General features: G+C 52.0%; 50 protein-coding genes, 1 tRNA gene, 1 other RNA gene and 2 pseudogenes (2 of these 54 running past the window's edge). 22 read left to right on the top strand and 32 right to left on the bottom strand.

From position 1 onward, the window contains the following. The 4 genes from hemL to B0B12_RS01470 form a co-directional block, all read left to right on the top strand. Window positions 1-619, top strand: partial view of a glutamate-1-semialdehyde 2,1-aminomutase gene (hemL, locus tag B0B12_RS01480; RefSeq protein WP_076665733.1) — the 3' end only. The gene continues 680 nt to the left of window position 1, outside the view; only the last 619 of its 1,299 coding nucleotides appear in the window; its start codon lies beyond the left edge, outside the window; its stop codon occupies window positions 617-619. Between the two features lie 52 nt (window positions 620-671). After that, the gene (locus B0B12_RS20170; protein ID WP_170871797.1) at window positions 672-809 is read left to right on the top strand and encodes a hypothetical protein; all 138 of its coding nucleotides are present in this window, start codon (window positions 672-674) and stop codon (window positions 807-809) included. 132 nt (window positions 810-941) lie between these two features. Next, on the top strand, window positions 942-1,478 hold the full coding sequence (dcd, locus tag B0B12_RS01475) for a dCTP deaminase (protein WP_076665732.1): 537 nt from the start codon (window positions 942-944) through the stop codon (window positions 1,476-1,478). 216 nt (window positions 1,479-1,694) lie between these two features. After that, window positions 1,695-2,141, top strand: coding sequence for a hypothetical protein (locus B0B12_RS01470; protein WP_076665731.1), 447 nt, complete (start codon window positions 1,695-1,697; stop codon window positions 2,139-2,141). A 63-nt stretch (window positions 2,142-2,204) separates the two neighbouring features. On the opposite strand, the gene gldC is transcribed toward B0B12_RS01470, so the two are convergent. After that, the gene (gene gldC / locus B0B12_RS01465; RefSeq protein ID WP_076665730.1) at window positions 2,205-2,546 is read right to left on the bottom strand and encodes a gliding motility protein GldC; all 342 of its coding nucleotides are present in this window, start codon (window positions 2,544-2,546) and stop codon (window positions 2,205-2,207) included. 78 nt (window positions 2,547-2,624) lie between these two features. Between gldC and B0B12_RS01460 the strand changes: the two genes are divergently transcribed. Next, the gene (locus tag B0B12_RS01460; RefSeq protein WP_076665729.1) at window positions 2,625-3,665 is read left to right on the top strand and encodes an endonuclease/exonuclease/phosphatase family protein; all 1,041 of its coding nucleotides are present in this window, start codon (window positions 2,625-2,627) and stop codon (window positions 3,663-3,665) included. A gap of 96 nt (window positions 3,666-3,761) precedes the next feature. Here B0B12_RS01460 and dnaN read toward each other — a convergent pair whose 3' ends face one another. The 6 genes from dnaN to B0B12_RS01430 form a co-directional block, all read right to left on the bottom strand. Next, the gene (gene dnaN, locus B0B12_RS01455) at window positions 3,762-4,886 is read right to left on the bottom strand and encodes a DNA polymerase III subunit beta (protein WP_076665728.1); all 1,125 of its coding nucleotides are present in this window, start codon (window positions 4,884-4,886) and stop codon (window positions 3,762-3,764) included. 106 nt (window positions 4,887-4,992) lie between these two features. Then, entirely contained in the window at window positions 4,993-6,693 is a 1,701-nt protein-coding gene (gene gldG, locus B0B12_RS01450) for a gliding motility-associated ABC transporter substrate-binding protein GldG (RefSeq protein ID WP_076665727.1), read from the bottom strand. Beyond that, window positions 6,687-7,415 carry a gliding motility-associated ABC transporter permease subunit GldF gene (gene gldF / locus B0B12_RS01445; protein ID WP_076665726.1) on the bottom strand — a complete coding sequence of 243 codons (729 nt, stop codon included), beginning with the start codon at window positions 7,413-7,415 and terminating at the stop codon, window positions 6,687-6,689. Before gldF ends, gldG begins: the two co-directional genes overlap by 7 nt. 293 nt (window positions 7,416-7,708) lie before the next feature. Beyond that, window positions 7,709-8,620, bottom strand: coding sequence for a gliding motility-associated ABC transporter ATP-binding subunit GldA (gldA, locus tag B0B12_RS01440; protein WP_076665725.1), 912 nt, complete (start codon window positions 8,618-8,620; stop codon window positions 7,709-7,711). A gap of 185 nt (window positions 8,621-8,805) precedes the next feature. Next, window positions 8,806-9,510 (bottom strand): SDR family oxidoreductase, encoded by a 705-nt coding sequence (locus B0B12_RS01435; RefSeq protein ID WP_076665724.1) that lies wholly within the window; start codon window positions 9,508-9,510, stop codon window positions 8,806-8,808. Between the two features lie 238 nt (window positions 9,511-9,748). Beyond that, window positions 9,749-10,456: an SDR family oxidoreductase gene (locus B0B12_RS01430; protein WP_076665723.1), complete on the bottom strand. Its 708-nt coding sequence runs from the start codon at window positions 10,454-10,456 to the stop codon at window positions 9,749-9,751. A gap of 116 nt (window positions 10,457-10,572) precedes the next feature. Here B0B12_RS01430 and B0B12_RS01425 point away from each other — a divergent pair, with 116 nt between their 5' ends. Both B0B12_RS01425 and B0B12_RS01420 read left to right on the top strand, forming a co-directional pair. Continuing rightward, the gene (locus B0B12_RS01425; RefSeq protein ID WP_076665722.1) at window positions 10,573-11,304 is read left to right on the top strand and encodes an MlaE family ABC transporter permease; all 732 of its coding nucleotides are present in this window, start codon (window positions 10,573-10,575) and stop codon (window positions 11,302-11,304) included. Window positions 11,305-11,330: 26 nt separating this feature from the next. Next, window positions 11,331-12,074: pseudogene (locus tag B0B12_RS01420) on the top strand (ABC transporter ATP-binding protein); the annotation flags it as partial. A 306-nt stretch (window positions 12,075-12,380) separates the two neighbouring features. Here the strand turns inward: B0B12_RS01420 and B0B12_RS01415 are convergent. The 4 genes from B0B12_RS01415 to B0B12_RS01400 form a co-directional block, all read right to left on the bottom strand. Continuing rightward, window positions 12,381-13,682, bottom strand: a complete 1,302-nt coding sequence (locus tag B0B12_RS01415) for a NupC/NupG family nucleoside CNT transporter (RefSeq protein WP_076665721.1) — start codon at window positions 13,680-13,682, stop codon at window positions 12,381-12,383. A 102-nt stretch (window positions 13,683-13,784) separates the two neighbouring features. After that, entirely contained in the window at window positions 13,785-14,384 is a 600-nt protein-coding gene (locus B0B12_RS01410) for a bifunctional nuclease family protein (protein WP_076665720.1), read from the bottom strand. Window positions 14,385-14,401: 17 nt separating this feature from the next. Further along, on the bottom strand, window positions 14,402-15,382 hold the full coding sequence (locus B0B12_RS01405) for an electron transfer flavoprotein subunit alpha/FixB family protein (protein WP_076665719.1): 981 nt from the start codon (window positions 15,380-15,382) through the stop codon (window positions 14,402-14,404). Window position 15,383: 1 nt separating this feature from the next. Then, window positions 15,384-16,124, bottom strand: a complete 741-nt coding sequence (locus B0B12_RS01400; RefSeq protein ID WP_076665718.1) for an electron transfer flavoprotein subunit beta/FixA family protein — start codon at window positions 16,122-16,124, stop codon at window positions 15,384-15,386. 67 nt (window positions 16,125-16,191) lie between these two features. Between B0B12_RS01400 and B0B12_RS01395 the strand changes: the two genes are divergently transcribed. Further along, on the top strand, window positions 16,192-16,524 hold the full coding sequence (locus B0B12_RS01395) for a tetratricopeptide repeat protein (protein WP_076665717.1): 333 nt from the start codon (window positions 16,192-16,194) through the stop codon (window positions 16,522-16,524). Window positions 16,525-16,616: 92 nt separating this feature from the next. Here the strand turns inward: B0B12_RS01395 and B0B12_RS01390 are convergent, their stop codons facing one another. The 3 genes and pseudogenes from B0B12_RS01390 to B0B12_RS20770 all read right to left on the bottom strand — a co-directional run bounded on the left by B0B12_RS01390 (window position 16,617) and on the right by B0B12_RS20770 (window position 23,402). Next, the gene (locus tag B0B12_RS01390; RefSeq protein ID WP_076665716.1) at window positions 16,617-18,866 is read right to left on the bottom strand and encodes a GAF domain-containing protein; all 2,250 of its coding nucleotides are present in this window, start codon (window positions 18,864-18,866) and stop codon (window positions 16,617-16,619) included. A gap of 81 nt (window positions 18,867-18,947) precedes the next feature. Next, window positions 18,948-22,391, bottom strand: coding sequence for a pyruvate carboxylase (locus B0B12_RS01385; protein ID WP_076665715.1), 3,444 nt, complete (start codon window positions 22,389-22,391; stop codon window positions 18,948-18,950). A gap of 345 nt (window positions 22,392-22,736) precedes the next feature. Continuing rightward, a pseudogene (locus B0B12_RS20770) lies at window positions 22,737-23,402 on the bottom strand (response regulator transcription factor). Between the two features lie 226 nt (window positions 23,403-23,628). On the opposite strand from B0B12_RS20770, the gene B0B12_RS01375 reads away from it, so the two are divergent. From B0B12_RS01375 to B0B12_RS01360, 4 genes are all read left to right on the top strand, one after another. Continuing rightward, entirely contained in the window at window positions 23,629-24,471 is an 843-nt protein-coding gene (locus tag B0B12_RS01375; protein WP_076667580.1) for a DUF2279 domain-containing protein, read from the top strand. A gap of 114 nt (window positions 24,472-24,585) precedes the next feature. After that, window positions 24,586-25,542 carry a DUF2027 domain-containing protein gene (locus tag B0B12_RS01370; RefSeq protein WP_076665714.1) on the top strand — a complete coding sequence of 319 codons (957 nt, stop codon included), beginning with the start codon at window positions 24,586-24,588 and terminating at the stop codon, window positions 25,540-25,542. Between the two features lie 216 nt (window positions 25,543-25,758). After that, an RNA gene (rnpB, locus tag B0B12_RS01365) (RNase P RNA component class A) lies at window positions 25,759-26,206 on the top strand. A gap of 705 nt (window positions 26,207-26,911) precedes the next feature. Continuing rightward, window positions 26,912-27,910: a hypothetical protein gene (locus B0B12_RS01360; protein WP_076665713.1), complete on the top strand. Its 999-nt coding sequence runs from the start codon at window positions 26,912-26,914 to the stop codon at window positions 27,908-27,910. Between the two features lie 87 nt (window positions 27,911-27,997). Here the strand turns inward: B0B12_RS01360 and B0B12_RS01355 are convergent, their stop codons facing one another. From B0B12_RS01355 to B0B12_RS01345, 3 genes are all read right to left on the bottom strand, one after another. Next, window positions 27,998-28,708 (bottom strand): SIMPL domain-containing protein, encoded by a 711-nt coding sequence (locus B0B12_RS01355; protein WP_076665712.1) that lies wholly within the window; start codon window positions 28,706-28,708, stop codon window positions 27,998-28,000. 149 nt (window positions 28,709-28,857) lie between these two features. Continuing rightward, window positions 28,858-29,166: a hypothetical protein gene (locus B0B12_RS01350; protein WP_076665711.1), complete on the bottom strand. Its 309-nt coding sequence runs from the start codon at window positions 29,164-29,166 to the stop codon at window positions 28,858-28,860. Between the two features lie 75 nt (window positions 29,167-29,241). Then, window positions 29,242-29,517, bottom strand: a complete 276-nt coding sequence (locus tag B0B12_RS01345) for a hypothetical protein (protein WP_076665710.1) — start codon at window positions 29,515-29,517, stop codon at window positions 29,242-29,244. A 198-nt stretch (window positions 29,518-29,715) separates the two neighbouring features. Between B0B12_RS01345 and B0B12_RS01340 the strand changes: the two genes are divergently transcribed. Then, window positions 29,716-29,787: transfer RNA gene (locus tag B0B12_RS01340), tRNA-Glu, on the top strand. A 341-nt stretch (window positions 29,788-30,128) separates the two neighbouring features. On the opposite strand, the gene B0B12_RS20060 is transcribed toward B0B12_RS01340, so the two are convergent. Continuing rightward, window positions 30,129-30,443, bottom strand: a complete 315-nt coding sequence (locus B0B12_RS20060; protein WP_139337745.1) for a hypothetical protein — start codon at window positions 30,441-30,443, stop codon at window positions 30,129-30,131. A 23-nt stretch (window positions 30,444-30,466) separates the two neighbouring features. Between B0B12_RS20060 and B0B12_RS01335 the strand changes: the two genes are divergently transcribed. The 6 genes from B0B12_RS01335 to ilvA all read left to right on the top strand — a co-directional run bounded on the left by B0B12_RS01335 (window position 30,467) and on the right by ilvA (window position 37,585). Further along, window positions 30,467-31,360, top strand: a complete 894-nt coding sequence (locus tag B0B12_RS01335; RefSeq protein ID WP_076667578.1) for a branched-chain amino acid transaminase — start codon at window positions 30,467-30,469, stop codon at window positions 31,358-31,360. Between the two features lie 28 nt (window positions 31,361-31,388). Further along, the gene (ilvD, locus tag B0B12_RS01330) at window positions 31,389-33,068 is read left to right on the top strand and encodes a dihydroxy-acid dehydratase (RefSeq protein ID WP_076665709.1); all 1,680 of its coding nucleotides are present in this window, start codon (window positions 31,389-31,391) and stop codon (window positions 33,066-33,068) included. Continuing rightward, complete coding sequence (gene ilvB, locus B0B12_RS01325; protein ID WP_076665708.1) at window positions 33,001-34,761, top strand: biosynthetic-type acetolactate synthase large subunit; 1,761 nt, start codon at window positions 33,001-33,003, stop codon at window positions 34,759-34,761. Before ilvD ends, ilvB begins: the two co-directional genes overlap by 68 nt. 10 nt (window positions 34,762-34,771) lie before the next feature. After that, window positions 34,772-35,014, top strand: coding sequence for an ACT domain-containing protein (locus tag B0B12_RS01320; RefSeq protein ID WP_076665707.1), 243 nt, complete (start codon window positions 34,772-34,774; stop codon window positions 35,012-35,014). 222 nt (window positions 35,015-35,236) lie between these two features. Next, complete coding sequence (gene ilvC / locus B0B12_RS01315; RefSeq protein WP_076665706.1) at window positions 35,237-36,280, top strand: ketol-acid reductoisomerase; 1,044 nt, start codon at window positions 35,237-35,239, stop codon at window positions 36,278-36,280. A 63-nt stretch (window positions 36,281-36,343) separates the two neighbouring features. Then, window positions 36,344-37,585 (top strand): threonine ammonia-lyase IlvA, encoded by a 1,242-nt coding sequence (ilvA, locus tag B0B12_RS01310; protein ID WP_076667576.1) that lies wholly within the window; start codon window positions 36,344-36,346, stop codon window positions 37,583-37,585. A gap of 347 nt (window positions 37,586-37,932) precedes the next feature. Here the strand turns inward: ilvA and B0B12_RS01305 are convergent, their stop codons facing one another. The 6 genes from B0B12_RS01305 to B0B12_RS01280 form a co-directional block, all read right to left on the bottom strand. Continuing rightward, window positions 37,933-38,430 (bottom strand): DinB family protein, encoded by a 498-nt coding sequence (locus tag B0B12_RS01305; RefSeq protein ID WP_076665705.1) that lies wholly within the window; start codon window positions 38,428-38,430, stop codon window positions 37,933-37,935. Window positions 38,431-38,766: 336 nt separating this feature from the next. Then, window positions 38,767-39,852, bottom strand: coding sequence for a formylglycine-generating enzyme family protein (locus tag B0B12_RS01300; protein WP_083704046.1), 1,086 nt, complete (start codon window positions 39,850-39,852; stop codon window positions 38,767-38,769). Between the two features lie 91 nt (window positions 39,853-39,943). Further along, window positions 39,944-41,740: an arylsulfatase gene (locus B0B12_RS01295; RefSeq protein ID WP_083704045.1), complete on the bottom strand. Its 1,797-nt coding sequence runs from the start codon at window positions 41,738-41,740 to the stop codon at window positions 39,944-39,946. A gap of 390 nt (window positions 41,741-42,130) precedes the next feature. Continuing rightward, window positions 42,131-42,811 carry a hypothetical protein gene (locus B0B12_RS01290; protein WP_139337744.1) on the bottom strand — a complete coding sequence of 227 codons (681 nt, stop codon included), beginning with the start codon at window positions 42,809-42,811 and terminating at the stop codon, window positions 42,131-42,133. Window positions 42,812-43,052: 241 nt separating this feature from the next. Further along, on the bottom strand, window positions 43,053-43,526 hold the full coding sequence (locus B0B12_RS01285) for a hypothetical protein (protein WP_076665702.1): 474 nt from the start codon (window positions 43,524-43,526) through the stop codon (window positions 43,053-43,055). Window positions 43,527-43,696: 170 nt separating this feature from the next. After that, the gene (locus B0B12_RS01280) at window positions 43,697-44,083 is read right to left on the bottom strand and encodes a DUF983 domain-containing protein (RefSeq protein WP_244554558.1); all 387 of its coding nucleotides are present in this window, start codon (window positions 44,081-44,083) and stop codon (window positions 43,697-43,699) included. 163 nt (window positions 44,084-44,246) lie between these two features. On the opposite strand from B0B12_RS01280, the gene B0B12_RS01275 reads away from it, so the two are divergent. After that, window positions 44,247-45,125, top strand: coding sequence for an AraC family transcriptional regulator (locus B0B12_RS01275; RefSeq protein WP_076665701.1), 879 nt, complete (start codon window positions 44,247-44,249; stop codon window positions 45,123-45,125). 121 nt (window positions 45,126-45,246) lie between these two features. Here B0B12_RS01275 and B0B12_RS01270 read toward each other — a convergent pair whose 3' ends face one another. The 6 genes from B0B12_RS01270 to B0B12_RS01245 form a co-directional block, all read right to left on the bottom strand. Next, window positions 45,247-46,008, bottom strand: coding sequence for an SDR family NAD(P)-dependent oxidoreductase (locus tag B0B12_RS01270; protein ID WP_076665700.1), 762 nt, complete (start codon window positions 46,006-46,008; stop codon window positions 45,247-45,249). A 320-nt stretch (window positions 46,009-46,328) separates the two neighbouring features. Next, the gene (locus B0B12_RS01265) at window positions 46,329-48,533 is read right to left on the bottom strand and encodes a S9 family peptidase (protein ID WP_076665699.1); all 2,205 of its coding nucleotides are present in this window, start codon (window positions 48,531-48,533) and stop codon (window positions 46,329-46,331) included. A 379-nt stretch (window positions 48,534-48,912) separates the two neighbouring features. Then, a complete protein-coding gene (locus B0B12_RS01260) occupies window positions 48,913-50,160 on the bottom strand; it encodes an NAD(P)/FAD-dependent oxidoreductase (RefSeq protein ID WP_076665698.1) in 1,248 nt (415 codons plus the stop codon). 1 nt (window position 50,161) lies between these two features. Then, on the bottom strand, window positions 50,162-51,163 hold the full coding sequence (locus B0B12_RS01255; protein WP_076665697.1) for a 4-hydroxyproline epimerase: 1,002 nt from the start codon (window positions 51,161-51,163) through the stop codon (window positions 50,162-50,164). Between the two features lie 8 nt (window positions 51,164-51,171). Further along, the gene (locus B0B12_RS01250) at window positions 51,172-52,626 is read right to left on the bottom strand and encodes an aldehyde dehydrogenase (NADP(+)) (protein WP_076665696.1); all 1,455 of its coding nucleotides are present in this window, start codon (window positions 52,624-52,626) and stop codon (window positions 51,172-51,174) included. Then, the gene (locus tag B0B12_RS01245; protein WP_076667570.1) at window positions 52,616-53,536 is read right to left on the bottom strand and encodes a dihydrodipicolinate synthase family protein; all 921 of its coding nucleotides are present in this window, start codon (window positions 53,534-53,536) and stop codon (window positions 52,616-52,618) included. Before B0B12_RS01245 ends, B0B12_RS01250 begins: the two co-directional genes overlap by 11 nt. A gap of 138 nt (window positions 53,537-53,674) precedes the next feature. Here B0B12_RS01245 and B0B12_RS01240 point away from each other — a divergent pair, with 138 nt between their 5' ends. Next, window positions 53,675-54,550: an AraC family transcriptional regulator gene (locus B0B12_RS01240; RefSeq protein WP_076665695.1), complete on the top strand. Its 876-nt coding sequence runs from the start codon at window positions 53,675-53,677 to the stop codon at window positions 54,548-54,550. 21 nt (window positions 54,551-54,571) lie between these two features. Then, window positions 54,572-55,942: an aminopeptidase P family protein gene (locus B0B12_RS01235; protein ID WP_076665694.1), complete on the top strand. Its 1,371-nt coding sequence runs from the start codon at window positions 54,572-54,574 to the stop codon at window positions 55,940-55,942. Between the two features lie 38 nt (window positions 55,943-55,980). Here B0B12_RS01235 and B0B12_RS01230 read toward each other — a convergent pair whose 3' ends face one another. Further along, window positions 55,981-57,246: an amidohydrolase gene (locus B0B12_RS01230; protein ID WP_076665693.1), complete on the bottom strand. Its 1,266-nt coding sequence runs from the start codon at window positions 57,244-57,246 to the stop codon at window positions 55,981-55,983. A 147-nt stretch (window positions 57,247-57,393) separates the two neighbouring features. Then, on the bottom strand, window positions 57,394-57,538 hold the end of the coding sequence (locus B0B12_RS01225; RefSeq protein WP_139337743.1) for a DUF2255 family protein. The gene runs 254 nt beyond the window's last position; only the last 145 of its 399 coding nucleotides appear in the window; its start codon lies off the right edge, out of view; it ends in the stop codon at window positions 57,394-57,396.

The following is a 57,538-nucleotide window of genomic DNA, read 5'->3' as shown; positions in this document are numbered from 1 at the left end:
TGACCTCTGCACCAAAGAAGGCATTGTGCTGATATTTGACGAAGTGATGACGGGCTTCCGTCTGGCTCCGGGTGGCGCGCAGCAATTGTTCGGCGTGACGCCGGATATGACCACACTCGGTAAGATCATCGGCGGAGGTATGCCCGTAGGTGCTTACGGTGGCAAGAAAGAGATCATGAACTTTGTGGCGCCAGCCGGCCCTGTCTACCAGGCAGGCACGCTCTCCGGCAACCCGATTGCCATGTCGGCAGGTATGGCGATGCTACAGTACCTGCAAAGCCATCCGGAGGTATACACCACACTGGAGCAGACTACTACTAATATGGTGAACGGCATGAATCAAAACATGCAGGAACTTGGCCTGAACTTTACGATCAACCACGTAGGCTCCATGTTCAGCATCTTCTTCACCTCACAAGCTGTAACGGACTTCGAGAGCGCCAAAACTTCCGATACGGCTATGTTCGGTCGTTACTTCAACAGCATGCTGCAGCGCGGCGTATACCTGGCCCCGTCGCAGTACGAGTCGCTGTTCGTGTCTACCGCCATTACCGACGAGTTGGTGCAAGAGTACATCAAAGCTAACGGCGAGGCGTTAAAAGAGGCATTACTGCGATAAGCTATCCATTGGATATTTGGGAACGGCAGCTCTACGAAGGGCTGCCGTTTTTTTGATTAGGTATAGCAAGGAGCTGCTAGTATGCTTCTCAACGCTAGATCCTGGTAGCTCACCAGGTATAGGTATAGGTATAGGTATAGGTATAGGTATAGGTATAGGTATAGGTATAGGTATAGGTACAGCTTCGTAGTTGGAGAGATACTAATGAGACAAAGTCTCTGACACCGTTATTATTGCACCTCCTTGTGGACCAACAATCAACAATTAACAATCAACAATTCACCCATTTTGCTTACTTTTACGGTCATAACATTGCACCCCCATGATACTTACAGATAAGCAGATTTTAGAAGAGATTGAGAAAGGCACCATTCTGATCGAGCCGTTTAAGCGTTCCAGCCTGGGCACCAACTCTTACGACGTACACCTGGGCCGCTACCTGGCCACTTACCGCAACGAAGTGCTGGATGCCCGCCAGCACAACGAGATTGATGTTTTTGAGATTCCGGAAGAAGGTTTCGTCCTGCAGCCCAACACGCTATACCTGGGTGTGACCCTGGAGTACACCGAAACGCACGCGCACGTGCCTTTCCTAGAGGGCAAATCGAGTGTGGGCCGTTTGGGCATTGACATTCATGCTACGGCCGGCAAGGGCGACGTGGGCTTCTGCAATACCTGGACCCTGGAGATTTCGGTGACCCAGCAGGTGCGCGTGTACCATGGCATGCCGATCGGACAGCTGATCTATTTTGAAGTAAAAGGCGGTATTGAGAACTACTACAACAGTAAATCTAACGCCAAATACAACAACCGCACGACCAAGCCCGTCGAGTCGATGATGTGGCGGAACGAGTGGTAAAATCCAAAATAAAATCAAAAAAAGAGGTCAAATGGGCATCCATTTGGCCTCTTTGGCATTATTTCTGCACTATTTAGTCTGTATTCAACACTGGGGATTCAGCACAAAAAAAATTCTAAAAGGCCGGAATCATTTACAGACAAGCCACGTTTTAAAACTGTGCTGCCCCAGAAAAGAATCTGAAAAAGCACTGACAACACCAAAAACACTACAATTATGAAAAAGCTACTGGTAACAACATTGATGGTATTCGGAACCGTATTCGGCGTATTCGCTACAGGTAACAACATAACTGTTGTTGCTGAGAAGCGTGCCAACCACCTTTCTGAGCAGATGATTCGTGAGCTTCGTCTGAATAACTACCAGGCTAACAAAGTTAGAGAGATCAATTTGGACGTAGCAGCTAAAATCACTGCCATCGAGCAAAAGAACGCTGGAAACGAGCAGCTGATTGCAGAGGAGTGCAAAGGCGTACTGGCTGCCCGTGACCTGCAGTTTGAAGATATCCTGAGCACTGTACAGTACAACGACTACTTTGGCGACCGCAAAATGTACTCTAAAGTAGACCGTGAGTTTGTAGCGAGCCTCGACCAGACAGGCTCACAGGATCTGGCCTCTGACCAGAAAGCTGAAAAAAACGCGCTCGCCTCTAACGTAAACTAGACCCAATCAGACTTCTTAAAAGCATAAAAGCCACCTCTTAGGGTGGCTTTCATTATTTATAGGCTAGTTGTTTTCCTTTTTGCGCTCTTCTTCCACGTGGTTCATCAGGTCCTCGCAAAGGGCGCGCATCTTATCGGCCATTACCTTGTCGCTGGTAGCTGTGGCAATGCTTTGCGCCATGGCACCGATCGTATCAATGTAAAAGTACTTCATTTCGTCGATCGGCATGTCCTTCGTCCACAGGTCAATCTTCATCGTACCTGCCTCGTCACGGTCCCACAAAGAGATGTTGATGGCCTTGGCAAAATGAATCTTCTCGCCTGCGTCAGTGGCTCTCCAACTGATGGCTTCCGGTATGCGCTGCTCGTCAAGCGCTATGCTAAAGTATATCTCAGACTTCTTCATTTTCTTTTCTTTTTAAACTTTGGGCTATATATATCTCGTACTATGCTTGAAAACTAAAACCAAGTACAAAGTTACGCGATGCGCCACGGAATAAAAACCTTCTTATTGCTTTTTAGCCTGACCATCCTCTCGGGATGCGCCAGCTTAACCTCTTCCATCAAAAAACCTAAACTCCATACTGTCGCTTTTTATAATACAGAGAAGCTATACGATACACAGAACGACCCTAAAACAGACGACGACGGCTTTACTCCGGGCGGGGTCATGCAGTGGGACCAGGACAGGTACAAGACCAAAATACGCCATGTAGCACAAGTGATCCAAACCATCGGGGGCAAGAACGGGGCTGATCTGGTTGGGCTAAGTGAAGTGGAAAACCGCCAGGTGCTGGATGACCTGGTGAAATCTTCCCCACTTCGAAAACGCCGCTACGGCATTATCCACCACGACTCACCAGATCCTGAAGGACTCGACGTGGCGCTGCTCTATAATCCAAGAGTGTTCAAGCCAACTTCACATAACAACCTGCCCATCCGGTTCTCTGAGAAGGGCTTCGCTTCGCGCGGCATCCTGCAAGTGAAAGGAACGCTGGCTGGTGAGCCCGTAACGGTGTATGTGAACCATTGGCCGGAAGATCGGGGCAGCGCCACCCTAGGCGCTACCCGCAGACGCGATGCGGCGGCAGAACTGCGTCGGCAAGTGGATGCGCAGCAGAAAGCAGACAAGAACGCGAAAATCATCGTGCTGGGCGACTTTGCGGACGAACCCAATGCTGCAAGCGTAGAAAAGGTACTGAAGGCCACAGGCCGGCCGAATCCGGCTTATCAGAATGAGCTTTTCAATACCTTCTACCTGTGGTTTGTGCAGGGAAAGGGCAGCTTCCATACCCGAAACGACAACAAAATGCGTGACCAGATCATGGTCTCCAAGTCACTGATGAATACCCAGTCAGGCTTGCATTATGTTCACGGCTCGGCCCAAATCCACGACCCGGAATTTGCCAAGTTCACCTTCGGCAGGTATAAGGACACCCCGCGACAGACCTGGTCGCATACCTTATACCTGGGAGGGTATAGCGATCACTTCCCGGTGTACATCAAACTGCAGCAGGCGAAGTAAGCTAGAGGCGCGGAAACGGCACGGAAGAGGTATCTTTTAAAAACAGGAAAGGCGGACCAAATGGCCCGCCTTTCTGCATTAGGAGAAATTATCTTCTTATACGTAATTGTTCAGCATTACAGGCATCACCAGCATCAGAACATTTTCATTATCTTCATTTGCAAGCGGCATGAGCAGGCCAGCACGGTTCGGTGTGGACAGCTCGAAGGAGATTTCATCGGCGTCGATGTTGTTGAGCATCTCGATCAAAAACTTCGCGTTGAAGCCGATTTCCATGTCCTCGCCATCGTACTGGCAGGTCAGGCGCTCGTTTGCCTCGTTTGAGAAGTCGAGGTCTTCAGCAGACACCTGCAACTCAGAGCCTGACAGCTTCAGACGGATCTGGTGCGTGGTTTTGTTTGAGTAAATGGAGATACGACGTACAGAACTCAACAAAGCGGCACGGTCAATCACCAGTTTGTTCGGGTTCTGTACAGGAATCACATTCTCGTAATCCGGGTAGCGCTCGTCGATCAGACGGCAGATCATGCGGATGTTATCGAAGCTGAAGAAGGCGTTTGACTGGTTGAACTCCATGCGTACGGCAGTTGCCTCAGAAGGCAGCGTAGACTTCAGCAGCGTAAAGGCTTTGCGTGGTATGATGAGCGATGCTTCCTGGGCAGTGGCGATGTCGGTACGGCGGAAGCGCAGCAGACGGTGGCCGTCTGTAGCTACGAATGTCACGTTATCAGAGCGCAGCTGTACGAAAATACCCGTCATGGCTGGGCGAAGCTCGTCGTTGCTAACTGCGAAAATGGTCTTGTTGATGGCGCGAGAAAGCACATTGGACGGAATCTCAATGGCACTACCGCCTTTCAGCACAGGTACACGCGGGAAATCAGTTGCATTCTCACCAGATAGCTTGTAGCGGCCGTTTGAGGAACTGATTTCGATGGTATAGGTCTCTTCGTCGATGGTGAAGGTCACCGGCTGGTCCGGCAGGTTCTTCAGGGTCTCGATCAGGATCTTGGCAGGTGCAGCAATGCGGCCGCTCTCCTTCGCCTCTACCTGCAGTTCGGTAATCATGGAAGTCTCCAGGTCACTGGCTGTGATAGTAAGGGTGCTGTTGTTGATCTCGAACAGGAAGTTTTCGAGGATTGGAACCACCGGGTTGTTGGTTACTACCCCGTTTATGCTGGCTAGCTGCTTCAAAAGAGCAGAAGAAGAGACGATAAATTTCATTATGTATAGCTATAATGTTATTTGGACAAAGTTAAAAATATTTCGCATTTAAACTACCTGACACGGGGCGGCATTTCACAATTTCTTTACATACAAGGCAAAAAAATCAGAAGCGTTCGTAGCGACGCTTGCGCAGGTAATAGCGAACCACGCCAAACAGGCCCAGCAGCACGATCGGGGCCACCAGGTTGAGCAGTTGCCAGTACGTACGCTCTTCCTTCACCCGCACCCTGTCCAGCGGCCGCAGCTGGATTTCTTTGCTGCGTACGTTGATCAAGCCCTCAGCGTCCAACAGGTAGTGGATGGTGTTCATGGCCAGCTCGCGGTTGGCAAAAGTCACGTTGTTATACCGGTCGAAGCCCAGTTCGTAGGCCTGTCCGGTGCGTGGGTTCACCTCGTTGCGCACCAGGTCACCATCCGAGAAAACTGCTATTTTGGTCGGCGCGCCCTGCTCCCGCACCTGCGGGTTGGCCGCTCCTTCAGGTGCCCTCCTGTTACGGAAGAGCGAGGTAAAGGCGCCTTCCAGCAGATAACCCACCGCCTGCTGACCGGCCTGGTATTGTTCCGGCTTCACTTCCATACGGGCTTCCTCAAGCGTAAGCGGCACCGGCGCCTGCATCACGCGGGAATAAACCGAGGTATAGACGAGCGGCGTTTTGCGGATGCCGTCGGCCCGCACGGTGTCCATCGTTCCAATAAATTTGGAATAGACCGCGTCGATATTGCGCGTGATCGGGTGCTTGCTGAAGGTATTGAGTAGCGGGTAAAAGCGCCAGTTGATCATCTCTGTCTGCGGCCGTTCGCCCATATACCCCGTTACGATCGGAATAAAACCGGAATTCAGGTCCATGATCATGGTCGGGTTCAGGCGCACGCCGTAGCGGAAAAGCATGTCGTCGAGGTTCAGGTTATACGGCATGGCAAACATGCCGCCAGCCCCAACGCTGTCCATGTTGGCATTGAGGGCATCCACAAAGAAGATGGCCTTGCCCCCGTTCATGATGAACTGGTCGATCTTATACTTATCAGCCTCAGTGAAGGCTTCCGTCGGTTTGGCGATGATGATCAGGTCCAGTCCCTCGAGCGAAGGAATGTCGCGGAGTTCGCCGCGGGCCACCCGGTAAAACTCCTGCAGCGAGCCCAGCAGATCCGTTACATACTGCGTCTCTAACTGCCCCTGGCCGCTGATGTAACCGATGGTCTTGTTTCCCTGAAAAGCCATTTTGCGGATCGCTGTGGCCAGTTCGTACTCCACGCCTTCCACCGACTGGTTCAGGCGCTCATCAGGCGAAGCCGCCAGGTTGCCTTTCAGCAGCATCACGCCGGTTTCTTTGCCTTTGTACATCACGCGGGCACCTGGAAACACTAAGCGCTCCACCTGCTTGCCGCCTTCATTGGCACGCAGGTTCGTCGGCTGTATACCTGCCTGTGCCAGTTTCTGGAAAAACGCCGCCCGCTCCTGCTCGTCCGTGATGTCGTTCGGATCGATGAACTCGTAGCGCACGTTGCCGCCTGAGTAAATGCGGAACTCGTCCAGCGTCTCGCGCACTGACTGCTGCAGGCGCTTGAAACCGGCCGGAAACTCGCCCTCCAGGTATACCTCCACAAACACCTGCTCGGGTAGCTCACCTAGCATTTGTTTGGTGACCGGCGAGATGGTAAAGCGCTTGTCCTCGGTCAGGTCGAGGCGGAAAAAGAAGTTGGATGCCAGCACGTTGAGCAGCACAATGGCCGCCAGCGCGATTAGAAAGCGGGTCAGGTCGCGGCTGCGCTTGTTTTTAGGGATCGTTGCCTGCTCTGTTACCATTTTCGGCTGCTCAATACAAGTTTGGTGGAAAGAATCATGATCGCGATCACACTCAGGAAGTACAGCACGTCACGGGAGTCGATCAGGCCTTTGCTGATGGCCGCATAGTGGTACTCTATACCTAACTGACTGATGAAGTAGCCGCTTCCGCCCCACACAGGTATAGAAGCGATCAGTTCGAAGCCGGCATAGAAGATGTAGCACAGGAAAATGGCAATCACAAAGGAGATGATCTGATTGTCGGAAACGGAGGAGGCAAACACGCCGATGGCCGCAAACACGCCCGCCAGGAATACCAGCCCCAGGTATGAGCCTACCACCGCAGCAGAGTCTACGTTGCCTTGCGGGTTGCCGAGTTCGTACACAGTATAGTAGTAGATCAGGGTAGGTATAAGCGCAAACAGCGCCAGCAGAAGTGCCGCGAAGTATTTGCCCAGGATCAGCTGCAAGTCCGAGATCGGTTTGGTGAGCAGGAGTTCGATGGTGCCTTCGCGCTTCTCTTCGGCAAAGGTCCGCATGGTGATGGCCGGGATCAGAAACAGAAACAGCCAAGGCGCCATGTTAAAGAGCGTCTGCATATCGGCAAAGCCGTAATCAAGCACGTTGCTTTCGGGGAACACCCACATGAACATGCCGATCGCCACCAAAAACACCGTGATCACAATGTAGGCGATCAGGGTGTTCAGGAAACCGTTGAATTCTTTCTTAAGTATAGCGAGCATTAATGTTAATGACTAATGACGAATTATTAATGACTAGTGAGTAATGACGAATGAGTAATTAAGAATAATGAATAATGGGTATTGGTAGAAGTATTATCACTAATGAAAATGGGTATGGAAGGGTGAGTGGAAGAAAATGAACATTATGCCACTCGTTATTAACCGTACTCCAGCTTGCACCTTATACTGGCTCTAGCTTTAATAATTTAACTATTGAATTCCATTCTTCATTAATCATTCTTCATTAATCATTATTCATAATTCATTACTCATTATTCATTTCTCATTATTACTCACTTCGTCAGTTGTTGGAATATCTTTTCGAGGGAGTTTTCTTCGTGCCGCAGGCCTACCAGTGGCCATTGGCGCTCGGCGGCTACCCGGAAAATAGTAGCCCGGATATCGGTGTCCTTGCGCGAAACCACCCGGTAAGTCGTGCCCTCTGCGAGGGTCGCACTCAGCACACCCGGTACCTGCTCCAGGGCCTCCAAAGGGATAGGCTGCTCAAATTCTACCAGGGTTGTCTTTTCGTTGCGGGCGCCGGCCTGCAGACTGGCCACATCGCTATCGGCCACCAGCTTGCCACGGTTGATGATCACGACCCGGTCGCAAATGGCGGTTACCTCCTGCATGATGTGGGTAGAGAAGATCACAGTTTTGTCCTGCCCGATGCGCTTGATCAGGGAGCGTATCTCCACGATCTGGTTCGGGTCGAGGCCAGTAGTAGGTTCATCCAGAATCAGCACCTGTGGGTCGTGCACCAGCGCCTGTGCCAGGCCCACCCGTTGGCGATAGCCTTTGGAAAGTGCTCCGATCTTCTTGCCCTGCTCCAGCGTGAGGCCACACAGCTCCACCATTTCCTGTACCCGCTCCTTTGCCTGTCTGCCTTTCAGGCCGTAGACGGAGGCCACGAATTGCAGGTACTCATGCACGTACATGTCCAGGTATAGCGGGTTGTGCTCCGGCAGGTAACCTACGCTTCGGCGCACGGCGATGGAGTCCTGCACGGCATCGTAGCCGTTCACGAGCACGGTACCGGTGGTAGGCGGTAGGTAGCAGGTCGCGATCTTCATGGTCGTGGACTTTCCGGCACCGTTCGGCCCCAGGAAACCCAGGATCTGTCCCTGCCCCACGCTGAACGAAATATCGTCCACGGCCCGCTGCGATCCGAATATTTTGGTAAGGTTCTTTACTTCAACTGACATTTTTCAGAATGAATAATGAGTAATGAGTAATGAAGCGTGTGAGAGTAGCAATCAGCAATAATGAATGGATAGCAGAGAATAAGTAATTATTGTTATTCATTAGTCATTCATAATTCCTCATTATTCATTAGTCATTAGTCATTAATTAAGTCCTGCAAAGCTACAAAAGCTGTTTTAAATATCTGCTATACCTTCTTTCTGCCCTTCGGCATTAGGGGGCGCACCTCTATGTCGACGTGGTGGTAATTGGCGTGCGACTCCAGGCAGTGCAGAATGGTGGAGGCGATGTCCTCGGGGCGCATCATGTTATCGTTCACCGTCACGCTGTCGATGTTGTCGAAGAAGTTGGTTTGCACGGAGCCAGGGTAGATGCAGGTCACTTTCACGCCGTAGTCGCGCACCTCTTTGTAGAGGGAGTGTGAGATGCCGCGCACCGCGTGCTTGGTAGCGCAATAAGCCGACATCTGCTCTATACCTGTGGTGCCTGCTATGGATGAGATGTTGATGATGTGACCCTCTCCCATTTCCTTCATGCCCGGCACCACAAGTTTGGTGCAGTAAAAGAGCCCGTGCACATTGGTGTCGAACATCAGGTGCCACTCATCCAGATCCTGGTCTTCAAGTGCAGCGGAACGCCCTAGTCCGGCATTGTTCACCAGCACGCTGATCTGCCCACCGAAATGCTCCACAGTATGCTTGTAAGCCATTTGTACTGAGTCAATACGGCGTACGTCGCATTCCACAAACTCAAAGTTTTGATGCTGCACCTCCGGAGCTGTTCTACCCCAGCCTGCCACTTTCATACCTTTGTCCAGCAGCGTTTGCACGGTGGCCAGTCCTATACCCCGGCTTACACCGGTTACAACTGCTATCTTATTTTCCAGTTTCATAGTTATTTTGATTGAGTGAATGAGTGAATGAGTGATTGGGTGATTGAGTGATTGCTAAATTGTTGAATTGATGATTGTTTACCTGCATCTCAATAAAGGAGAATCTGTTAAATAATTTTCTGTGCACGATTCGGACAGGTCGCGACCTGTCCCTACAAAACGTCATTCGCGCGACTCAGAATTCTTAATAAATTTACCTCCTCAACCTCCTAACTCCCAAACTTTCTAACTTTCTAACTTAAATGTCTCCTAACTGCGGTCGGATCAAGATCTCCTCCACCACACTGTTCGGTGACATGGTATAGGCCCCATAGATGGCCATGGCTACGTCGTCGGCCCGCATGAAGCGTTCCGGTGGCAGGTCCACGCCTTCCCAGCTGGCTGTAAGCGTAGCACCTGGCAGAATGGCCGTTACGCGCACGCCGTGCTCCTTCATCTCTTCGCGCAGCACTTTCGACATACCTAGCAATGCATATTTTGAGATGCAGTAGGAGCCGCCGTTGGTATAGGGTGTGATGCTGGCCGTGGAGCACATGTTGAAGATATGGCCGCTGCGGCGCCTTTTCATGTCCAGCACAAAGGCTTTGGTGATGTAGTAAGCACTGTACAGATTGGTGTTGATCATCATTGGCAGCGCCGCATCGTCCTCTTCGTGCACTTTGCCAGGTATAAACAGCCCACTGTTGTTGACGATCACCTCGAGCTTTACCTTCAGGCCTTTCACATAATTGATGAAGTTTTTGAGAGAGTTCATGTCGCTCAGGTCGGCCTCCTGGTAAAATACCTTTGAGAAGGTATAGCGCTCTTCAATCTCCAGCTTCAGCTTTTTCAGGTCGCCCTCGTTTCGGGAGCAGGTGATGATGTGGAAGCCCGCCTTGGCAAATTGCTCAATTACAGCTCTGCCAATGCCCTTTGTGCCGCCTGTCACCAAAATATACTGCTGCATGTGCTCTATATAGGTATAAGGTAATACGATTTCGAAATTTAACCGTAATATAGGCATTTAAACAGTATTTTTGTTTAGAAACACGTTTAAAACCTTGTTTAACACGTATCGCTTGTATGCTACAATCCTTTGGGAAATACTTGCTGTTCATGCAAAGCCTTTTCACCCGCAAAGAGTCGACCCGAATTCTGTTCGGCCGCACCATCGACGAGGCTATTCTGATCGGCATTAACTCTATCGCCATCGTTGCCATCGTTTCCACCTTCATCGGTGCCGTTACCTGTGTGCAGGTGGCCTACAACCTCGACAACGCGTTCATCCCCCGCTCCACCATCGGCTTCATGGTGCGTGAAATGACCATCCTGGAACTGGCCCCCACTATTACCTCTATCGTGCTGGCAGGCAAGGTCGGCTCGAGCATTGCGGGCGGGCTGGGCACGATGCAAATAACCGAACAAGTGGACGCGTTGGAGGTGATGGGCATCAACTCAGCCTCATACCTGGTGCTGCCGAAAGTTGTGGCTGCCATTCTGGTCTTCCCGATGCTGGTGATTTTGTCCATGTTCCTCTCAATTTTGGGCGGCTACCTGGCCGGAACGCTTTCAGGTGAACTCACGCCGCAGGAATACATTACCGGTATACGCGACCAGTTCATTCCTTACAACATTACCTTCGCCCTGATCAAATCGGTGGTGTTTGCCTTTCTGATTTCTTCTATCTCTTCGTTCAGAGGCTACAACACACAAGGTGGAGCGCTGGAGGTAGGGGCTGCCAGTACGGCTGCCGTAACCAGCAGCGTGATCGCCATCCTGATCGGCGACTTCGTTTTGGCCTACGTCCTGCTTTAGGTCTGCCTTATTATTTTTGAAAACACATGATTGAAATACACAACATACACAAAACCTTCGGCGACAAGAAAGTGCTCGATGGCGTGAGCGGTGTCTTTGAGACCGGGAAAACCAACCTCCTGCTCGGCGCCAGCGGCACAGGCAAAAGCGTGCTGCTCAAGTGCATCGTGGGCCTCATCAAACCCGACCTCGGCAGCGTGACGTTCGACGGCACCTACTTCACCAACAACAAGCTCGACATCCGGCAGGAGATCCGTCGCAAGATCGGCATGCTCTTCCAGGGTTCTGCCCTCTTCGACTCCATGACGGTAGAGCAGAATGTGGAATTCCCGCTCAAGATGCTCACCGACATGAGCCGCGAGGAGCGTCGGGAGCGTGTGGACTTCTGTCTGCAGCGCGTCGGGTTGGAAGGGGCGCACAAGAAGATGCCCTCTGAAATAAGCGGTGGTATGAAGAAGCGCGTAGGTATAGCCCGCGCCATTGCCCCGCACTGTACCTACCTTTTCTGCGACGAGCCCAACTCGGGCCTGGACCCGCAAACGGCTCTTAAAATAGACGAGCTGATCAAGGAGATTACCGAGGAATACAACATCACCACCATCATCGTAACGCACGACATGAACTCGGTGATCGAGATCGGGGACAAGATCTTTTTCCTGTACGAGGGCAAAAAGCTATGGGAAGGCACCCGCGACGAGATCATGGACACCGACATCAGAGAGCTCAACGACTTTATTTTTGCCAACCGCCTGATGCGGGACGCCAAAAAGGTAGAGGAAGAGGAGCGCGAAGAAGAGGAAGAGCGCCAGCACCACCACGAGCCTGCCGCACAAAGCAATGAAAAAGCGCCCTCGGAAGAAACAATCGAAACGCAGGCCAAGTCACAGCCGGAAAATCCGGAAGGACCTTCCGCCACCACCCAATCCGGCAATAATAAGTTATAGCCTCCTTTGCCAGGTATAGGTATAGGTATATGTATAGGTATAAACACTATCTCGGCTATACCTGACTCATCACAAAAAAGCCTCCCTTTCTGCTTAAAAGGGAGGCTTTTTAAATGAGGATTATTTAAATGCTTAGAAGCTGAACAGCATACCAGCCACCGTCGCAGACATCATACAGGCCACAGACGCTCCAACCAGCGACAGAAGCCCTAATCTCGAGATATTGGCCTGCTGATTTGGTGCCATACCGCCTATACCGCCCACCTGAATGGCAATGGAGCTGAAGTTAGAGAAGCCGCAGAGTGCGTAGGTCGCCATCACGATCGATTTGCTGGAAAGAGTGCCTGCTTCCTTCATATTGGCAAGGTCCAGATAAGCTACAAATTCGTTAACGGCCGTTTTTTGGCCCAACAAACTACCCACCTGCAAGGTATCTTCCCACGGCACGCCCATGATGAAGGCAAAGATCCGGAAGATCTGCCCCAGAATGTATTGGAAAGAGAAGCCGTTGAAGCTGCCGTTGGTGCTGGCCACTACAAAGTCGTTAAGTCCGGTAACGCTTCCCATCTTAAGCAGTACATAGTTGAGCAGGGCAATGACAGCGATAAAGGCAAGCAGCATACCGCCCACATTGGCAGCCAGTCGCAGGCCATCTGCAGCACCCTTGGAAACGGCATCAATGAGGTTTACGCCCAGTTGCTCTTCGTTTACTTCAAGGCGGGTATTTACCTGATCCTTCTCGGTTTCGGGAACGAGCATCTTGGCCATCACAATACCTGCCGGGGCGTTCATGATAGAGGCTGTGAGCAGGTGCGCGGCAAATATGGCCTGTTGCGCTGGGTCGCTTCCTCCCAGAAAGGACACGTAGGCCGCCAACACACCGCCGGCCAGCGTCGCCATACCTCCCGTCATCAAGCACATCAGCTCAGAGCGCGTCATGCGGCTAATGAACGGGCGTACCAACAGCGGCGCTTCTGTCTGGCCCATAAAAATATTGCCAGCAGCAGAGAGGCTCTCCGCACCTGACAAACGCATGCCCTTCGACATGACCCAGGCTATACCAAATACAATCTTTTGAAGCACGCCCAGGTAATAGAGCCCCGATGATACCGCTGAGAAGAAAATGATGGTTGGCAATACATTAAAGGCAAAGATAAAGCCCATACCAGCGTTCTGAGAAGGGTCAGCCAAGTTACCGAACAGGAATCTGGCGCCATCGTTTGAAAAGCTCAAAAGCTTGACGAAGGCCTTGCTCACAAAAGCAAACGCATCGGCTACCAATGGCACCTGTGTCACCAGCACGCCAAACAGCAACTGGAGAAACACACCGTAGGCTACCAGCTTCCAGTCAATTGATTTTCTGTCTCTGGAAAACAAAAAGCCGATGGATAACAGAACCAGTAGTCCTATCCCACCCCGAAAAATATCAAACATACAGGCTGAAAAAATTTGGCCAAAAGTAAGGCGAATATCTTTTAAATCAAAAAGTCCCACCCCGATTAGGGGCAGGACTTTCAAAGTATAGCGTATGTTATGCTAGTTTCGCTTGTTCAACTCGTCGCGGATTTTGGCGGCGCGTTCGTAGTCCTCTTTCTCAAGGGCCTCGCTGAGCATCTTGTTCAGATCATCAACCGATGTCTGGTTAAGCGGCTCTTTAGTGCTCGAAGTAGATGAAGAAGTGCTTTTCACGGCCATCTCTTCGCTTTCGTCCTCCTCCTCTTCCAGATCACTCAGAATAATGCCGGCCTCCGACAGTACACTTTCCACGGTATAGATTGGCACCCCAAATCGCAAACCGATCGCGATGGCGTCGGACGGACGCGCATCGAGTTCAAACTCCTTCTCGCCGTCGGTGCACATGATCTTGGAATAGAACACGCCTTCCTTCAGGTCGGAGATCAGAATCTCAGTGATGTTCACGCTCATCTGCTCAGCAAAGGTCTTGAACAGATCGTGCGTGAGCGGACGGTTGGGGTTAATTTTCTCTATCTGTATGGCAATGGACTGCGCCTCGAACATGCCAATGATGATCGGCAGTCTGCGGTTTCCATCACGCTCGCCCAACACCAGTGCAAACGATCCCGTCTGCGATTGGCTGGAGGAGAGCCCGAGTATCTCTAGCTGTATTTTTTTCACAGTTTAATTCTTCTATTCTATTTGTCTAAAGCTTTGGCAGCTTCTATTAATTTAGGAAGTACCTCGAGCGCATCGCCAACTATGCCATAATCAGCGGCTTTGAAGAACGGCGCTTCCGGATCCTTATTAATAACGACAATCACTTTAGAAGAGTTAACCCCGGCCAGGTGCTGGATGGCACCGGAGATGCCCGCCGCAATGTACAGGTTAGGGCTTACGGTGATACCCGTCTGGCCTACGTGCTCGTGGTGCGGACGCCAGCCGATGTCCGAAACAGGCTTGGAGCAGGCCGTTGCAGCACCCAGTTCTTTAGCTAGTTCTTCGATCAGGTGCCAGTTCTCAGGGCCCTTCATACCACGTCCGCCAGACACTACAATCTCAGCCTCCTGCAGCAGTACGCCACCGGAAGTGTCCTGCATCACGGTCTCTTTCGGAGCGGATGCAAAGTCAGCGTCCGCCAGATCAGCCGAAAGCTTCTCTACTGTAGCGGTGCTGCCGGCGTTGCTGATGATGTCGGTGCTGTTTTTCTTCACCGCGATAATCTTCACATCAGAAGTCAGGTTCACGTCGGCAAATGCTTTGCCAGAGAACACGCCACGGGTTACGGTGAAATTACCGCCGTCGATTTTAGGAAGTTCGGTTACGTTGGTAGCCAGGGAGCCATTCAGACGAACGGCCAGTTTGGAACCTACCGCTGCACCAATGTTGGAATTGGAGAACACCAGCACTTTGGCGTTTTCCTGCTGCGCCGCTTTGGCAATCACTTTCACGTAGGCGTCGGCTACAAACTGCTTCAGACGGTCATCGGCGTCGTACAATACTTTGCTGATGCCCTGCTCGCCCAGTCTGGACAAAGCGTCTTCGTTTACGTCGCCGATGGCTACGGCTGTTGCGGAGGTGCCCATGGCCTGTGCCACCTGGCTGCCATACGTCGCTGCTTCCAGCGAGGACTTTTTGATCTCTCCGTTCAGACCTTCTACAAATACTAATACAGACATATTACAGTACTTTAGCTTCGTTTCTCAATAGTTTAATCACTTCGCCAGCGTTCTCTGCGTCAATCATTTTCACGCCGCTCTTTTTCTCAGGCTTGCTGTAGTTCACGTACTCCGACTTAGCTTCAGCGCCTGTTGGCTCCACTACTTTCAATGGCTTGGTACGGGCCGTCATGATACCACGCATGTTCGGGATTCGCGGCTCGCACATGGGCTGCTGCGCGCTGGCTACGAAAGGCAGCTTCACTTCCACCACTTCCTTGCCACCTTCGATCTCACGCTCCAGACGGGCGGTGCTGTCGTCCACCATGTCCAGTTTGAAGGCTGGCGTTACAGACGGAATGCCCATCATCTCGCCTACCATGTTGTGCACCTGGAAGCCGTTGTAGTCGATGGACTCCTTGCCCATCAGGATCATATCGTAGCCGCCTTCCTTAGCCACGGCAGTGATCTGCTGCGCCACAAAGTAAGCGTCTTTCGGGTGTGCGTTCACGCGGATCGCGTCGTCGGCACCGATGGCCAGCGCCTTGCGAATGTTTGGCTCAGCGTCTGCTTCGCCCACGTTCAGCACGGTTACGCTGCCGCCTTTGGCCTCTTTCAGCTCTATGGCGCGGGTCAGCGCGTATTCATCCCAGGGGTTGATCACGTACTGCACACCGTTCTTATCGAAGTTCTTATTATCGCCAGTAAAGTTGATCTTGGAGGTCGTATCCGGAACGTTACTGATGCAAACTAATATTTTCATATGATAAAATAGTTAGCTTTAAAAGTTAAATTTGATGCGAAGTTAGTTAAAATATAGCCAAATAGAAATGTCTCAAACTAGATTAGAACAGCTCTATAAGTTTCTGGAAGAAGACCCGAATGATCCGTTCACGCTGTACGCTATCGCGACAGAACTACGTGGTTCTGAGCCGCAAAAAGCCATGGATTTCTACGAGAAACTGCTCAACGAACATGAGCGCTACGTGGGTACGTATTACCACGCTGCCAGTCTGTACGCAGAACTTGGACAAAACGATATAGCCGAGCAAACTTATAAGAAAGGGATGCTCGTGAGCCGCCAGGAAGGCAACATGCACGCGTTCGCCGAGCTGCAACAGGCTTACAACAAGTTTATGGGGCTTGACTATGAAGACGATTAACCGTCTGCTAATCGTTAAAGTGGTACCGTCTCAAAAATAGTATGCATGCATCACATTTGCAAGTATACCTGTTCCGTATTTTAACAGTTGCGCTATTGCTTTGTTTGCAGCGTGTTTTTTCCCAGGCACACCATAAACGTGGTAGCATGGTTGGGGGTGCTCTCTACCTCCACATAGCCTCCAAGGGCCTCGGCTTGTATCCTGGTCAGGTATAGCCCGAGGCCCTTGGCGTCTTTGTTGCCATGAAACGTCTTGTAGAGGTTGAACAGCTTGTCGCCGTACTTAGCAATGTCGAGGCCTAAACCGTTATCTGTCACCGAAAAGCAGACACCTTTCTCCGATTGCCATGACCGGATCTTAATCTGGGGCTGACGCTGTGACGAGCGGTATTTCAAGGCGTTGGATATCAGGTTGTGGGCGATACTCTCCAGGTATACGCGGGGCGCTTTCAGCGTTTCCACCTCCAGGTCAAGCTCCACTTGCGCACCGCTTTCGATCAGTACCGCCTGCAGGTTCTGCAGTTCCCGCTCCACTACCGCGGGCAGGTATACGGGCTCGCTCACAGGCAGCTTCAACTCCGACTCCAGAATCACGTTCAGCTCGTTCAGCGTGGTGTTCATGTTCTGGATCACGTTGCTCATCATCCCCATCAGTTCTGCACCCATCTCGGGTTCGTCGGCATACATCTGCGCCAGCCCCTTCATGTTCGAGAGCGGTGAGCGCAGGTTGTGGGCGATGATCTGGGTGAAGTCTTCGAGTCGGTCGTTTTTGGACTGCAGCAGTTCGGAGGTATGCTGCAGCTCCTGATTCAAGTCTTGCAAATGACTTTTTTGTTGCCTGAGCACCGCCGAGATAAGCGATTTCACGGCCGTCTGGGCTATCTCCTGCTCGTTCAGCGTCCAGGGGTGCGATTTGCCCCGTATCAGCTCCGACCACTGCTCAAACGACTCACGCGGATGAATGTGTAGTTGCCCTTGCGTCATGGGCTTTTCGGGGTTGCCCGCCCAGATGCGCTTTTCAGAGATTTCGGGTTTAAAGTAGAGGAGGTATTCCTGGTCGTGCCGGGCGATTTCGGTCACCAGCAAACCGCTGGCCGTTTCGCGTATGGCCGCTGCCTCCGGGTAGACCTTGGCGAGCTCGCGGGTTTGGAACTGTGGCTGCTTGATGTTCCGGCTCAACCAGTCCATTAAGCCCTCGACCTGCTCTTGCGTGGGTGTTGTGCCTGCCAGGTATAGCTTGCCTCCTAATTTTAGCGCCATACCGCTTGCTCCGGTCAGGTGCAGCAGCGCGTCGCTTTGGCGCTGCAGTTCCTTCTGTAGATCATCGCTGTTGTTGAGGTGTTTGACCAGCTTTTTTTCCTTTTTGCGAAGCGCCGCCATCTCCTGCAAATCGCGCTGCTCCTGCAGGGCCAGTATGCTGCTGCTGAAAATCTGGGCAATGTGCAAACAGGCCTGGCGTTTCCAGTAGTTGACGAGCAGCGGGCTTTTGTGGTGGCAGGCAATGATCCCCCAGAGCTTACCCTGCACCACCAGCGACACCGACAGCGAGGCCTGCACGCCCATGTTGCGCAGATACTCGAGGTGAATCTCAGAAGGGTTGCGCAGCTCCGACCTGAAGAGAAATGCAGGCTGCCCCGTATCGGGGTTGAGGTAGGGGCGAATGTTAACGGCCTGTGCCCCCACATTGGCAATCTGGCGAATCGGCTTCTCGACGAGCAGTTGGCGCGCTTGGGCAGGTATATCGGTCGCCGGAAAATGATGGTGCAGGTATACCTGATCGCCCGATTGGGTCTCCTCCCCTATCACCTCGCCGTGCCAGTCCTCATCGAAACGGTAGAGCATGCTATGGTCGTAGTCCAGCAGCTGCCGCACGAAGCGAACAGTCAGGTCTGCTTTTTCGGGCAAGGTAGGCAGCTGCTCCAACTCGCTTGAAAAACGGAGCAAACGGTGCGAGGTGCTCAAGTGCAGTTGCTCGTCCGTAATCGGCACATAGCGTTCAAGCTCCAGCACCAATTTATCCTGGGCCCGATGCAGAAAACAGAGAAACCGTTGGCTTTGCAGCTCTAACAGGAACATACTCGGCTCTTTCAAATCACTCGTCAGGTATGGGAGAAGTTGCGCTCGGGTGAAATCGTCCGCAAAATCCTGCCACCGTATACCTGTGCTTTTGTCGGGAGTTGCTACGTTTAAAAAGGAAGGTAAATTATCGCTAGCCTGTTCAATCTCAAAGGACTCCGCATGGAGTATCAGTAGAAATCCGTGGGCCTGTATGCGGCCGATGTAATGGATGGGTTCGTTGTCGCAGTTGGAAAGGTCAACCTGGTGATTCTGGTAATTGAGCATAAAGAAAGGTAGCGTGTCGGAATAAACAAAGCCACCGCTGTTACCAGTGCGGTGGCTTCAAGGTTTAAATATCACATAACTTTAGGAAAGACTCACTACTAAATCGTCAGTATTTACCAGCGAGCCCTCCGGCAAGTGCAGATCGGCGATTTTGGTAGCCTCCGAGGCGGTAATGGTCGTTTCCATCTTCATGGCCTCAATTACGAAGAGCGGCGTGTTTTTCTTCACCTCCTGGTCTTTCTCCACCAGTATCTTCGAAAGGAGTCCCTGCAGCGGCGCCCCGATGTGCTTCGGATTGCCTTTGTCCACTTTCTGGTGCTGCACCCGCTCCACTTTCACCGACTTGTCACGCACTTCGATGTTACGCGTCTGGCCGTTGAGTTTGAAGAACACGGTGCGCATGCCGTCCTCGTCCACGTGGCCCAGCGACTGGTACATGATCACGATGGACTTGCCACGGGCGATGTCGATGATGGCCTCCTCGCCGGGCTGCATGCCGTAGAAAAACAAGCGCGTCGGGATTTTGGAGACGTTGCCGTACTGCTCGAGGTGCTTGTGGAAATCCTCGTATACCTTCGGGTAAAGCTGGTGCGAGAGGAAATCGGTGTACTTCGTGTTCTCGCCAAATTTCTCCTGAAATGCCTTGAACTCCTCTTCCAGATCGATCGGCTCCATGTGCTCGTTTGGCCTGTTTTCGTAAGGCTGTTCGTCCCGGAGCACAATCGCCTGCAGCTTTTTCGGGAAGCCGCCAACCGGTTGCCCCAGGTCGCCACGGAAGAGCGAACGCACCGATTCCGGGAACGAGATCTGGTCGCCGCGTTCCAGCACGTCTACCGTCGTTAGGCCATTCGACACCAGGTATAGCGCCATGTCGCCTACTACTTTGGAGCTTGGCGTTACCTTCACCAGGTCGCCGAACAGCTGGTTTACTTCCGCAAACGTCTCCTTGATCAGCTCCCACTTGTCGCCCAGCCCCAGCGCATTGGCTTGCGGACGCAGGTTAGAGTACTGTCCTCCCGGAATCTCGTGGTGGTATACCTCAGCGGTGCCGGCTTTCAGACCTGACTCGAACGGATAATAGTACTCCCGCACCGTTTCCCAGTAATTAGAGTGGCGGTTGAGGCTTTTCTGGTCGAACTCGCGATGCCGCTCCTGGAAGCGCATGGCTTCTACCATCGAGTTAAAGTTTGGCTGCGACGTCAAACCTGACATAGAGCCCAGCGCCACGTCAATCACATTTACGCCCGCTTCGATGGCCTTTAGGTAGGAGGCTGATTGCACAGAAGAGGTATCGTGGGTATGCAGGTGGATCGGTAGCTTCACCGTGTCGCGCAGCGCCTCTACCAGCACCTGCGCCGCGTAGGGCTTGAGCAGACCGGCCATGTCTTTGATAGCCAGGATGTGCGCCCCGGCATCTTCCAGCTGCTTGGCCAGCTGCAGGTAGTAGTCTAAGTTATACTTGGTCTTGCTCGGGTTGAGGATGTCACCGGTATAGCAGATGGCGCCTTCGGCCAGACCGCCCGTGCGCTTGCGCACAAAGTTGATGCAAGGCTCCATGCTCTTCATCCAGTTGAGCGAGTCGAAGATGCGGAAAACGTCCACCCCCGTCTCCCACGATTTTTCCACAAAGGACTCAATGAGGTTATCCGGGTAAGCCTTATACCCTACCCCGTTCGAACCGCGGATCAGCATCTGCAGCAGGATATTCGGTATAGCCTCACGCAATTCGGCCAATCGGCGCCACGGGTCTTCGTGCAGGAAGCGCAGGCATACGTCGAAGGTAGCACCGCCCCATACCTCCATCGAGAAGGTCTGCGGATGATCCTTGGCGTAGGCCTCAGCCACTTTGAGCATATCGAACGAGCGCATGCGGGTCGCCAGCAGGGACTGGTGTGCATCGCGGAAGGTGGTGTCGGTGTAGTGAATCTGCTTTTCGTTGCGCAGCCACTTCGAGAACTCGTCCGGCCCGAGTTGTGTGAGCAGGTCCTTAGTGCCCGGCTCATAGGGTTTGTTCAGGTTGAAACCGTGAAAGTCAGGCTTGGTCAGCACCTTGTTCGGGTCTACCTTCTTCACATCCGGGTTTCCGTTCACAATTACATCGGCCAGGAAAGAGAGCATTTTGGTTGCCCGGTCTTTGCTTTTCTTAAAGATAAACAGCTCGGAGTGGTTCTTCACAAAATCCACCGTGGCGTCGCCGGAGATAAAGGTCGGGTGCGTGATGATGTTCTGCAAAAACTGGATGTTCTGCTTCACCCCCCGGATTCGGAACTCGTCCAAGGTACGCGACATCTTCATGGCGGCGTGGCGCAAAGTCGGTGCCTGCGCCGATACTTTTACCAGCAGCGAGTCGAAAAACGGACTAATCTTGGCGCCCTGGTACACGCTGCCCTGGTCGAGGCGGATGCCGAAACCACCGGCGCTGCGGTAGGCGATGATGGTGCCGTAGTCTGGTTTAAAATCATTCTCCGGGTCTTCGGTGGTGATGCGGCACTGGATGGCCACGCCGTTGGCACGCACGGTATGCTGCGGTCCGAGCTGTACCTCTTCGTGATCCAAGGTATAGCCGTCGGCGATGAAAATCTGCGTTTTGATCAGGTCAATGCCGGTGATCATCTCCGTCACGGTATGCTCCACCTGGATGCGTGGGTTCACTTCGATGAAGTAGATGTTGTTTGTCTGCGGTTCCACCAGGAACTCCACCGTGCCCACGTTATTATAGTTCACCGCCTTGCAAATACGAATGGCGTAGTCGTAGAGCTGCTGGCGGGTTTCTTCGTTCAGGCTGATGGCCGGGGCCACCTCCACCACTTTCTGGAAACGGCGCTGCACCGAGCAGTCGCGCTCAAACAGGTGGGTAATGTTGCCATAGCTGTCGGCCACGATCTGTACTTCGATGTGCTTCGGGTTCTCCACATACTTTTCCAGGAAAAGCGTGTCGTCACCGAAGGCTTTCAGGGCCTCGTTCTTCGCTTCAAAAAAGCCTTTCTCCAACTGCTCGTCGTTGCGGATCACGCGCATGCCACGTCCGCCACCGCCTGCCGCTGCTTTCAGCATGAGCGGGTAGCCAATGCGGTGTGCCTCCTCGCGGGCTGTTTCGTAGGTGTTCAGGTCGAGGTCGTTGCTCTGGATAATCGGCACGTCGCAGCTCACGGCCACTTTCTTCGCCGATACCTTATCGCCGAGCGATCCCATCACCTCCGGACGCGGACCGATGAAGATGATGCCGTTTTCGGCGCACTTGCGGGAGAAATGCTGGTTTTCGGACAGGAAGCCGTAGCCTGGGTGAATCGCGTCCACGCCGTTTTCTTTGGCAATGCGGATGATGCCTTCGATGTCGAGGTAGGGCTGCAGCGGCTGGTTGTCTTTGCCGATCTGGTAGGCCTCGTCGGCTTTGTAGCGGTGGAGCGAGTAGCGGTCCTCGTAGGTATAGATGGCCACCGTCTGGATGTTGAGCTCCGTACAGGCCCTGAGCACACGAATCGCGATTTCGCCGCGGTTAGCGACAAGTACTTTTTTGATTTTCATATAAGGTGAGATGTAAGTATAGCTATTACATAGGTTTCGATACAAGCAGAATACAGCATGCGCGTGCCGCTATGGCTGGTATGAGTTATAAGGTAAAGAAAAAGCTGTCTGTGAACAGGTATAATTTAAGGAGGCTGTTCTTCAAAAACTTCTGTTAGTACAGGTTTTTTCTTCAGAAGGTTATAATCCTAAATTCCTTATACCTTATTTCCGGCCCACACCATCATACGTGCGTATAACACCAGACACAAGCCTGACCAGATACAACTGAATGTAAGCTGATCGCAGCGAACAGCAGGATGAAATAAAGGGCCAGTCTGGTTCTGAAAGTCATGCCAATTCCGTTTACGCTTTGAGCACATATCCCATGCCGATCACCGTGTGGATCAACTTTGTATCAAAGCCTCTTTCGATTTTATTCCGCAGGTAGTTCACGTAAACATCCACCACATTGGAGCTCAGGTCAAAATTCAGATCCTACACGCTTTCGAGCAGGTCGAGGCGCGATAGTACCTTGCCCTTGTTGCGGATAAAGTATTCGAGCAAGGACAACTCCTTTGCAGTCAGGATGATCTCTTCGCCGCCTCGTGTGACGGCTTTGGTGTCCAGGTCTACCTCCAGGTCAGCGATTACCAGCTTCCCGTTTGACTGCATCAGATTGCTCTCTTTGTGAGCGCCCTTACCCGTACCAACAATTCCTTGAATTTGAAGGGTTTTGTGAGGTAGTAGTCGGCCCCCGCATCCAGGCCCTTCACCACGTCCTCGGTGGTTCCCAGCGCGGTGAGCATCAGGATGGGCACATGCAGGTTGTGCTTTCGGATCTCGCTGCATACCTGTATGCCGTTGCAATTGGGCAGAATCACGTCCAGCACGATCAACGCATAATCTTTTTGCAGGGCAAGACTTAAGTCTGTCCGTCATAGGCAACATCCACATCATAGGATTGTTCCTGCAGGCCTTTTTAATAAAGGCGAACACATTTGGCTCGTCCTCAACAACCAGAATATTCATCTCATCTCTTTTGAATCAATATGATACCCGCTTTTCACGAATTAGCCCGGCTGCTGCCCAAGGTATAGCCTCCAGATAGAAAGGAAATCGAATCCTTGATTTTAAAGAAAGCGGCGGCACTTAAGCAGCGCACAATAGGCAGGTGTTGTGTATCTTTGGCCCGATGTACCGCTACCTGCTTCTTTTCTGGCTTTGTATACTGCTGCTGCTCCAACCCCTCCAGGGTATGGCCGCTGTTTCTGACTCTACGGCCGCGCAGGTAAATAAGGACCGGCTGCTGGTGCTTGGCTCCGGCTTTGCGGTGGGGTATACGGCTATGCTGGTTTCACTAAACAAGGCTTGGTACAAAGAGCAGGAGCGCACAGGCTTTCACTTCTTTAACGACAACCGCCAGTGGAAGCAAATGGACAAAGCGGGGCACTTCTGGGGCGCCTTCCACGAGAGCCGGGCAGGTATAGACCTGCTGCGCTGGGCCGGCGTACCGGATAAAAAAGCCATCCTGTACGGCGGCCTGACGGGTATCCTGCTCCAGACGCCCATCGAAGTTTTCGACGGCTTTCAGGCGGATTATGGTGCCTCGGTTGGTGATGCCATTGCCAACACGGTCGGCTCGGCGGCCGTGGTAGCGCAGGAACTGGCCTGGCGGGAGGTGCGCATCATGCCAAAGTTCTCTTTCCAGACTACCCACTACGCTGCGGAACGACCCAATGTGCTGGGCCATACAATGCCCGAGCAGGTACTCAAAGATTACAACGGGCAAACGTACTGGCTCTCTGTGAATGTGGGGGATTTTCTGAAAGAGGAAAGCAAATACCCCAAATGGCTGAGTATAGCGGTTGGCTACGGTGCGGAGGGTATGGTCTACAACGATCCGGAACTGAACGAAGCCCGTGGTTTTAACGACCGACGACAGTTTTACCTGAGCCCTGACCTAAACCTGATGCACTTCAAAGGGCGCAGCAAGGTGCTTAACACCACGCTCTACGTGCTCAACATCATCAAAATCCCGGCTCCCGCCCTGGAGTATAACCGCACGGACGGCCTGCGTTTCCATCCGGTATACTTCTAAATCAGGTCGTTTATTCCGCCGCACAAATCGTATCTTTGCGTAAAATCTATTTGCATGTACACACCAAGGTATAGCCAGCAACAGCTTATACCCTGGCCATAAACATAAAAGACTATGAACGTAGGAGATCGCGTGCGCCTGATGTCGGGCCGTGAAGAGGGCATCATTACCCGCATACTGAACAACAACATTGTGGAAGTTGCCATCGACAATGACTTTACGATACCTGTTTCGCGCCGGGAAATCGTGCTGATTGCGCCGGAAGAAGCCAGGGCTTTCCGCAATGCCGAGCCTGAAGCAGCAAAACCATCGGCCCGCAAAGAACCACCCGCCCCTGTGCTGGCCGAAAAGGGAATCTACCTGGCCATGGTACACCAGTCAGACGAGCTGCTGGCCGCCACGGTGGTGAACAACACCGATTACGATGTGCTTTTTACCTCTGGTGAGGAGCGCAACAACCAGTACCGCGGACTGCAGAACGACAAGCTGGCCCCAAAGGCGAGCCGCGTGGTGAGCCACTACCACATGAAGGATTTCGAGAAATGGCCGACGCTGATCGTGCAGTTTTTGCAGCACCGAAATGGTGCTCCGAGCCTGTTTGAGCCGGTGACCAAGAAAGTGCAGTTCCGCGCCAACTCCTTTTACAAGAGCAAGAGAACCGCGCCGGTGCTCAACAAAGAGGCCTACCTCTTCCAGCTCGACACCAAACCGGTAGCCGTTGACACTGACAAGATCAAAGAGCAGCTTTCTGAAAAACCCGGCTCGCAGGAGCAAATCAAGGTACAGGCTCCTGAGCACGAAGTAGACCTGCACATCGAAAAACTGGTGGAGGACCACAGCAGCATGAGCAACAGCGCCATGCTCAAGCTACAGCTCGAGCGGTTTCAGGACGCACTGGACCGCGCCATGGCCGCCAACATGCACGAGATCATCTTCATACACGGATCCGGCAACGGCGTGCTCCGCAAAGAGATCCAGAAAATCCTGAGCCGCACCCCCGGCATCCGCTTCTTCGAAGACGCCAAGAAAGAGAAGTTCGGGTATGGGGCCACGCTGGTGAGGCTCAGATAATTGAGTGACTGAGTGATTTAGCGAGTGAGTTGTTAAATTGTTGATGGTTAAATTGTTGTTTCCTCCATGATTCTTTATAACCAAAGATTTAGGATCAGGTGACCATCAACCAGCGTCAGTAAAGCAACATAGGAATTGGAACCATTCCCTTCTTACAACAATTTAACAATTTAACCATCAACAATTAATTATACCTTTGCAGGTATAGAAAGCTTAACAGCAAGCCGTCTTATCGCTGCTCCCGCTTGGGAGGAGAGGAAAGTCCGGGCAACGCAGAGCATCCTACTTCCTAACGGGAAGGGGCCCTCCGGGAGACGGGAAGGCTACAGCCAGTGCCACAGAAAATTACCGCCGGGCTATTTAATGATTAATCAGTAATGAGTAATTAATAATTATTCATTCATCATTAGTCATTAGTCCGGTAAGGGTGAAAAGGTGCGGTAAGAGCGCACCAGCGGCTGGGTGACCAGTCCGGCTGGGTAAACCTTAGGAGTTGAAAGACCAAATAGGCTGACAGCGCCTCGCTTCGGCGGGGCTAAGGGCTGCTCGTCCGATGTCAGTGGGTAGGTCGATGGAGCCTGCGCGCGAGTGCAGGCCTAGATAAATGATAAGACGTTGGGATTCGGCCCAGCGACAGAACCCGGCTTACAGGCTTGCTGTTAAACTTTTTTTCTCACTTCTCTTTTTCTGATCATTTCTGAATTTTCCATAGGATGATCCTGTAAATACCGGTTATGGCACGAGCATCCACGCTCGTGTCTGCTAACGTGGGGCCTCTGGCCAGGTATAGGTATAAGCATAGCTACTTCTATGCCCTCGCTCGCGTCCCGCGAGTGTGAGCTAGCAGGCGGACTCTGGCCGCTGGTGCATAGTACCTGTATACTTGTATCTGGTGTAGTTGCAGGTATAGCAACCGGTCTTGTTTCATAGCTTGCCTTAGCCATGAGGGCTTCTGTTTCGCCTGTGCGGCGGGCACTCACTTTTTGTCTTGACACAAAAATCGAGGGCCCCTACCCCCAGTAAGCAAAAAGTCAAGACGCTCCAAACTCGCTGAACGCTCTTGACAGGGGGACCCCTTCACCCCCAACAGTGGAGCGTCGAAAAACGCACCTGGCACCGCTATCTGTTTCATCGTGAGCGTGCAAGTTAGCCTTGCTATACCTGCCAGTGGTATGTACGGTCACAAAATCTATGAAGCTTCTACTTTAGGATTTGCAATAGCAGAAATTCCCCTCTCGAGATGGGCAGGGGTGTGTCAATCGTGCACCGTAATCCAGCTAATCCCTGGGGGTAGGATCGCTCTTAAATCTGAAAATCCTGATACCGACAAGCACTTCTTCGTATCTTTGCACCTCCAAACGACACGACCATGACGGAATTGAAACTATACGACCCGTTTCCGAACATGCAGTTCAGCGACAAGCACTGCTTTCTGTGCGGGGCTCATACCGAACCTGAGAATCGAACGCCGGTTTTTGCGACTTGGCTGCAGGACAAATACCAACTGCGCGACAAGGAACTGCTGCTGCTCGATAAGAGCATTACAACATACGGTGAACTGACCATTCCCTGCTGCGACCACTGCCATACCCAGCATGTCATTCCGCTTGAAGAGGAAATAGCGGTGGCTACTGAACAAGGTATAGCAGGCTTGCAGGCGCTGGACCCTAAAAAGCTGTTTCAGTGGATTGGCAAGATGTATTACGGTACCCTGATCACCGAACTGATCAAAGAGGCTGACCCGCTGATTATGCCCCAAAATCCGGTGAGTGAGAACCCGAAGATGCTGGGCAAGTTCCGGGAGTTCTTCAAAGTGCTGCAATCGATGCGGGTGCCCGTGGAGTTCGCTGATTTTCTGCCCTGCTCCCTCTTTATGCTGGAGGTGAGCCCTACGGAAGACGATCTGCCATTTGAGTATCAGGATGAGCTGACAACCATGGCTTTCAGTATCAAGCTGGGTCCGGTTGTGCTAGTCTGCACGCTCCTCGACAATGGCATCATCGGCAGGGCACTGGGCAAACTTTACCGCCTCACACAGGGGCAGCAGCTGCATCCGGTTCAGGTGGCGGAGTTCAAGGCGCGGGTGTTCTATGCGGCCTACATTTTCAATGTGATACCAGAGTATTTCGAACGGCCCCTCCAGCCCAGTGACACGCACATCACGCTTGACACCATCATCGACGATGTGACGAACGAAATCTTCAACCCCTGGGAGATGACCGCCTACGCACACATGCTCGAGGAGATGCTCAAGCCCTGGGATATCCGCGAAAAAGAAATATTGGCAGACCCCGGCAAGCCGATCAGTTTTCTGCTCGATGATGTGAACAACTTCAGGCCGATCGAACGCTTTCAGAAGCAGGGCTAATCAACCCTGTCCTATACCTGACATCAAACCAAAAAGAGCTCTCTGACAAACCAGAGAGCTCTTTTTAATGCTGTATATCTGTATGGGCTATTGCTCTATCACAAAGCTCACGTTGACGGTTGATGTTACGATCACTTCGCCACCAGCAATGGAAGGGCCACCACTCTGTGCCATCTCCATGTCCATTGCCATTTTCGCATAACCCATGCGTGGCGAACCATTGGAGGTGTGCTCATTGATGGAGTATACCTTGCCTACCTTGGCTCCTAGTTCAGCTGTCAGAGCATTGGCTTTTTGCTTGGCGTCGGCTACTGCTTTCTTACGGGCCTCAGCACGGTGCTTTTCAATGTCTGACACCCTGAAATAGATGTTATCGATGCGGTTCACGCCATTGTCGTACAGCCCGGAAAGCAGCTCGTCGAACTTATTGATTTTTTTGATCACAATGGTCATCGTCTTCTGCGCCATATAAAACTCGGGCTGGGCTTTCCCAAATTCGTTACCTGCATAAATGGGCTGCAGGTTAACGAAAGAAGTCTGGATGTCTTTGGCATCCACCCCCTGCTTTCGCAGATAGGCGATGATGGCGGCTGCCTGCTTATCAGTTTGTTTGCGTGCCTGGTCCAGGGTCTTCTCGCGTGTTTCCACTCCCAGGGTGACCACTACTTCGTTCGGTTCGAGCTTCACCTCCCCTATTCCGTTCACGCTGATAAGGGGAGGCAGTATTTGTTGTTGGGCCAGAGCAGGGAACATGGCCGCCAGCAAAAATACCAAGGCAATAAAAGATGCTTTTTTCATAATTCTGTTGAAAAAGGGTTAGAAACAATGCGGTAAATATAGACGCTTGCTATATAGGTTCCAATTGCAAAGGACGTACCAGAAATGGGCAGGCACAAAAAAACCCTTCACTATTTGGTGAAGGGTTTCTGTCAGATTTATATAAACTGCTAATCCTCAAAGTCGAAGTCCTGTTCGGCCACATACTTGGCAACCAGCACCGCACCGAGCGTTACAGCGCCTGCAGTCAGAATAAGCTGTGTGGTGCTCATGCGGCGGGCGCCCTGCAGCACCAGTTTCCCTACGTCGTGCAGCAATTCGGGCAGTTTGTCGTGCTTACCCTGAAATACGTGCATAGCCGACTCCACTGTTTTAGACATATCGTGTGGCTGCAGAAGTTTGAGAGCGCTTGGTTCCTTCTTGCCCTGGCTTTGTTTGCTTTCGCCGGCATTCTGGTTGCTCTTGTTATCGTTTTCCATAGTTATTTTCGGTTTCGTTTAGGTATTAAGTTCAAGTGGTTTTCTTATACGGCATTATCTGCGTCAGGATATGGCTTATACCTCAGCGCGGCCCCCATACTTAGAAATCATCTCGTCCATGCGCTGCATCAGGCTGTCGGCGTTGATCATCATGCTGGCCGGGAAGCCGACTGACAGATCGCTGATCTCGAGCGACCCGGCATTGGGGTCGTAATTGAAGTTGGCATTGACGCCTTTCTCGTTTATGCGCCCGCTGTTCCCCTGCAAATTCATACCGTAGGTCTGTAGTTTGCTCTTGAGTTCGTTGTATGCTTCTGGCGTTACACCAGTATAAAATGCTCTTTTTGACATAGTATTTAAATTTTTCACTGAATGAAGGTATAACGGCACAAGATAAGACGAAGTTTACAAAAATGATCAGGTCAACCTTTATCGTCAGCTGTGCGAGCGTACTACTAAGGTATAAAAAACGCCAGCCCTCATTTTTTTAAAAATATCTTTGCTTCCTAAGAATAGGCTTGTATATTTGCACCCGCAATACAGTAGCACGGTCCGTTCGTCTAGGGGTTAGGACTCCAGATTTTCATTCTGGCAACAGGGGTTCGATTCCCCTACGGACTACTACAATAAAAAAGCCTCCTCACGTCATGTGGAGCGGCTTTTTTGTTTCCAGAGAAGAAGAAACCCTTTTAGCGTTGCTACTCTTTCTTATTAGTCCTTTCATTGCTATATCATCTGATGTCTATGTCAAGAATATTTCCACTTACTCACTAAAGTAAGCTCCAGTAACTAATATTATATGTCCCCTAATGCACAGTAAATTAATTGTAATATTCATGGAATTTAAATTTTAAGTTAATTTTTACTTGATTCTCAGGAAAAAATAATTTTACCTTTGTGCCATCATGAAAAACACAGCTGCACAAATTATTATTCGCTCTATTATTATCGCCGTGATTATTTCACCGGTCATGGGCGGATATATGTGCATATAATTGGAAGTATAAAACTGAAGATAGCACAGAGGCCGCCCCACCAGGGCGGCCTTTTTTATTTAACGCAACTATAGCAACAACCATAAAACCACAAGCAACCATACCCCAATGAACCACCTGCACAGCACCATAATCATTATCAGCATTATTATTATCGCGATTATTCCAATCGTGCGGGGGATGTATTGCTGAAACTGAACTATAGAAAGCAGCTGAGCGCCATCCCCAACAAGGATGGCGCTTTTGTTTTAGCCCACTCCAAATCCGAAACTCACTTTTCATCAACTATTTTAAACCCAAGTACCATGTATTATAACCACGACACAGTAGTTTACCTGAACCGGAAAATGGTAAAGGCCACAGAAGCTAACGGGAACCTCTACAGCCAGACCCTTCAGTATGGCTATGGGGTATTCGAAGGCATACGCTCCTACGCAACCGAACATGGCCCCAGCATCTTTAAAGCAAAAGAGCATTACGAACGCCTGAAAAAATCATGTGACCTGATCCACATCCAGCTTGATTATTCGGTGGAAGAACTGGTGGAGGCCTCGTACAAGGTGCTGGCCCAGAACAACCTGCAGGATGCTTACCTGCGCCCCGTGGTGTACCTGGACCCGAACATGAGCCTGAGCAAACCGACCGGTGTAAACCTGCTGATCACAGCCTGGGAATGGGGCGCTTACCTGGGCGACAAAATGCTGAACCTGTGCACTTCTCCCTACCAGCGCCCTAACCCGAAATCGGTGCATGTGGAAGCCAAAGTTACCGGCCACTATATCAATTCTATACTGGCCACAGTGCACGCCAAAGAAAACGGCTACGACGAAGCACTGCTGCTGGATGCGGCAGGTTTTGTAGCGGAAGGGCCCGGAGCCAACCTGTTTATGGAAAAAGACGGCAAACTGTTTACGCCTGCGCTGGGCAACATATTACCCGGCATTACGCGCGCCACCGTGTTGGAAATGTGCGCCGAACTTGGCCTGCGTTGCGAAGAAAAACAGTTTACCCCCGAAGAATTGAAAACAGCCGACAGCGCCTTTTACTGCGGAACGGCAGCCGAGATCATAGGCATTGCACAGTTAGACAACTATAGATTCCCGCTGGATTGGTCGGAATCGCTTGGCAAAAAACTACAGGAACACTACTCCAAACTGGTACGGCAACCTCAGCCAGAATTAGTATCAAACGAACAGTAATCATTCTAAAGCGGGAATCAAAACCAACATGAGTCAATTAAACAAATACAGTGCAACGCTTACCCAGGACGATACCCTTCCTGCCGCACAGGCGATGTTGCATGGAGTTGGCCTTACCAAAACCGACTTTCAGAAACCGTTGGTAGGCATCGCTAGCATGGGCTACGACGGCAACACCTGCAACATGCACCTGAACGGGTTGGCCGCGCTGGTAAAAACCGGGGTGAACGCACAACAACAGGTAGGGCTTATCTTTAACACCATCGGCATCAGTGATGGAATTACTAACGGAACCGAAGGGATGCGCTACTCGCTCGTAAGCCGCGAAGTGATAGCCGACTCGATAGAAGCAGTTTGTGCCGCCCATTATTACGATGGCCTTGTAACTGTAGCCGGCTGTGATAAAAACATGCCTGGTGCCGTGATGGCCATGGCACGCCTTAACCGCCCTTCTCTGATGATCTATGGTGGCACTATAGCGCCCGGCAACTATAAAGGCAAAGAGTTAAATATTGTATCGGCATTCGAGGCATTGGGTGAAAAGCTTTCTGGTAAAATAACGAAGGAAGATTACTGCGGCGTGATCGAAAATGCTTGCCCCGGGCCTGGTGCCTGCGGCGGTATGTACACAGCCAATACGATGGCAGCGGCTATCGAAGCGCTGGGTATGAGTCTGCCTTATTCCTCTTCGCTTCCTGCCCTGAGCGAAGGTAAAAAAGACGAATGCCAGAACGTGGGGAAAGCCATGCTGCACCTGCTCGAACTGAACCTCAGACCATCCGACATCATCACCCGAAGATCGCTGGAAAATGCGCTGACAGTAGTAGTAACACTGGGTGGAAGCACCAACGCCGTGCTGCACTTACTGGCCATCGCCGCCACTGCAGGCGTGGAACTAACCCAAGCAGATGTACAGCATATCAGCGACAAAACCCCGGTGCTGGCCGATTTAAAACCAAGCGGAAAATACCTGATGGAGCATTTGTGCCGGGTAGGTGGCGTACCTGCCGTAATGAAATATCTGTTGCAGCAAGGCTTTTTACACGGCGGTTGCCTGACAGTTACCGGCCAAACTATAGCTCATAATTTACAGGATGTTCCGGATCTGAATTTTGAAGACCAGGATGTGGTGAAGCCCTTGGCTCAGGTCCTGAAGGAAACGGGCCACCTGCAGGTGTTGTATGGCAACCTGAGCCCCAAGGGTTGTGTGGCAAAGATAAGCGGTAAAGAAGGCTTATACTTTAAAGGAACAGCCCAGGTATTCGACAGCGAAGCCGACCTAATGCACAGCCTTTCCCGCAAAGGAATCTTGCCTGGCAGTGTAGTTGTGATCCGGTATGTGGGTCCAAAAGGTGGTCCCGGCATGCCAGAAATGCTCAAACCTACTTCCGCCATTATGGGCGCCGGCCTGGGCGATAAAGTAGCCCTGATCACTGATGGAAGGTTCAGCGGGGGCACGCATGGATTTGTGGTGGGGCATATTTCACCTGAAGCCTACGATGGCGGGCCGCTGGCACTGGTGCAAAACGGAGATACCATCGAGCTCGACATCCTGAACCGGAAAATTAACCTGCTGGTAGATGACCAAACCCTCGAAAACAGAAAACAGAACTGGAATCAGCCACCTTTAAAAGTTAAAAATGGAATCTTATACAAATATGCCAGGCAAGTTGGCTGCGCCTCAGAAGGCTGCCTCACCGACCGCTAAAAGCACCTGTACCGGCGCCGAAGCCGTGATGCGCAGCCTGGTAGCCGAAGGCGTAGATACCATCTTTGGTTATCCGGGTGGCGCGATCATGCCGATCTATGATGCGCTCTATGATTTCAACCACAAAGTAAACCACATCCTGGTGCGCCATGAGCAGGGAGCCACCCATGCCGCCGAAGGCTATGCCCGTGCAAGCGGAAAGGTCGGGGTGGTGTTTGCCACCTCCGGCCCCGGTGCTACCAACCTTATAACCGGCCTCGCCGATGCCCTGATGGACAGTGTACCGATGGTATGTGTGGTGGGCCAGGTAAGTTCGGGGTTGTTGGGAACGGATGCTTTTCAGGAAGCCAATATCATGAGCGTTTGCGCGGCAGTAACCAAATGGAACTACCAGGTAACGGATGCCGATGAAGTGGCCGACGCGATGGCAAAAGCTTTTTTTATAGCCCGAAGTGGCAAACCCGGTCCGGTGGTGATAGAGGTGACAAAAGATGCCCAGTTTGCCGAACTCAAAAAGTCATTTAACTATACGCCTGTAATCGAGCTGCCTTACTATAAAAAAGAACCCGGCTTTACCCGGAAGAAGCTGCAGCAGGCTGCTACCTTGCTGAACCAAGCGCAGCGCCCGCTGATACTGGCCGGAAACGGAGTAGGTATAGCTGGAGCCGAAGCAGCGTTATTGGCATTGGCAGAAAAGACCGGAACCCCTGTGGCCTGCACCCTGCATGGTTTGTCATGTATCGCTACCAGTCACCCGCTGTATGTTGGTATGCTGGGTATGCATGGCAATTATGCGCCCAATCTGCTCACCAACCAAGCCGATGTGTTGCTGGCCATAGGCATGCGCTTCGACGACCGTGTAACCGGAAACCTGAACTTTTATGCGAAGCAGGCCAAGGTCATCCACATCGAAATAGACCCTTCGGAGCTGAACAAGGTTGTAAAAGCGGATGTGCCTTTGCTGGGTGATGCCCTCACGATACTTGAGCAACTCACTCCTTTACTGCACACCTATTCCCATACTGAATGGCTGGTAGAGTTTGCAAAACTGGATGCACAGGAAGAAGAAAAAGTACGCCGGAAGGCGCTGTATCCTGCCAAAGTAAAACTAACGATGCCCGAGGTGATCCGGGTGCTGGGCGAGCAGACGAACGGCGAAGCGATGGTGATTGCCGATGTGGGGCAGCACCAGATGATGGCCGCGCGCTACTACCCTTTCCAGAAACACAAAAGCTACTTTACCTCCGGGGGCCTGGGCACTATGGGATTTGCCTTGCCGGCAGCTTTAGGTGCAAAAACTGGCGCCCCGGACCGCGAAGTTGTAGCTGTTATCGGCGACGGGTGTTTCCAGATGACGATACAGGAATTGGCAACTATAGCCCAATATAAAGTACCCGTGAAGGTGGTGGTACTGAATAATAATTTCCTGGGGATGGTGCGCCAGTGGCAGAATATGTTCTTTGATGGCCGCTACTCTTTCGTGAAAATGGAAAACCCGGACTTTGCCGAGATCAGCAGAGCGTTTGGGATAAACGCGCTACGTGTTGAGAAACGTGAAGAACTGCCCGGAGCCATACAGCAAATGCTACATAGCGAAAAGCCTTTTTTGCTGAATGTGCTGGTCGAGAACGAAGAAAATGTATTCCCGATGATGCCTACCGGTGCGGCAGTTGATGGCATGTTACTCGAATAAATCTGAACCTATGCAAACCCTAAAAATTTACACCGAAAACAAGATAGGCGTGCTGGAAAAAGTAACCACAGTATTCACCCGTAACAGAGTCAACATCACGACTTTGAACTTACGTGCCAATGCCCTGAAGGACCTAAGCCTGATCTGTGTATCAGCTGACATCAGCCCGGAACTGGCACTAAAGGTTATCCCACAACTAAAACGGATTATTGAAGTGGCCGATGCAAAGCTGAAGGCAGAAAGCAAATTATAGTTCATGGCCCGAACGTCCATGCGCGTGACTTGCTATAGTTGTGGCTTGCTGAGCTACCTGTGGCGTCCTGCCACAGCTTAATGATTCGATCTTCAACTAAACTATAGTTTAAAGTGGCCGGAGTCCGCAAGTTGCACACACTTGCCTCCGGCGAGCGAGGGTGATCTAGAAACCAAATCGAAGACTAAAACAATCAAAAAAACATTAAAAACAACTCAGAAAATGGCACAGATAAATTTTGGCGGAGAACTGGAAAATGTAGTCACCCGCGATGAATTTCCGCTTGCAAAAGCGCAGGAAGTGTTGAAGAACGAAACTATAGCCGTGCTCGGCTATGGCGTGCAGGGCCCGGGACAGGCATTAAACCTGCGCGATAACGGGATCAATGTGATCGTAGGCCAGCGTAAAGATTCAGCATCGTGGCAAAAAGCTTTAAAAGACGGATGGGTGGAAGGCGAAACCCTTTTTGCACTGGAGGAAGCCTGCCAACGAGGAACTATACTACTGAACTTACTTTCAGATGCCGGGCAAATTGCCGCCTGGCCGGTTGTATCAAAACACCTGACGGAAGGGAAAGCGCTGTACTTCTCGCACGGATTTGGCGTTACTTTTCATGAAAAAACCGGGATCGTTCCGCCCGCTAATGTGGATGTCTTTCTGGTGGCGCCTAAAGGCTCGGGTACTTCTTTACGCACACTTTTTCTTGAGGGACAGGGATTGAACTCGAGCTATGCTGTGTACCAGAACGTCAGCGGCAGAGCCGAAGAGCGGGCTTTGGCATTGGGCATAGCCATAGGGAGCGGTTACCTGTTTGAGACAGATTTTAAGAAAGAAGTATACAGCGACCTGACCGGGGAGCGTGGTGTGTTGATGGGAGCCATTGCCGGCCTGTTTGAAGCGCAGTACAATGTGCTTCGCAAAAAAGGACATAGCCCCAGCGAAGCGTTTAACGAAACAGTAGAAGAACTTACCCAAAGCCTGATGCCTCTGGTAGCCGAAAACGGCATGGACTGGATGTATGCCAATTGCTCTACTACTGCCCAGCGCGGCGCTTTGGATTGGAAGGGCCGCTTCCGGGAGGCTACCGAACCCTTGTTTACCGAACTATACGACAGCGTAGCAACCGGAAAAGAAGCCGAGATCGTGATCAGCACTAACAGCCAGCCAGACTACCGCGAGAAACTGGAAACTGAACTTGCCGAACTACGCAACAGCGAACTATGGCAGACGGGAGCCCAGGTGCGCCAACTCAGACCAAAAAAATAAGGACCATTGCCAGGTGCCTCATCAGGGATGAAGCGCCTGGCACCATTTAGTATCGAACGTAACATGCAGCTACATACAATTTACGAGGCCAGGGAAACATTGAAAGGGATAGCCCTGCACACGCCCCTGACCAGAAACACAAACCTGAGCGAGGAATTTGCAGCTCAGGTGTACCTGAAAAGAGAAGACCTGCAGCCTGTACGCTCTTATAAACTACGGGGCGCTTACAACAAAATAGCCTCACTTTCTGACGCAGACCGAAGCCGGGGTGTGGTATGTGCCAGTGCTGGAAATCATGCGCAGGGTGTAGCGTATGCCTGCCGGAAATTAAATATTTCGGCAGTAATTTTTATGCCCCAGACTACCCCATTCCAGAAAGTGAAACAGGTAAGATTGTTTGGAAAAGACAATGTAGAAGTGGTGCTGATAGGTGACACGTTTAATGATGCTTCTGATACGGCACGCCAGTACTGCGAAGAAAACCAGATGACCTTTATCCACCCTTTTGACGACGAACTGGTTATTGCAGGCCAGGGCACTATTGGCCTCGAAATTCTGGCTGATGCTACAGCACCCATCGATTATTTGTTTGTACCTATTGGCGGGGGCGGTTTGGCGGCGGGTATATGCGCGGTATTCAGCGAACTAAGCCCGGAAACCAGGATAATTGGCGTGGAGCCACAGGGTGCACTTTCGATGCTGACTTCTATCCGGAACGGTGAGAACACTACTTTACAGGAAATTGATAAGTTTGTAGATGGTGCGGCCGTAAAACGTGTGGGTGATCTTCCTTTTGAGATCTGTAAAACCAGGTTGCATGAAGTAGTGCCGGTGCCCGAGGGCCAAGTGTGCACCACCATGTTGCGTTTGTATAACGAAGAAGCGATGGTAGTGGAACCCGCCGGAGCCCTTACGATTGCAGCCCTGGAAATTTATGCCTCTGCGTTAAAAGATAAAAACGTGGTGTGCGTAGTAAGCGGCAGCAATAACGACATTACCCGGATGGAAGAGATTAAAGAGCGCAGTATGTTGTATGAGGGCCTAAAGCATTACTTTGTGGTGAACTTCCCGCAACGCGCCGGTGCCTTACGCGAATTTCTAGATAATACCTTGAGCCCGACAGACGACATTACTTATTTTCAGTATGTAAAAAAACATAGCCGCGAAACAGGTGCTGTTGTGATAGCCATTGAGGTAAAAGAAAAAGAGCACTTTGAACTGGTAGAGAAAAAGATGTTGCGCAATGGCTACACCTTTGTTTACCTGAACAACAAGCAAAGTCTGTTCAACCTGTTGGCCCTATAGTTGTAACTCTTGCAATTAAAATTCAAAATGAGCTTTACCATAAATAGTATCTCAAGGATTTAAATCGCGATATCGCGATAATTCTATCCAATAAGGTTATATCATGGTAGAAATGGTTCGATAATTCCATCCTTTGGCCTACACAAAAGCCTCTCAGTTAACACTGAGAGGCTTTTTTATTTTATTTCGAATACTATCCAGTTGCCGAAATAGAGACTTCACTACTGCCGGACCACCAGAAGTCAATACGATTAAGGACGCTTAGTCAACCTATTTCAAGGCGGAGAAATTAATCAGTCCGACATCCGGAGACGAAACTCACTTGTCAAAACGGCCAAGGTGGTTGTCTACAGGCCCTGCTCGTCGGCACTTGGTCCGTAGCTACCCGGGATTGGAATGTTCAGCAAGCGCAGGTATAAGCCAAGCTGCGCCCTGTGGTGGATGGTTTGCGCCAGCGCATGGCGTATGGTTTCATACTTCGATAGGGTCATGTACACAACAGAACCGTTACGCAACGTCCAGGGCCCTTCCAGTTGCGCTTCTGTTGCCTGCTCCATATCTGCTTTGGCCTTTGTCAGGTTTTTCTCAAACAGCGTTAAGAGCTCCTCGGTGTTATTTACATTCCCAGGGTTGTAAGGATTGGCAGCGAAGTCGAGCTCATCAGTTGTAACAGCTAAGGTTACCCAGGTGGGCAGATCAGCAATGTGCAGTGCGAGGTCTTTTACAGGCATGCTTTTGGGATGAGGCCGCCAATCATATTTATCGTCTGGTATGATAGTTAGCATTTTGCGGGTTTTCTGCCCTTCTTCCTCGATTTCCTTCAAAAGCTTTTTGATAAGTTCCATAAGTTTTAATTTGTTGGTTTAGACAGAGTAATACTACTTAATAAAGTAGCGAATGCCAATGCATTTGGTTTAAATAAATGTTTATCAACCCGTGTCGATTAAGTAAGAGGTGTGATGCATTGGCTAACTCTTGGCCAGTGTCGGTTATACTTTGTGTGGGTTTGCCAATATCAGTTCGATTGCCCTCTAGGTGGGAGGTATAGCCAGTAGGTATCCGACCTCTTTCAGAAACTTGGATTCAGTGCGTGCCTTCTGCTCAGGAGTCAGTTGTACACATGGTATCTGGTCTTTGATTGGGAGAATGAAATGTTGAAGCCGAGCGGTGATTGCTACTGCTCACTGCGAAGAAACGCACCGGAAACCCGTATTCTCGAGCCCGGTATCAGGTGAGGATTTCATCCGGGCCGATACTCTGTAGCCCAGGCAATACGAAGCATTGCACATAAAAGAACCGCCTCGCATCACTTTTTTAGGAACAGAGGACTCCATGGGGTCGAAACTAACGACTGGTCCTTTCGGGTTTGCCATGGGTTTGACTGGAGAGTTGCTGTAATAGGTTGGATCGTACCAGTCGGCACACCACTCCCATACATTCCCGGCCATATCGTATAAGCCAAAGGCATTGGGAGCAAATGAACTGACCGGAGCTAAGCCGGTATACTGATCCCAACCGCTGTTTTGAATTGGAAACTTCCCCTGCCAGGTATTGGTCTTCGGCTTGCCTTTCTCTGGCGGCTCCGCTCCCCAAGGGTATGGCTGGTTTTTGGCTCCTCCCCGTGCCGCAAATTCCCATTCTGCCTCCGTGGGCAGGCGCTTGCCGGCCCAGGTGGCATAAGCCACCGCATCCTCCCACGACACCTGCACCACCGGCAGATTTTCTTTGCCTGCTATACTGCTCCCTGGCCCCTGCGGGTGCCGCCAGTCAGCCCCTTTTTTCCAGGACCACCATTGCCGTGCGTCCTGTAGACCAACAGCATGGTCGGGTGGCGTAAAGACCAGCGAGGCTGCGACGAGCAGGCTATCGGCAGGTTTCGGGGTGCCCGTTGGCAGCTGCTTTTTGAGTTTCTCCCAATCCGGCGCCCGTTCGGCCGTAGTCACGTAGCCGGTGGCTTCTACAAAGCGGGCAAACTGCGCGTTGGTCACTTCGGTGGCGTCCATCCAGAAGCCTTCCACTGTCACTGGGTGTAGCGGGTATTCATCCTGCCTTCCTTCCGCGTCGGCAGCGCCCATGTAGAAGGTCCCTCCTTCAACCCATACCATCCTTTCGTGCGAAACCTCGCCAGCTTTAGCAGGCACCAACTGGCCGGTTGTTGCAAACCGGGATGGCAGATTTTCATGGCAGGAGGTCGGTTCCCCAGTCGCCGAAACAGTCTTCTCTTCTTGCAGGCTTCCCTGCCGGCAAGAGACCGCTAGGCAAAACATGCTGCAGAAAATATGTAAGACTCGTGTTGCAGAAATCAACATGTGCGAAGTCCAATTTTTGTAAAAGAGCTTTTGGAAGTTATCCCTAAAGCTACTCTCCCCCTCGAACCATATTCATTTTTGCTTTCTCAAGCAGTTCACGGTTCGCAGAATCCAGCTCAGATTTAAAGAAGTTCTTTGGCCCCAGCACTTCGTACGCCCTGCCCCCATTGTACCGAATATAGCCTACCGCCTGGGTGTAAGTGCTCCAGTCACCGAGCAGTTCATTCAGTTTGTCCTGGTTTTGCTCCGCAAGGTCGCGCTGTTCCCTCGGATCGTCCTGCAAATTGAAGAGCTGCCAGGTGTTTCCGTCTCCGAAGGGCGGCATGATGAGCCGGATCTTCCAATCCCCTTTGATATAGGCTTTATTTTCGAGGCTTTCAATCCCAAAACCGGTTTTCCCGTCACGTACTTCACTATTCCCATCATCCATCATACCCGCAAAAGATTTGCCCGTCATCTCCGCCAGCTTGTTGTTTTTGTAGGTATCTGGTCGCTTGATGCCTGTGATCTCCAGCAGGGTTGGCATGATGTCCGTTCCGAGAATCTGGTTGGTGGGGTCTATTCCGCTTCTGGTTACACCTGGCCCGGAGATGATGAATGGGACCCGAACGCCACCCTCACCCGTGGTGGTTTTGAAGTATGAATAGGGCGTAGCGGTCACCTCTGCCCATCCACCTTCCAAGGAAACAAAAGAGTTTGGTTTCCCCAGGTTCTCCAGACTGTTATTAAAGGGCTTCATGTTGGTTTTGTAGAAAGAAGGGTCTTTGGGGTTGGCCCCGTTGTCACCGATCAGCAGGACCAGCGTGTTTTCCAGTTTGCCTGCCTTTTGCAGGGCATCCAGCACGCGGCCGATGTTCAGGTCCATGATCTCCAGCATAGCGGCGTAAAGTTCCATGCGGCGGGCTTGCAGCTTTTTCTCCTGCGCTGAGAGCTGATTCCACTTTTTAAAATCACCTGAGCCCTGGTTCATTGGAAGGTCTTTAGGAATAAGGCCCAGCTTTTTCATGTTGTCCATCCGTACTTGGCGAATGGCATCGTAGCCTTTGTCGTAAGCGCCTTTATACTTGTCCATCCAGTCGTCGGGCACATGCAGCGGGTCGTGGGGGGCGGTAAAAGCCAGGTAACCGAAGAAAGGCGCCTCGTCTTTTTGCTCGGTGATGTACTGGATCATTTTATCGGCGTAGTAGTCGGATGAATAAAAATCATCCGGCAGTTTTTCCACCTGCACGCTGTCTTCGTAGTACACGGTGTGTATCACTTCCTCCGGGCCCAAGGGGAACATGTTGTTGAAGTGGCTCACCCCTCCGCCCAGGAAAGAGAAGCTGCGTTCAAAGCCTTCTTCAAACGGCCGCCTGCCCTCCTCGTGCCCCAGGTGCCACTTGCCGCTCATGTAGGTATGGTAGCCATTTTCCCGCAGTACTTCAGGCAGGGTCATCACCCGGTCGTTCAGGTACCCTTCGTAACCGGGCTGCATGTATTGGCTGGCTGCCTGAAAGGGAGGCATAGCACCTACACCGCTGATGTGGTTGTCCATACCGGACATGAACATGGCCCGTGAGGGCGCGCAGAGCGGTGTGGTATAGCAATGCTGCACAATCAACCCATTATCGGCCAAGCGCTGCACATTGGGCGTGCGGATCTCACCGCCAAAAGGCGACAGGTCCGAATAACCCAGGTCGTCCACCACGATCAGGAGGATGTTCGGCCTGTTGCGGCCAGTAGATACCTCGGAGTCAGTATCAGTTTTGACTTCGTTTTCGTCCTGCGATTTACGGTTTCCGCAGGAACCCGTCGTAAAAAGTAAACCGGCGCAAAGCAGGTAAAGCAGAAAGGATACTTTTATCATACCCTAGGTTATTTCATTTTTCAACTGGAAGGTTCGGGCATCAAGGTAAGAAGCAAAGTGGCTCTCACATGCGATTGATAAGTAAATTGCTATCCAGGGGGCGTAGGGTATAATCTCTTCGTTGCGGCTGTATCGTTATAAGACGGTTACAGCTGTTGAAGAACAGGGTGTTGTAAACTGATTGAAGCAGTCTGCGGATACAGGAGGACAGTTTCTGAAACGCACTTTAACGTGCGCAACAGATATTTTTACGATTCTTATGCTATTTCGGGCATCCGAAAAAAAACGAAAGGTAGCTTTTCGGCGGCTTTGAGTGAACACTTTATTCTATGTAAGCAAGGCTGTGTGAACGTGCAGCAAATTACCCATGTCTTAGGTCGATACGAAATCCTACCTGGCAGCTCCTTTATAGCTCCCCTGGTAACCCACCCCCACCAAGGTATGAAAGGCAATATTAGGTACACGTGCAGATCCACCTCCCACTAAAGGAAACCGTGCCCAGGCGGCAGTCAGCTTAGCTTCGGGCCGGAAAAACCAATGATCCGTGATTTTCAGTTGTGGGCCAATGGAGGCTTGAAAACTTATACCTGAAAGATGATAGCCGCCTCCAAGCAAACTTTTCACCGGATTGATTTTCCTCCCTCTTATGCTCCCCTCCGGATGGCCAACTACTATACCGAAGCCAAGCCTGAAAAGAGATGGGTTTTGCATATAGGACAGCGCTCTGCTCAGCATGACCATGTTATACCCGTGCGAAACCTCAAAGTGCTCAATCTCCGGAGGCGGATTCTGAAGGTATAGTTTGTGGTGAACCAGCTCCAGCGACCATTGCTGGAAACCAACCCGGTAGGCATAGTACGGTGAGCCTACGAAGGGCCTTGTGCGGTAGCGGGCTTTAAAAACAATGTCGTTTTCGCCGGGCTGCTTTATTTTTAAGTTTGTGGGTAAATTCCAGGCTGTACCCGCAAATACTTCCCCTGATAGAACCTGCGCATCACATCTAAAAGCAGGGAGTATAAAGAGTATAAGTATCAGACTGAACCTGAAACCGAATACCATCCTCCTTCTCATCAGCCAAAAAATAAAGTGAAGTACTATACTATCAACGCCTTGCGGCCAGTGCAGTTACTAAGTGCATTTTCTGAAAGGCAGCTATTCTTATTTTCCCTACCTATACCTGATTTTTCTCATAATGAGCCTGGTGTTTCCTTCTGTCTTACGTGAGTTGACGAGATAAATAACAAAAGCCGCTTCAGGTATACCCGAAGCGGCTTTTCATCTGTTTGCTGGCAACCGAAGTTACTGTATTGCTTTAATTAATAAATTTCCTGTAGTTCTCTTCCGACTCAAAGTATAGCACATCGCTGTTGCTGCCAGGCTTCAGGGCTATAAAGGCGGCAGCTTTATCTACCTCTTTTCCGGTAAAGGGATCCAGCGCGACGCGTACCTGTTTTTGATTCTGAATTGTCTTCACGCACATTTCACAGCAGCCATAATACTGCTTGCCTTCAAACTCAACCAGGAACTGGTCTTTGCCCATGTAGGCGTTGTTCACCATGCAAACCAGTTCTTTTGGCAGGCCTCCCTCAGCCATGGCTGGCAGACTCGTAATTGTTGCCTGATTAGCTACTACATGAGTAGCATGCATTTGACTGGCAGCACTCTCTTGCGGTACACTTGCCTCCACAGGTGTTGCCTGCGTCTGCGCACTTTGTCCCTCCTCGCTGCTGCAGGAGGTCATCAGCAGCATGGCAGGAGCTATAAAATAAACGATTGCTTTTTTCATATCTTGAATATTCACCTCTTCATCATTATTGTGCTAGCTGTTGTAGGAGCACAGTGGCTAAAGAGACGGAGACAGCAGCATAAGCGAGCCACCTGGTCCATTTTCTCCAGTTTGCGGGAGGCTCTTGATCCCCGGTCTTGCAACAATCTCTCATCTTAAGGCTAGGCTGTTTATTTCTTTGGAATCTGGCTACCTGGCCCCTCATACCTTACAAAAATACTAATCCAGATAGCCCTTGACAAACGGAAAATGACTGGCAAAAATCCAATCACGGTAACAGCCACTACCCCGATCATCATGGCCATGGTCACCTCTTCCACAAACTGATAAAGAATAAAGAGCGATACCAGGAAAATGGCCACGTTGAAAGCGAAACTCACGTACATGGCGCCGTAATAATAGCCAACCTCCGGCTCAAAGACCTGTCCGCAGCAAGGGCAGGACTTGTGCATGGTGGCGAAATTGGTTGTATAAAGCGTGCCCTCCGGAAACATGTTTCCTTCGCGGCATCGCGGGCATTTAGCGTTGGCTATACTGTATAATAATGAATTTTTCATGTTCTTGTACTGCTGTTGTATGCTACAGTACAAAAATACACAAACCACTTTCGGTTCTGACGGCAAAAAAAGGACTAAATGCTGTACTTTTACGCCTAAGCCCGGCTTACCACGGGGACCAGGCTCACCCTGCCATCGATTCTTCAGCAACGAACAAGCGCTCATGCAAAAAGAACATTTGCCCATTTACCAGATTCAGGACTTCGAGGCTCTTGCCAACAAAGACCGGTATTTCTACTTCAGTTCTTTCGCAACACACTTAAAAGAGCATCTGTTTATCCGTGAGCCCCATAAGCACGACTTTTACATTATCCTCTTGGTCACACAGGGAACAGGGGTGCATACCATCGATTTCAGGACCTACGATGTGAAACCGGGAACCGTGTTCCTGCTGACGCCCGGGCAGGTGCACAGCTGGACGCTCTCCAATGATGCCGACGGATTCGTCGTTTTCTTCACGCAGGAGTTTTATACCAGAGCATACCCCGATCAACTACTCTCCGATTTTCCTTTCTTTAATGCACTCCTCTATAGTCCGGTCATACACCTTTCAGAAAACGATGAAGCCACGCTAACGCCAGTACTGCAAATGCTACGACTGGAATATGAGCTGGACGCTCCGATGCGGAACATCATCCTGAGCAGATACCTGGATATATTGCTGTTGAAGCTCACCCGGATATTCCTGCCAGATGGCAGCACCACAGCACCGGTCGGTAAAGAGCAGACGCTACTCCAAAACCTGGAACGACTCATCAACCTACACTACAGGGAGCATAAAACAGTGGCCTTCTACGCAGATCATTTGCATGTCACTACAAAGCAACTGAACGAAATCTGCAAACAGGCCATTGGCAAAACTACCAAAGAGCTCCTGCAATACCGGATCATACTGGAGGCACAACGCCTTTTAGTGCATTCTGATTTAACCAGTTCCCAAATAGCCCACGAGCTCGGGTACTTTGACAACACGTATTTCTTCCGCTTTTTCAAAAAACACCTGGGTCTCACACCCGAACAGTTCAGAGCTACTCATAAATAAGAACTGAGAATTTGCTGAGGAGCTTAATAAACGAGGCACAGAGCCCCTGAAATTATCCTCAGAAATCAGAGGATTTGCTGCAGGTCTTTCAAGAGCTCTATACCTTGTTTTTGCACACTCCTTACATAACGCTGAGTCCGCCGTCAATCACTTGGGTGGTACCGGTTATGAAGCGGCTGTCGTCGCTGGCCAGAAACAGCACGAGTTGCGCGATCTCCTCGGGTTCGGCATACCTGCCCAGTGGAATCGTTTTCTCCAGTTCCTTTTTGGCCGCTTCGGCATGGCCTGGCGCGAAGCCTTCTTCCAGCGAGCGCATCATCCGGTTATCGACTGGGGAAGGATGCACGGAGTTCACGCGTATCTTTCGAGGAGCCGCCTCTACGGCCACGGCCCGCATGATGCCTACCACCGCGTGTTTGCTGGTGATGTAGGCGCTTACATTGGGGCTGCCGTTGATCCCCGCCACGGATGAAGTATTGATGATGCTGCCCCTGTCGTTCATTTGCGGCAGCACGTATTTCACGCCCAACCAGGCACCTTTCACATTGACCGCGATCACCCTGTCAAACATCTCCTCCGGGTAATCGGTTATCGGTTTCACCACGCCTTCTATACCTGCGTTGTTAAAGAAGACATCAACCTTACCGAAGGCCTTAACTGTGTCATTCACATAGCGCTGCACATCTTCTGATTTGGTCACATCGGCGGCGCAGTACTGCACATTTTGGCCGCCCAATTCATCAGCCGCTTTTTGCAGTGCGTCTTCTTTCAAATCGACCAGCATCACTTTGGCTCCTTCCTCTAAAAACAGCCTGGCCGTGATTTGTCCGATGCTGCCGGCGCCACCTGTGATAATCGCTACTTTGTTTTCTAGTCTTTTCATAGCTTAAGTTTTTTGAGTTTCTTAATAACTGATTCAATTCTGTACTTGACAGCCTGTTTACTAAGCACTTTGCCCTAATACTTACCCATGCTTCATATTCTAAATTATACGCTTATACCTGGCTTGCTGCCTTACAGGAATGGTATTTCAATTCCGTTTACCAATCCACATCAAAAAGGCTAGGGAGGCGTAAGAGCGCTTTCCGCCATAATGGTAAGGACATTATACCAGCGGCTGCCAAATTCGCTCTTAAACAAGAGAGGCCCAGCAGGTAGCGTTTCGTTCTACCTGCCGGGCCTCTTTAATAGCCTAGCTTTCTACTATCTGCCTCCCGGCGGGCAGTGCTGCTTCAGGAAATTGGTGAATAAGGTCGATAGATGCTCTCCTGTCCCCTCCCCTTCCGAAATGCTGTGCGAGCGGTTCGGGTATGGCATGAACTGGAACTGCTTGTTATGCTTGATAAGCTCGTTTACCAGCTGCTCGGCATTGTTGTAGTGCACGTTGTCGTCGCCGGTGCCGTGGATGTAAAGCAAATTACCCTGCAGGTTTTTGGAGTGGGTAAGCGGTGAGCCTTGTACAAAGTCTTCGCGGTTTTCCTGCGGCAGGCCCATGTAGCGCTCCTGGTAAATGTTGTCGTAGGTGAGCTGATTGGCTACAGCAGCCACCGAGATGCCTGTTTTGTAAATGTCGGGATGCTGGAAAAGCAGGTTGAGCGTGGCGGATCCGCCGCCGCTCCAGCCCCATACGGCCACCCTTTCTGAATCAACATAAGGCAGCTTGAGCAACTCACGTGCCGCCGCTGCCTGGTCAGCGATGTTCAGCTGGCCTACTTTCCGGTAAATGCTCTTGCGCCAGTTTCTTCCCTTTGGACCGGGCGTGCCGCGGTTGTCGACCGACACATAAATGTAGCCATCCTCGGCCATGTTGCCTTTGTAAAGGTAGTTACGGCCTGCGCCATAGGTGTCTGTCACGGTTTGGCTGGCTGGTTCAGAGTACACATAGAAAACGATGGGGTACTTTTTCTTCGGATCGAAGTTGGCGGGCTTCGCCATCCAGGCATCCATTTCCACGCCATCAGCTGTTTTGATTTTGAGGAATTCTACGCCACTGGCCGCTTTATCGGCATTGGCGAGGGCCTTTTGTACAGCACTTTCACCGCCTAAGGCTTTGTGATCGGGCAGCGACACCCACTCACTTGCAGGCCGGGTATAGTAGTTGGAAAAGCGGTGCTGCGCATACCCGGCATTGGGCGACAGGGTATAGGTATGGGTGCCCGGCTGCGATGCCGGCGACAGGCGTTCTGCCTTGCCTTTGCCATTCAGGCGGGTGCGGTACAGGTACTTCTGGGTGGCGTTCTCAGGCGAGGCCATGAAGTAAACGTAGCTTCCCTTCTCGTCAATGCCGGCAATCTCCATCACATCGTAATCGCCCTTGGTGATCAATGTTTCTTTTTTTCCATCGCGGCTCACCCGATAAAGGTGACGCCAGCCGTCTTTCTCGCTCGCCCACAGAAACTCTTTGCCGCCATTGAGCCAGTCCCAGCCGCCATTGCCGTAGGACCTGTCCCAGTTCGGCTGGATATCGATCCAGGCTTCGTCCTGCTCCTTGTAGATCTGCCTGGCTTTGCCGGTTGTGGTATTGCAAAGGTATAGCGTGCTTTCGTTTTGCTTACGGCTCAGCTGCTGCACGATCAGTTCGTCGGCAGAAGTGGCCCATTCCATGCGAGGCAGGTAGGTGTTGCTCGGGTCACCGGGGATTTCCATCCAGCGGGTTGCAGCGCTGTTGATGTCTACCACACCGATTTTGTAGGGCGAGGGTGTTTCCCCGGCCACCGGATACTCCACCGGAATCACTTTGGCATAGACACCATCCAGCATGTCGAACATAATGTAGTCCTTCACCTGCCTTGCATCCAGCTGCCAGTAGGCAATCGATTTGCTGTCGGGGCTCCAACGGAAGCCGTCGCGGGCAGAAAATTCTTCTTCATAGGCCCAGTCGAAGGTGCCGTTGATGAGCTTGCGGGTGCCGTCTTTCGTCAGTTGCGTTTGCTGCCCGCTCTGCAGGTCTTCTACATAGATGTTGTTTTCGCTCACGTAAGCCACTTTGCCTCCATCGGGCGAGAATTTGGCAAACATCAGCGACGACTCTGGTCTTCCGGCTCCGAGTTGACGCAGCTGTTTTGTCTGTAGGTCATACACCCAGTAGTCGCCCCGGGTATCGTAGCGCCACACCTTCTGGGTATTGGTATAGAGCAGTACTTTCTGTTCGTCGGCAGATAAAGCAAAGTTCCGAATTTTTAGTGGCTCGGTTTTGCCAGCAGGTATAAGGGCTGCCTTTTCCAGGAAAGCGCTGGTAGTCCCGTCCGGCAACGTATACCTCACCAACTGCCCCTCCTCAGCCTGCACATAGGAGTTTCCGGCTTTTAGCCACTGGCGCGACTGGTTGCCTTGGGCGAAGGAAGCGGTTATAGTAACAACAAGCAGCAACAGCTGCAGCAAGAGGGTTCGGAGTTTGAAGTGATGCATACCTGAGTCGTTATGTTGAATAATGATGCAATGTGGGATAATATCTTCTGCAGAATACCTATAGAAGATCAGCTTTCATGTTAGAAAGCCATAAGGAAATATACAGAATTATTTGAAGCCCTATAATTATTAATAAGCTACAGAACTGAAATAGTACCTATCATTTTAGTACCTGCTCTTTCAGACAACCATGTCCAAAAGCCCTCTGCTGGGGACATCCTTGTCACTGTGTTGCTGCAGAACGCGTACTCGGAAGTCCGCAGTAGACCTGGTTCCGGGCAAGCATGTCCGAAACAGCTGTTATTGACAACATATGCAGCGGAAGCACCGTCAAAAAAAGAGACTTCAAGGTTTAGCCAGAAATTCCTCCCAAAAAGCCTTAGTTATACCTGTCCGGCGAGAAGGCATCCGTGAGCAGCTGCGCTTTTCTTTGTAGCAGCTGTTCGGCGAGCACTTTGCCGGTTGCCGGTGCCAGACTCAGGCCCATCATGCTGTGGCCGGTGCCAAACAGCACATTGCTCCAGCGCTGCGTAGCGCCGATGTACGGCAAGCCATCCGGTGAGCAGGGCCGCAGGCCGCTCCATACCTTGCCCGGCTCCGGAAAGGTAGGCTGGAAGCTGGTATAGTAGTTTGAGATGGAGTCGAAAATGCCACGCACGCGCTGTTGGTTGATGCTGTGGTCAGTGCCCGTAATCTCCATCGTGCCGCCGAAACGCACCTGCTCGCCAAAAGGAGTCACGGCTACTTTTCGCTCACACAATATAGCAGGCACCTGCAAGGCCGGCTGGTTTTGCTGCATGAAGCTATATCCCTTGCCCGAAAGCATGGGCAGGTAAATGCCCAGTTTGCTGGCCAGTTGCCCGGACCAGGCCCCGGCGCAAACGATCAATTGATCGCAATTAAAATCGCCTTTGGTCGTGACGATAGCGCGTATCCGGTCGCCTTTGTGTTCGAACTTCAGCACTTGCGCCTGCGACACCAGCTTGACGCCTTTAGCTGTTAGATAGTCTTTGAGAAAGCAATGCAGCCGGGCAGGGTCCAGGTGCGCATCGCCTGTGAAATGCACCGCCCCGCGCACGTCCAGTTCCACGTTTGGTTCGAGTTGCTGCGCTTCCTCCCGCGACAGCACGGTTGCCTCCAAGCCGTGCTGGTTAGCCAGGTGGGCCATTTCGATTTCTTCCCGCTCCATTTCAGGTGTCCTGTACAGCATCAAGAGGCCTTTCTCTTCCAGGCCGATCTGCGACTCGGGGTGCTGCAGCGCAAAATTCAGGTATAGCCGCTTGCTCAGCAGGCTCAGGTTTTTCAGGTAGGGGATGCTGTGCTCCACATGCTTTTTATTGGAGGCACGGTAGAAGTGCAGGCACCATTGCAGCAGACGCCTGTCCAAACGGGGGTGAATGTAAAAAGGACTGGTAGCGGAGAACATCCACTTCAGTCCTTTGCTGATCATACCCGGCGAAGCCAGCGGTACAATATGGCTCGGCACGATCATGCCGGCATTGCCTGTGGAGCAACCCTGCTGCATGTCGCCCTGGTCGAGGAGGGTCACCTCGAAGCCCTCTTCTGAGAGGTAGTAGGCCGTAAACAGGCCCACGATGCCCCCTCCGATTATCGTTACGTTGCTCATATCAGATTACCTGGAAACCGTGAACATAGGGATCCTCGTCATCAAAAAAGATGGTGTTGTGTCCGGTGATGATCGCCCAGCCTTCGATGCCGGGGTAAATCGCCGGTTTACCCGCCACGGTCGTCTCCTCCTCGATGGTGCCGGTGAAGATAGAGCCAATGATACTTTCGTGGATGAACTTCTGTCCCGGTTTCAGCTTGCCCTTGGCATACCACTGCGCCATGCGGGCCGAGGTGCCGGTGCCGCAGGGGGAGCGGTCAATGGCCTTGTCCCCGTAGAAAACCGCATTACGGGCCGTGGAAGTAGTCGCCAATGGCTTGCCGGTCCAGAGGATGTGCGAAAGGCCTTTGATCGCCGGATTATCGGGGTGCACGAAGGTATACTGCTCGTTCAGACGCTGGCGCAGCACGCGGCTCCAAGAGATGAGCTTGTCGGCGGTATGGTTTTCTATACCCTGGAAGTTCTCCTGCGGGTCCACAATAGCGTAGAAATTACCACCATAGGCCACATCCACTTTCAGCGTCCCCAGTTCCGGGCACTCTACCGTCAGGTTTTCTGAATCCAGGTAGGCCGGCACGTTGGTCAGCTTCACCGATTTCACTTTGTCTCCTTCCTGGGTATACTGCACCCGCACCAGGCCGGCTGGTGTTTCAAGACGCAGCTGGCCGGGTACTTTAGGGGTGATCAGGCCTTCCTCCAGCGCGATCGTAACAGTGCCGATGGTGCCGTGCCCGCACATGGGCAGGCAGCCGCTGGTTTCGATGTAGAGCACGGCCACATCATTTTCGGGTTCGTGCGGCGGATACAGGATGCTGCCCGACATCATGTCGTGGCCGCGAGGCTCAAACATCAATCCTTTCCGGATCCAGTCGTACTCCCGGAGAAAGTGTAGGCGCTTTTCGCTCATGTTGTGGCCCTGCAGCACAGGGCCGCCGCTTGCCACCAGGCGCACCGGGTTGCCGCAGGTATGGGCATCGATGCAAAAGAATGTTTTTCTGGCCATAGGTATCCTTATAGGCTGCTTTGGGAAAGTTTTCCGTTGATGGTGCGCCAGAGGCCGCTGCGGTTCTCGTCCTGCAGCTCTGTTGGCAAGAGTGCCTGCGGAGCCGACTGAAACGTAACCGGCCGGGCAAAACGATTGATGGCGTAGGTGCCCACAGAAGTGCTACGGCTATCGGTCGTGGCCGGGAAAGGCCCGCCGTGCGTCATGGCATAACTGACTTCCACGCCGGTTGGTACGCCGGAGTACAACAGGCGACCGCACTTGTCGCGCAGCACATCGGTTAGCGCTTGCTGCAACTCACGTTCCTGGTCGATGCCCCAGAGTGTACAAGTCAGCTGGCCCTCCAGTGCTTTGGCGGCTGCAATCAGTTCCTGAGCATTGCTATACCTGACCACGAGGGTAAAGGGCCCGAAAATCTCCTCTTGCAGGTCCGGATTCTGCAGCCACTGCGCGGCGCTGGTACTGGCCAGGGCGGCACGTCCTTCCAGCACATCAGCTTCCTGCTGCACCAGGGCCTGCACGCCTTCTGCTTGCAGGAGCTTTTCGAGTCCCTTGTAATAGTTGCCGGCGATACCGTCGTGCAGCATTTTAGCAGGACTCGCCGTGGCAAGCTCAGCTTCCAGCGTTTCCATAAACGCATTTGTTACCGCCGTCTCCGGCACAAATAGCAAGCCCGGACAGGTACAGAATTGCCCAGATCCTAACAATACCGATGCCGCCGCCTGATGCGCCAGCTCAGCAGTATTCTCCATTAGTTTTTCCGGAAGAATAAATATAGGGTTAGTACTGCCCATCTCGGCGTATACCGGTATGGGCACTTCACGCTGCATGGCCAGGTCGAAAATAGCTTTGCCACCCTTGTACGATCCGGTAAAAGCCACAGCCTTTGTCGCAGGATGCTTCACCAGCTCCTGTCCCACTTCCACGCCGCCGCTCACATGCTGGAACACGCCTTCCGGAAGTCCGTGCTTTTGCAGGGCCTCGGTGATGGCTTTGTGGACCAGTTGCGAGGTTTGCGGATGGCCCGGATGTTCTTTGTAGACCACGGTACAGCCCGCCGCCAGTGCGGAAGCCGTGTCGCCGCCGGCAGTGGAGAAGGCGAGCGGAAAGTTACTTGCCCCGAACACCACCACAGGCCCGAGCGGCACCAGCATGCGGCGCAGGTCGGGGCGCGGCAAAGGCTGACGGTCAGGCAAGGCGGTGTCGATGGTCGCCTCCACCCAGGAGCCCTCTTCCACCAGGTCAGCGAACAGGCGCAACTGGTTGCAGGTGCGCCCGCGCTCGCCCGTCAGGCGGGCCAGTGGGAGATTACTCTCCCGGCTGGCCGTTTCCAACAGTTCATCCCCCAGCGCCTCAATGGCTTCCGCTATACCTCGCAATAGCTGTGCTCGCTGTGCCGGGGAGGTTTTCTTGTATGATTCAAACGTCTGCTCGGCGTTCGTTAAAGCTTCGTTATACAGCATAGGCTTCTTCTTTAAAATCAGACAGCTGCGGCCTTGTTTCGATTCCCTTTTTAATGGTAGCAATCACGGCCTCACGCTCTTCGCCGATCAATGGCAGACGCGGGGCACGTACATGCTCCGTCCCGATGCCTTCCATCTGCTCAGCCAGCTTGATGTACTGCACTAGCTTCGGGTGAATATCCAGCTCCAGCAGCGGCATAAACCAGCGGTAGATCTCCAGCGCTTCCTGTGCTCTGCCTGCTTTGGCCAGTTTGAACATCGCCATCGACTCTTTCGGGAAAGCACACACCAGACCGGCTACCCAGCCGTGCGCGCCCATGAACAGGCTCTCCAAGGCCAGCGTATCTACCCCGCATAGGATTTTGATGCGGTCGCCGTAGCGGTTGAGCATACGTGTTACGTTGGTCAGATCGCGGGTCGATTCTTTTACGGCCTGGATGTTCTCGTGCACGATCAGCTCATCGAACATTTCCAGGGTGATACTTCGCTTATAGTCTACGGGGTTGTTGTAGATCATGATGGGAAGCGAAGTGCTTTCAGCTACGGCTTTGAAGAAAGCGACCGTCTCGCGGTGATCGGAGTAGTAGCGCATGGGCGGGAGCAGCATCAAACCGTCTGCACCCATCTCTTCTGCCTCGCGGGCACGTAAAATAGCTTCCTGCGTGGCACCTTCGGCGATGTTCATCACAACCGGCACCCTGCCTGCCACATAGGCAATCGCTCTACGGGTGAGCTCCTGTTTCTCCTCGGTGCGCAGTACGCTGGCTTCTCCCAGGGTACCGCCCAGGATAATGCCGTCCACACCCGCTTCCAGCTGGGCGTCTACGTTCTTGAAGAAGGTATCAAAGTCAAGGCTGCCGTCAGCATGAAATTTCGTGGTAAGTGCGGGGAATACTCCGTTCCAGTTAATCATGATCAGAATTGTTTTGGTTCTATTTCAAAGGTATGGTATAAAACAGGCAAAATCCTGTACTCGATTAATAAGAACTAATAGAATATTGACTTGTATTTTGCAAGTGATGCGGATATTAGTTAACATGGTACCAGCATGAAGGTCATCCCGTTTAAAATACCGAAGCCGAGCAAAGAGCTGATCCGCTACCAGGTGGACCGCCAGCCATACTTCTACGACAAGCTGCACCAGCACCCCGAAATCCAGCTGAGCTGCATCCTGGAGGGCGAAGGCAAACTGATCGTGGGCGACTACATCGGCCGCTTCGGGCCCGGCGATATTTTCCTGCTGGGCCAGAACGTGCCCCATGTGTTCCGCAGCGACGACGTGTATTACCAGCCGGAAGAAGCCAGGCAGTGCCACAGCATCATCCTGTTTTTTGACCTGCGCGCTTTTGGCGAGGCCTTTTGGGCCTCCGAGGAAATGCAGGAAGTAAAGGAGTTTTTTGAGCAGCAGAATGGTTGCTACCGGGTAAGCCTAGAAGCGCAGGAACACTTCGTGGAACAGGTACGGCAGCTGCAACATAAAAGCAAGCTCGAGAAAGTGGTGAGTGCCCTGCAACTGGTCGACATGCTCATGCACCAGGCGACGCTGCAGCGCCTGAACCTGGCCGATCAGATGCACAACCTGAGCGAACGCGAAGGCAAGCGCATGGAGCAGGTGCTCGAGTTTCTGGTGGAAGAAAGTCACCGGCAGCTCACCCTGGAGGAAGTGGCCTCGGTCGCCAACATGAGCCGTGAAGCCTTTTGCCGTTTCTTTAAAGAACGTACCCGCAAAACGCTGGTCACATTTCTGAATGAATTGCGTTTAAGTAACGCCTGCCAGGCCCTGTTGCACTCCGACCAGACCATCGCCAGCATCGCCTTCACCTGCGGCTTTGCCAACCTGTCGCACTTTAACCGCGTCTTCATCAAGACCATCGGCATCACCCCGCGCGAATTCCGCCGTCAGGCAAGTGTAACCAAAGTATAAACCTAATTTGATTCATCTTATATGTTTGATGCAAACACCTATACCCAACGCCGCCTGCAACTGAAACAACAACTCGGCGGAGACCTGATCCTGCTCCTGGGCAACGAGGAAGCAGGCATGAACTACCAGGACAACTGGTACCCTTTTTATCAGGACAGCACCTTCCGCTACTACTTCGGGCTCGACCTGGCCGGCCTGACAGGCATTATTGATGTAGACGGCGACGAGGTGATCCTTTTCGGGCCGGAGCAAAGTTTAGATGATGTGGTGTGGACCGGTGCGCTGCCCAGCTTGGCCTCGCTGGCCGTACAGGTGGGCGTGCACAAGGTAATGCCAACTGAGAAGGTAGCCAACTACCTGGCCGGGGCTAAAAACATCCATTACCTGCCGCCTTACCGCCCGGAGCACCAGCTGAAACTACAAAACTGGACCGGAAAAACTGCCCTGGAGCCGAGCCTATCCCTGATTCAGGCCGTGGTGGCGCAACGCACTATCAAGTCCGATGCAGAAATACAGGAGATCGAGAAGGCCGTTACCTATACCGCGCGTATGCACCGCAGCGTGATGCAGTTTGCTCGCGAAGGCATGAAAGAGCACGAAGTGGCCTCTGAAGCGCTTCGCTACGCAGAAGCAACCGGCAACCTCCTCTCCTTCCCGGTGATTTGCACTACGCAGGGCCAGATCCTGCACAACCACTACCGCGGCAACACCCTGCGTGACGGCGATATGCTCCTCTTTGACGGCGGCATCCAAACTGCAGCAGGCTACGCCGGCGACATGACCCGTACCTTCCCGGTTGGCCCTACCTTTACGGAGCGGCAGCGCGAACTCTACCAGGTCGTGCTGGAGACACACGAAGCGGCCATGGCTGCCCTGAAACCGGGCATGCTCTACAAAGACGTGCACCTGCTGGCCTGCCGCAAACTCACAGACGGGTTGAAACAGGTAGGCCTGATGCGCGGCGACACCGAAGAAGCGGTGCAGGCAGGTGCCCATACCATGTTCTTCCAGTGCGGCCTGGGCCACATGATGGGCATGGACGTGCACGACATGGAAAACCTGGGCGAACAGTACGTGGGCTATACCCCGGAACTGCGCAAGAGCACTGAATTCGGGCTGAAGTCGTTGCGCCTGGGACGTGCGCTGGAGCCGGGCTTTGTGCTGACGGTGGAGCCAGGCATCTACATCATTCCCGAACTGATCGACATGCGCCGAAACGACAAAGTAGCCCAGCAGTTCATCAACTTTGAAAAGCTGGATACCTACCGTGATTTCGGCGGCGTCCGCATTGAAGACGACCTGCTGATCACCGAAACCGGCAGCCGCATCCTGGGAGAGCCACTGGAGCGGGCACTGGCCGAGGTAGAGGCGATCCGGCAGCAGGCGCTGTAGCGAAAAAACAGATCTGGTTTGAAAGTGGGCAGCGGATGTTAGTCGAGCCAGGCTGCGGCCGCTGTCATCATCGCCTGCAATCCTGTCTTGAGGGTTGGGTGTATGACCGGCGCAAACTTTTGTGAGTGGTTGCTAGGTATAGCTTTCAGTTGATTGTTTCTTTTCGCTTCCAGGTACAGTGCAGGATCTGTTCCACCGACAAACCAAAAAACGTAGGGTACCCCCCAACTCCTACCGAAAACACTGAAATCCTCGCTTCCAGAAGCGGGTTTGGTCTCGTGCGATCTGTCACCAAACTGCGCGGCAAAAGCGCTGCCCACTTTCGCTGTGGCTTCGGTATCGTTCTCGGTTATCGGGTAGCTGGACAGTTCCGTAAACTCGGGGTCTCTGGGCGCGTTGGAAGCGGCACACTCGGCACAGCAGATGCGCTTGACTGCGGTTAGGATCTGGTCCTTCACTTCTTCTTTAAAAGTGCGGATGTTTAGTTTGAGGGTGGCATCTTCTGGGATGATGTTTTCTTTGGTACCGGCCTGCAGGGCACCTATGGTCAGCACGGCATTCTCTATCGGGGCTACTTCACGGGAAATAATGGTTTGCAGGCGCAGGGTGGTAGCAGCCGCCAGCACCACAGGATCAACGGTGGTTTGCGGCTGGGAGCCATGCCCACCACGACCAAATAACTTTACCTGCAGACTGTTGCCTGCCGCCAGGATAGCGCCGCTTCGATACCCGACCGTACCTGCCTCACCTACCATGACATGCTGCCCCAGAATAATATCCGGTTTCGGGAAGCGATCCATCATGCCATCGTCTACCATGCTTTGGGCACCCCGGCCAACTTCTTCGCCGGGCTGAAAGACAGCCAGTATGGTGCCTTTCCATAGGTCGCGGCGCTCCGAGAACAGCCTGGCGATGCCCATCAGCCAGGTCACGTGCAGGTCGTGGCCACACATGTGCGACACTCCTACCTCTACCCCATTTTCGTCGCGGGCTATCTTGGTACTGGCATAGGGCAGGCCAGCGGCTTCCGTGACGGGGAGTGCATCCATATCTGCCCGCAGCATCACGACCGGTCCTTCACCATTCCTCAAAACTCCGACCACACCGGTCACGCCTATGCCTGTCGAAACCTCGAACTGGTACTGGGTCAGGTAATCTGCTGCGATTTTGGCCGTCCGGAATTCCTCCATCGACAACTCGGGGTTCTGGTGAAGGTCTTTGTAGATCTCCTCCAACTCAGGAAGCAGTTGATCGATAGCGCTGTCCATTTCAGCCATGAAGGCCTTGATTCGGGAAATTTCCATACCTGTAAATTTTGTATAGCCTGATTGCAGAAAACACAGGCCTGTCTCTGCTTGTACGAGCGCCAATCAATTAAGAAGTGCTCTAGCCGCTTCACAAAATAAAAATCAGACCATGTGACTCCGGATATACAACCCGCTGATCAGGAGCTAAGCAGGAAGGCCATCAAAAATAAACTCCATCGTATAGTAGTGGTACTCTGGTTGGGTGATGCCGGCCACATAGGGCAGGTTGTGTTCCTGCGTGTACTTAGCTTTGTAAGCATCGTCAATAAGCAAATTCAGCTCGGCGTCA

Source organism: Pontibacter indicus (genome assembly GCF_900156345.1).
GTDB lineage: Bacteria > Bacteroidota > Bacteroidia > Cytophagales > Hymenobacteraceae > Pontibacter > Pontibacter indicus.
Note: the sequence above shows the minus strand (reverse complement) of the source record. Positions and strands in the feature narration are given on the sequence as shown.

What these genes read in the sequence shown, in the direction of transcription:
- dcd (WP_076665732.1), top strand. Translation starts at nt 942, where the DNA reads ATGATACTTACAGATAAGCAGATTTTAGAAGAGATTGAGAAAGGCACC.
- B0B12_RS01470 (WP_076665731.1), top strand. Translation starts at nt 1,695, where the DNA reads ATGAAAAAGCTACTGGTAACAACATTGATGGTATTCGGAACCGTATTC.
- gldC (WP_076665730.1), bottom strand. Translation starts at nt 2,546, where the DNA reads ATGAAGAAGTCTGAGATATACTTTAGCATAGCGCTTGACGAGCAGCGC.
- B0B12_RS01460 (WP_076665729.1), top strand. Translation starts at nt 2,625, where the DNA reads ATGCGCCACGGAATAAAAACCTTCTTATTGCTTTTTAGCCTGACCATC.
- dnaN (WP_076665728.1), bottom strand. Translation starts at nt 4,886, where the DNA reads ATGAAATTTATCGTCTCTTCTTCTGCTCTTTTGAAGCAGCTAGCCAGC.
- gldG (WP_076665727.1), bottom strand. Translation starts at nt 6,693, where the DNA reads ATGGTAACAGAGCAGGCAACGATCCCTAAAAACAAGCGCAGCCGCGAC.
- gldF (WP_076665726.1), bottom strand. Translation starts at nt 7,415, where the DNA reads ATGCTCGCTATACTTAAGAAAGAATTCAACGGTTTCCTGAACACCCTG.
- gldA (WP_076665725.1), bottom strand. Translation starts at nt 8,620, where the DNA reads ATGTCAGTTGAAGTAAAGAACCTTACCAAAATATTCGGATCGCAGCGG.
- B0B12_RS01435 (WP_076665724.1), bottom strand. Translation starts at nt 9,510, where the DNA reads ATGAAACTGGAAAATAAGATAGCAGTTGTAACCGGTGTAAGCCGGGGT.
- B0B12_RS01430 (WP_076665723.1), bottom strand. Translation starts at nt 10,456, where the DNA reads ATGCAGCAGTATATTTTGGTGACAGGCGGCACAAAGGGCATTGGCAGA.
- B0B12_RS01425 (WP_076665722.1), top strand. Translation starts at nt 10,573, where the DNA reads ATGCTACAATCCTTTGGGAAATACTTGCTGTTCATGCAAAGCCTTTTC.
- B0B12_RS01415 (WP_076665721.1), bottom strand. Translation starts at nt 13,682, where the DNA reads ATGTTTGATATTTTTCGGGGTGGGATAGGACTACTGGTTCTGTTATCC.
- B0B12_RS01405 (WP_076665719.1), bottom strand. Translation starts at nt 15,382, where the DNA reads ATGTCTGTATTAGTATTTGTAGAAGGTCTGAACGGAGAGATCAAAAAG.
- B0B12_RS01400 (WP_076665718.1), bottom strand. Translation starts at nt 16,124, where the DNA reads ATGAAAATATTAGTTTGCATCAGTAACGTTCCGGATACGACCTCCAAG.
- B0B12_RS01395 (WP_076665717.1), top strand. Translation starts at nt 16,192, where the DNA reads ATGTCTCAAACTAGATTAGAACAGCTCTATAAGTTTCTGGAAGAAGAC.
- B0B12_RS01390 (WP_076665716.1), bottom strand. Translation starts at nt 18,866, where the DNA reads ATGCTCAATTACCAGAATCACCAGGTTGACCTTTCCAACTGCGACAAC.
- B0B12_RS01385 (WP_076665715.1), bottom strand. Translation starts at nt 22,391, where the DNA reads ATGAAAATCAAAAAAGTACTTGTCGCTAACCGCGGCGAAATCGCGATT.
- B0B12_RS01375 (WP_076667580.1), top strand. Translation starts at nt 23,629, where the DNA reads ATGGCCGCTGTTTCTGACTCTACGGCCGCGCAGGTAAATAAGGACCGG.
- B0B12_RS01370 (WP_076665714.1), top strand. Translation starts at nt 24,586, where the DNA reads ATGAACGTAGGAGATCGCGTGCGCCTGATGTCGGGCCGTGAAGAGGGC.
- B0B12_RS01360 (WP_076665713.1), top strand. Translation starts at nt 26,912, where the DNA reads ATGACGGAATTGAAACTATACGACCCGTTTCCGAACATGCAGTTCAGC.
- B0B12_RS01355 (WP_076665712.1), bottom strand. Translation starts at nt 28,708, where the DNA reads ATGAAAAAAGCATCTTTTATTGCCTTGGTATTTTTGCTGGCGGCCATG.
- B0B12_RS01350 (WP_076665711.1), bottom strand. Translation starts at nt 29,166, where the DNA reads ATGGAAAACGATAACAAGAGCAACCAGAATGCCGGCGAAAGCAAACAA.
- B0B12_RS01345 (WP_076665710.1), bottom strand. Translation starts at nt 29,517, where the DNA reads ATGTCAAAAAGAGCATTTTATACTGGTGTAACGCCAGAAGCATACAAC.
- B0B12_RS20060 (WP_139337745.1), bottom strand. Translation starts at nt 30,443, where the DNA reads ATGAAAAGTGAGTTTCGGATTTGGAGTGGGCTAAAACAAAAGCGCCAT.
- B0B12_RS01335 (WP_076667578.1), top strand. Translation starts at nt 30,467, where the DNA reads ATGTATTATAACCACGACACAGTAGTTTACCTGAACCGGAAAATGGTA.
- ilvD (WP_076665709.1), top strand. Translation starts at nt 31,389, where the DNA reads ATGAGTCAATTAAACAAATACAGTGCAACGCTTACCCAGGACGATACC.
- ilvB (WP_076665708.1), top strand. Translation starts at nt 33,001, where the DNA reads ATGGAATCTTATACAAATATGCCAGGCAAGTTGGCTGCGCCTCAGAAG.
- B0B12_RS01320 (WP_076665707.1), top strand. Translation starts at nt 34,772, where the DNA reads ATGCAAACCCTAAAAATTTACACCGAAAACAAGATAGGCGTGCTGGAA.
- ilvC (WP_076665706.1), top strand. Translation starts at nt 35,237, where the DNA reads ATGGCACAGATAAATTTTGGCGGAGAACTGGAAAATGTAGTCACCCGC.
- ilvA (WP_076667576.1), top strand. Translation starts at nt 36,344, where the DNA reads ATGCAGCTACATACAATTTACGAGGCCAGGGAAACATTGAAAGGGATA.
- B0B12_RS01305 (WP_076665705.1), bottom strand. Translation starts at nt 38,430, where the DNA reads ATGGAACTTATCAAAAAGCTTTTGAAGGAAATCGAGGAAGAAGGGCAG.
- B0B12_RS01300 (WP_083704046.1), bottom strand. Translation starts at nt 39,852, where the DNA reads ATGTTTTGCCTAGCGGTCTCTTGCCGGCAGGGAAGCCTGCAAGAAGAG.
- B0B12_RS01295 (WP_083704045.1), bottom strand. Translation starts at nt 41,740, where the DNA reads ATGATAAAAGTATCCTTTCTGCTTTACCTGCTTTGCGCCGGTTTACTT.
- B0B12_RS01290 (WP_139337744.1), bottom strand. Translation starts at nt 42,811, where the DNA reads ATGAGAAGGAGGATGGTATTCGGTTTCAGGTTCAGTCTGATACTTATA.
- B0B12_RS01285 (WP_076665702.1), bottom strand. Translation starts at nt 43,526, where the DNA reads ATGAAAAAAGCAATCGTTTATTTTATAGCTCCTGCCATGCTGCTGATG.
- B0B12_RS01280 (WP_244554558.1), bottom strand. Translation starts at nt 44,083, where the DNA reads ATGAAAAATTCATTATTATACAGTATAGCCAACGCTAAATGCCCGCGA.
- B0B12_RS01275 (WP_076665701.1), top strand. Translation starts at nt 44,247, where the DNA reads ATGCAAAAAGAACATTTGCCCATTTACCAGATTCAGGACTTCGAGGCT.
- B0B12_RS01270 (WP_076665700.1), bottom strand. Translation starts at nt 46,008, where the DNA reads ATGAAAAGACTAGAAAACAAAGTAGCGATTATCACAGGTGGCGCCGGC.
- B0B12_RS01265 (WP_076665699.1), bottom strand. Translation starts at nt 48,533, where the DNA reads ATGCATCACTTCAAACTCCGAACCCTCTTGCTGCAGCTGTTGCTGCTT.
- B0B12_RS01260 (WP_076665698.1), bottom strand. Translation starts at nt 50,160, where the DNA reads ATGAGCAACGTAACGATAATCGGAGGGGGCATCGTGGGCCTGTTTACG.
- B0B12_RS01255 (WP_076665697.1), bottom strand. Translation starts at nt 51,163, where the DNA reads ATGGCCAGAAAAACATTCTTTTGCATCGATGCCCATACCTGCGGCAAC.
- B0B12_RS01250 (WP_076665696.1), bottom strand. Translation starts at nt 52,626, where the DNA reads ATGCTGTATAACGAAGCTTTAACGAACGCCGAGCAGACGTTTGAATCA.
- B0B12_RS01240 (WP_076665695.1), top strand. Translation starts at nt 53,675, where the DNA reads ATGAAGGTCATCCCGTTTAAAATACCGAAGCCGAGCAAAGAGCTGATC.
- B0B12_RS01235 (WP_076665694.1), top strand. Translation starts at nt 54,572, where the DNA reads ATGTTTGATGCAAACACCTATACCCAACGCCGCCTGCAACTGAAACAA.
- B0B12_RS01230 (WP_076665693.1), bottom strand. Translation starts at nt 57,246, where the DNA reads ATGGAAATTTCCCGAATCAAGGCCTTCATGGCTGAAATGGACAGCGCT.